This window comes from Bifidobacterium scaligerum (genome assembly GCF_002802865.1).
GTDB classification, from domain to species: Bacteria; Actinomycetota; Actinomycetes; order Actinomycetales; family Bifidobacteriaceae; genus Bifidobacterium; species Bifidobacterium scaligerum.
The window spans coordinates 288357-346027 of the sequence record NZ_PGLQ01000001.1; the positions used below are offsets into that span (position 1 = coordinate 288357).

Below are 57671 nucleotides of genomic sequence, written 5' to 3' on the forward strand. Positions count from 1 at the left end.
GGCGAATCTGTCTGGTTCGGCGATTGCATGGCCATCTGTCGCTCCCAATGCTGTCAAGCCGGTCAGACGGGCCGGAGCTCTAGTGACGTTGGATGCATGCGGGCCTGTAATATATGCGACGGTTAAATCCAAGCATTTGATCGTATTCGAGCAATCACTGACTGGCAACGGGAACGATGAGCATTCCGCACAATCCGATGCGGTTTCGCCGGATGCAGCAGATGACCGGTTGCGTCATGCCATTGCCGAACTAGCATACACTCTGCAACGGCATGAGTCCGGGACAATTACCCTCTCGGATGTGAATGGTGAACCGTTGAACTCCCGTCACCCATTGGCGCGGTTGCTTCATCAAGCAGGATTCACTCCCGTACCTCAGGGAATGCGTCTGTACTAGACAAGATGTAGGACGAGATGACAGGTGTGAAGCACGGCAATGCAGTGGGAGTCTTGCTTATCGCTTGACGGCGATAAGCAAGCCAGTACCATCCGGCGTGAGCGTGGAATCGAACTGTTCGTCCGACTCCACCGCAGCCAACAGTTCACGCATGGCCACGGCTTTGGCGCTACGGTCAGCGGCATTGAGCATGCCACCATGTTCCGAATTCAGTGCCAGCGCATCAGTGAAGACTATGACACCTCGATCGCGCAGCAGACGGGAGGCTTGAGCGAAAGTGGCGGCATAGTTGTCGGCATCGCCCGCCACAACAATCAGGTCGTAGTCATTGGCGTTCAGTCGAGGCAAGAAGATGCGGGCAGGTGCATTCACCGCGCGCAACGTAGTGTCCGTGGAATCCTGCAGGGAAGCGAATGCCTTACGAATCAACATAATGCCCTGTGCCGTGGAATCGACGGCGGTGAGCAATCCTTTACCATCCAACGATTCGGCGATGTGCAACGTTTCGACCAATGAACCTGTGCCGACGACAATTACCGATGATGCTCCGGTCATTCGCACCAACATACCAAGTAAGCGAGCCTGAGCAGCCGAACCCTGAAGTTGACCGGATTCATCCGCAGCGATGCGGGCATCGGACAATGCATTGGATTCAAGCTCTCGTGCGTGTGTTTCGGTGAATTCCCAAGCCTTGGCGATATTCGTATACTGCGACCTGTCCATAACCTGCTTTCCTTCCCTCTGGCCGTCTTCGGCTACTTCGCCGATTCTTATATGCGCTAATGAATGTACGAAGCCTCAGCGTTCTCGCACCTTGGCAACGATTTGCCACATTTCCTCGCCCACATCGATACCGCGCGGGCAGTGCCGGGAGCATGCGCGCACTGACTGACATGCCGCCACACCATCCGCGGTGTCGATAGCGTCCATACGTTCCATGGCTTTGACGTCGCGTGAATCATTGACGAACCGAGAGGCCCAGATCAAAGCGGCCGGACCGATGAATGCATCGCCGCCTGCGAACACCGGGCAGGCACCTTCACATACGCCGCATGCAATGCAGTTGCTCAGTGTTTCGTATTTGGCCAACTGTTCGGGATGCTGCAGGTACTCATAAGCATCTACTTTGCCTTCACTGGTAGTAGCCAGCACGCCATCCGCCTCAAGGTACGGGGTAAGCTTCCTGATTTGATTGAGCATCGGATCGATATCGGCGATCAGATCGCGTTGTGGAGGAAAACCGGGAAGGGCAGCTAGTTCGATGACACCAAGCGAACTGTTCTCTCCAGTCGGTTTGGACTGTTCGGATTGAAGAGAACCGTCGTCTTCATGCTCGCCCATACCGTTAATGGCGTCTTCGGCTCCACTGCCGATATGACGGAATCCTTCGTCGTCCACTTGCGGCAGATCGATGGGTTTCTTGACCCAATCACGAATGGTGGCCGTACATAACAACGTTGGGGTGCCGTTGATCGATACGGCGTCTGACCCGCACATGCCGTGTCCGCACGAGTAACGGAAAGCCAACGTGGGATCCACCGTGCGTTTGACGGCCAAGAGACAATCAAGCACCGTGTCTTCCGGCCGAGCGGGAATCGTATACTCTTGCACCCACTGCTTGCCGCGTGGACGGCGGCGCGTTGCAGAATCCGAGCCTCCTGCAAACGGGGAGCTTTTACGGGCGAACGGGCTGCCCCCTCGTGCGCGTTCGGCGCGTTCGGCGCGCGGCGTGAAACGATGCACCTGCAAGGTAACCGTCGTGTTGTTCGCCTCAGCCATCAATCTGCCTCCATGAAACAGTCAACATCGTGTTCAATATTAGCCAACCTATTGTGCCACAAACTCTGGGCGGAGCGGGACACTGCGATTTTGCTACGAAAAGTCGCCTGGTTCGGTGCTCAGTATTCGCGCTTCTTGGGCGGATAGTCAGTGATAACTACCGGTTGCAAGGCAACTGCGCCATCGGTGGCAATCATGGAATGCGCCAGGAAATGTTCGTCGTCACGCTCTGGGAAATCAAGACGCTTCAGAGAGCCGCGTGATTCCTGACGCGCTTCGCTGGCCTTCAGCATGACTTTTGCGAGTTCGATGAGATGCCTTACCTCCCAGATAGCGGTAATCTCCTGATTGAACGCGGCGGTGCTGTCATGGGCATGCAGTGCTTTGGCTGCGGGCTCCAGCTGTTCGACGATTGTGGACAGAGCGGCATCGATGGTGCCGGCGCTGCATCGGACGGCAAGCGCACGATCCATGACCGAGCCGAGTCGGGCCATAAGTTGGTATGGATTGGTAATGCCGTAATCCGTATCAGTTGCTGCGGCCGGTGCTGACCCGTTGAGCAGATCATTCAGCTCGTCACTGCGTCGTGCCGCAGCCTGATCGGCTGCGTTGACCAGTGATTCATCGGCTGATTCGTCTGCCATGGGGGAGTCCACCGGATTGTCTGCGATACGTGCGGCAAGTGTGCGGCCGGCACGGGTGCCGAACAGGCATGCGTCGAGCAATGAGTTGCCGCCGAGACGATTGGCGCCATGCACCGATACGCAGGAACACTCGCCGGCGGCGAACAAGCCATCGACAAGTGCGCGACGTCCATCGCTCCACCGGTATACTTCACCGTCAGTGGTGATGGGGATACCGCCCATCGTGTAATGCGCAGTCGGCTTGATCGGCACCCAATCCTTGACGGGGTCGAGGTTTGCATATTGTTCGATGGTCTCAACCACTTGGGGAAGGGCTTCGGCCATGCGTTCAGGAGCGATTCCAGTCATATCCAGCCATACGCAGTCCTTCGGACCATCTGGGTCTTTAGGATCGGGTACGCCTCGACCGGCGTCGATTTCCGCCATAATAGAACGGGATACCACGTCTCGGGCGGCCAAATCCTTATGCTCGGGAGCATAACGTTCCATAAACGGTTCGCCGTCGGCATTTCTTAAGATACCGCCTTCGGCGCGAGCGGCCTCCGAAAGCAGGATGCCAGTATGCGCCAGTCCGGTCGGATGGAATTGCACGAATTCGATGTCTTCCAACTGTAGTCCGGCATCGAGCACCAATGCCATGCCATCGCCGGTGAGATCCCAGGAGTTGGAGGTGGTGTGGAACAGGCGCCCTGCACCACCTGTGGCAATCAGCACGTTGCGTGCATGAACGGCCTGCGTTTTGCCAGAGTGAGTGTCCAACGCCACGATGCCGGCGACTCGGTTACCGTTTTCATCCAACACCAGATCGGTTACATACCATTCTTCGGCGAATGCTACGCCTTGGGCTACGCACTGCTGCCAAAGGGTGTGCAGAATCTGATGGCCAATACGATCGGCGGCATATGCGGCACGCTTGACTGGCGATCCGCCGAAATCACGGGTATGGCCACCGAAGCGTCGTTGCGAGATATGTCCGTCTTCAGTGCGGGAGAACGCCACGCCTTGACGTTCCAGATTGATGACGGTTTCCGGCGCATATTCGGCAAGCAGTTTTGCGGCATCCTGATCGACGAGCCAATCGCCACCCTTGATGGTGTCGTAATAATGCCAATGCCAATCGTCAGTCTCGATGTTGCCGAGGCTTGCTGCAATGCCGCCTTCCGCAGAACCGGTATGCGAGCGCAGTGGCTGTAATTTGGAGACCACGAGGATTTTTGGCTCGACGCCCTGCTCCTTCAGATCCATGATTTCGGGGGAACGCAACAGTCCCAGTGCCGCGGACAGACCGGCTGCTCCGGCACCGACGATAACCGCATCGTACATATCTTCCAAACGTTTCGGACTCATGAATTCGATTCTCGCACACCCGGCGAACAGGGCCGAAGTCGTTATCGCACATGCGAACTGAGTTTGAATATTCCCGCCTTTCGCTCCACTATGCCGCGAAGCTCAAGGCCGCCAAGCAACTCAAGCACTGCGCTGATATCCGGGATATCGTCCGGGGCGAATTGTCGTGCTTCGCGCAAAAGCGCGTCCGGTGTGACATTGAGATGCTTGTTGCTGCACTTGCGCATCAGTGCCACCATCAACTGATCCATCTCCGGCAGGTCGCGGACTTTAATTTCAGCTTGCTGTTGCGTCTGGCCGCGAGACGTTTCGCGAAGATCCGGCATACTGCGAGCAGATTCCCGTCGTGTCGGTTCGCGTTGAACTGCATCTCGCTGATCTGGTCTGCAGCGATTTGCTTCGGTGCCGGAAGTCGCCATATCAGAAGTCTGCACGGTGGAAGTCCCGTCTGATGGTATCGAGATTGTTTGTCTCATAGAGGAATCTTCGGTGATGATATTCGCAATCGCATCGTTTCCGACCGAAGATGGCTGCGGCGTATATGGGGGATGTGCTTCATGCCATATCTCTTCGATATCGGATAGGGAGCGCAGCATCATGGCTTGATGATCGTCGATGATCTTATTACAGCCGGCATTGTCTGGCAGATTGATGTTGCCGGGCGCGGCATACACTTCGCGCATGAGTTCGCACGCCCAGCCAGCCGTATTCAGCGCGCCGGAACGGAGTCTTGCCTGTGCCACAACCAGTGTGCTGGACATCGCTGCAATGATGCGGTTGCGCAACAGAAAACGACGGGCTTCCGGAATGGTGTCCGGACACAATTCGCTGATCAGCGCTCCGTGTTGCTCCTCGATACGTTCGAAAAGAGTGTGGTTGCGGGCGGGGCCGATATGGTTGAGGCCCCCGGCGAACACGGCGACTGTGGTGCCGGTATGCTGCGATGACTTGCCGAGAGTCGCGTTCAATGCGCCCCAGTGCGCTGCGGCGTCCGTTCCCATGGCTCCTCCGGACACCACCAGATGCCCTCCGGCGGCAGCACGTCCGGCCACGCTGCCGGCAATGTATCGGCCGTATTCGGTTACATCACGTGAGCCGACTATGCCAATCGGTTTCGGGCAACTGACCAAGGCTGCGGGATTGCCTTTGATCCATAGGCATAATGGAGGTGCCCAATCTGCCCGGATTGACAGATCATTAAGCTGGGCAGGCCAGCAAGGATGACTGGGGGCGATGAGATGCTGCGTACCGTCCAGCGTAAACCAATCGGCCAATTGCGTGATGTTATGTGATGGCAGATTCGACATGCGATTATGCCAAGCAGCCACTGTGCGGCGGAATGAGCACATCGCTTCCAAGGAAGCTTTGCGGCCCCAACGAACAAGTCCTTGCGCGAACATGCGATCCAACTGCATCAGTGCCGGTTCGCGGGAAGTGTCCGAGCGGTCGGGATGCGACTCTTCCAATATGTGCCATAACGCTTCGGCATTAGGGGCACCTTTAAGCGTGGCGAACATACGGACGTCCGAACCGTCCAAACAAAAGGTGAGCGCAGCGCGATGGAGCGCTTCCCGAGAAGGCGGCGTTACGGTATTGATATGTGCCGACTCCGTAACAGGGTGTTCCGTACAGCTGGTCATGTCATCCTCGTTCTCATTTCGATGCCTTGATGGATGTCTTGCGTGGAGGGGGCGGTGCGGCCGGCTAGGTCGGCGAAGGTCCAGGCGAGCCGCATGGCTCGGTCTGCGCCCCGCAAGGTGATTCGATGCGAGGCAAGCGCCTGATTGACGAGCTCCATGGCCTTCAGCGATGTATTGGCATGAAGCCAGGTGCCGGACGCTTGGGCGTTGCAAGTCCAGCCTTGTTTGCGGAAACGGTCTTTGGCGATATTCCGTGCATGCGCAACCCGCTGACGGATTGCGGCGCTGGTTTCTCCGGGCGGCTCGTTGGCCACGGCGATACGCGAGACCGGCGGCACTGACAGTTGAATATCGATACGGTCCAGAATGGGGCCGGAGAGGCGTGAAAAATATCTGATGCGGTCCTTCTCCCGGCAGCTGCATCGCTCGCCGGTGCCGTAATAGTAGCCGCATGGGCAGGGGTTGGCTGCCATGACCAGTTGGAAGGAAGCGGGATAATAGGTACTTCCTTTCGATCTGGACAATGACACGTATCCTGATTCCAAAGGCTCACGCAAAGTCTGTAGAGACCGTGCGCTGAACTCGGGTGCCTCATCTAGGAACAGGATTCCGCGATGTGCTCTGGTGATGGCTCCGGGCGTAGCGATTCCGCTTCCTCCGCCAACCAGCGCGGCGGTGGTTGCCGTATGATGTGGGGCCTCGAACGGAGGAAGATCGGTGATGCCGTATTGCGGTAAGGTGCCGCATAGAGAACGGATGGACGCCACCTCCAGCTGTTCCGATTCGGCAAGCGGACACATGATGCCGGGCAATCGTGCGGCCAACATGGTTTTACCTGCCCCCGGCGGGCCGGTCATGATGAGGTTGTGGCCTCCGGCGGCAGCGACCTGCAGCGCCCATTTGGCATGATCCTGCCCCAGCACTTCAGCCATGTCATTGGCGTCGATGTTTTTGCCGCAGGATGATAGTTCAGGGTTCTCGTCTGACAGTTGCGTATCCGCTATGGTGTAGGAGGCTTGGCCGCCCATCAGCTCTATGAGTTCTCCCACATGACGGATGCCGATCACATCCAATCCGTCCAGCATGTTGGATTCCTCAAGATTGCGGTAGGGGATAATCATTTTGTGTATGCCATGTGATTGTGCGTGCAGCATAATCGGCAACAAACCGTGAATCGGCAGCACGGATCCATCGAGGTTGACTTCTCCGAGCACAATCGTATCTTCCAGACTGTTATGCCCTATGCTGCCGGATGCGCATAATACGCTTGCGGCGATGGCCAGATCATGCGAAGACCCCCGTTTCGGCATGGCGGCGGGGCTCATATTCACGGTTACGCGGGTTTGAGGCCAGCTGAATCCCGCGGCTTGGCACGCTGACCGCACTCGTTCGCGAGCTTCAGCAAGCGAGGCGTCAGGAAGCCCGATGATGGAGAAATACGGCAAACCGTTGCTGACGAAGGCCTGAACCTGAATAACAAAAGCTCTCAATCCGATCAAACCGACGGATAATGCGCTGCCTATTGCCATGGCGGACTCCTTTCGTGAACAATCATGCGGTCAGAATGCATCGACGATGTGGTGGATCGTCGGATGCTCCATGCCGAGTGCGATGGTGATCACATCGAATCGAACATGGTGATGAGATACACGGTTGCGTCGGTCTAGTAGCCATTCGCAAGCGGCTCGGCGTAGGTTGAGCTGTTTGCTGTGCGTGACGGCTTCCTGCGGTGTACCATATTGCATGGTGCGCCGGGATTTCACTTCCACGAACACCACCGTGAGTTCCGGGGTGAGCATCACGATATCCAGTTCTCCGTAACGCGTATGCCAGTTGCGACTCAATACGATCCATCCTTGTGTTTGCAGCCATGCGGCAGCGTATTCCTCGCCAAGAGCGCCGAACTGTTTGGGCGACAGTGAACGATCCTCCAACCGGTCCGCAAGTTTCTCGATCGATGGGGCTTCCGAAGTGGGCTGCGCAGCAAAAGCCGGTTGGCAAAAATCCCGACCAACAGGTGTATGAACGGTTTCCTGTGCTTGGCGCATCTTCGTCGATGTAGCAGTACTCATGGCTCAACTGTGCGATACGACACGTGTGTCGCACAAGCGGAATCGACCAATGTGGATCCAGTGACGTAGTTCGGAGTGTTGTGGATGGTGTGTGGATGGAATGCCGGTTATCCACCGATTGTTAAGACGGTATGCATTGTTGTAATCCTATGGATGACAACACCGGTTATACCGTCGTTTGCGCTGATGCTACGGTATCGGTTAGAAGGGGTGGCATCGAAGCTGCAAGGGGCGAGCATCATGGACGGTCGAGAGCGAGTATCCGATCAAACGGCAGGCAGTAGGGTGACATACAATCCTGATAGGCGACCGGATAGCCTACAGGCTTGGCAGCCGATACGTCCCATCGTCACCATCGGACTCGTGGATAATGATGCTTTCTCGCTCGCCTTCCTTGAACGCTCCATCAGCGAACTTATGCCTGAGGCCCGCATCATCTGGAAAACCACATCAGGCAGGGATGCGGTCGCCCGTTGCCTCGATGCACGTCAAAGCCCCAATGTGCTTCTGACCGACATGTCGATGGACGAACTCTCCGGACTCGTGGTGTGCAAGACCATTCGCATCAAAACCGCACGCGTCAAGATTCTGGCGGTCACCTCATTCTCACTCGCCGTATATTCAGGCAAAGCCGCCGCAGCCGGAGCGCAAGGCATCGTGCCCAAATCGGTGGAGACGCCCATCATCGAAGCGATTCGCACCGTCGCCGCCGGCGGCACATGGGGCGAAGGCTTCGAGACCGCAGCCCAAGCGCACACCCGATTGAGTAGCCACCGCATGCCGCGACAATTCCTGCTTTCCGACCGTGAAGCCGAAGCCATGAACCTGTGTTCCAGAGGGTTATCCACCGAACAGATCGCCGCTGAAATGCAGGTCAATGCCTCCACCGCCAAAACCTATCTCACCCGTGCCATCCATAAGCTCGGCGTCACCTCTCGCGGTGCGGCCGTAGCCTTGTGGACTGGCGCATCAGAGGGGGAGTGATGAACGGCAAGCCCACCGCGAATGCGACCCACTGGATTCGGATGCACTGGTTCCGCATCGCCATTGCGGCCTTCACGCTCATCGCCACCTTGGTGGAATGGTCGGTGATACCGCCTATCTATCCGTTGAATTTCCTGTTTTCAGGACTATCGGTTATCGCCATCGTGCTCTCGCCATTCATTCCCAGAATCTCCGGATGGCTGATTATCGTCACTGTGGTGGCCAGACTGTTCGTACTCGACCTATCCGGTCCGAACCCGCTCTGGGCGGCATATCTGGCGCTCGCGATTATCGGCTATGACAGCGCAATCCCCGTGGCGATGGCCGCGTTGCTTACAGTCACGATGGCCGAATGCGTGCCGGTGGCCTTGAACACCTTCAATGCACTTTCCGCCACATGGATCGGCATGGTCAACTACATCGGCATGTTCACACTCGCCACGATGGCGGGCATGTCATTCCGGTGGCGCAAACAGCGCGACGAGATTCGTGAACAGGCATTGGTTTTGGAGCGCAAACAATGGCAGCTGGACACTTTGCAACGCAACACGCGGTTGGCCTCACGCATCCACGATTCCGCCAGCGGCGGGCTCTCGTACATCGCATTGACTGCGCAACGGCAATTGCGGCGCATCGGTGAAGATGAGGCGCATCACGCCGAACGTCAGGATTGGCAGTTCGTTAACGATCAGGCATTGTCGGTACTTGATGAAATCCATCACGTTATCGATCTGCTGGAACAGCGGCAATCACCTGACCCATCGCAGTTGGATGATTTCGATGATTCCAAGACTCAGAAATCCTCCGCAAATCCATTGGTGAAGCGTACCGAGAGTCCTGTGCCGGAACCCTCATCCTCCAGCAGCACAGCATCCCGTCAATGGAACACATTGCAATCGGCAATGCAGAAAGCGACAGCCAAACTCACACATCTGGGATTCACGGGGACCATCGAAACACGCGGCAGTCTGTCGGACGATTGCTCAGACGAAGTAGTCACAGAAACCGCCAATCTCATAGGCGAGATTACCGCCAACATCACCCGCCACATGAGCCCAGACTCCGGTGAATATTGCTGCGTGATCACTTTGAGCAAAGCTGCCATCGAAATCATGGAAACCAATCCGATGGCCATGCCAAGCAATGATGCACAGAACAATGGCATCAGTCCGGCAGGCACACTCAAGCCGCACGGCAGCGGACTCGCCATGCATCGGCGCATGATTCGCAGCCTTGGCGGAGAACTCAATACCACTACCGAAGACGGTGATTGGATACTCTATGCCCGCATCCCCGCACATCCCGGTTCGTCAGAGCTTGAGAGGCGTGCAGCATGACCAGGATTCTCGGCAGCAACCAATCAAATGAACAACGCCATCATCATGCATGGCATGGCATCGCTTTGAGTTTCAGTCATTGGCACCGGCGAAACCTGATGGTTGCCATCATCCTTGCCATAGGCATCATTATCGCCGTACTGCTGGCATCGCTGCTCCCACAGCCGTGGAGCGACGTGGTAACCAACGCGGGCAACGATTCCAGCCGCACAATGTCCACCACCAGCGAACATCCCGGATTTACCGGTTCGCACAAATACGAGGCGTTGACCGCCTGGAACAACCTACGCACCGAACTCGGACGCAGCATACTCGAAGATGGTGTGGTAACGCCAGCCGAGCTTGCCAAAGTACGCAAGGCTTATAACGAATGCCTGTCCGTCTATGGGCTACAGGCTAAAACAATCATAGATGGCAGCGGTGAAGCTATCGGCGAGAGTGTCGTATCGATTCGCGGATCGATGAATAGCCAACAACAATCGGATGTCATCGACCAATGCAGGACCGAATCCGATTACCAGTGGTTGGAGCCATTGGCCAATGTTCAATCCACCGAACAGTCGACAAAGGAGGCGCAATGAGCCAGCACTACCGTCAATCTCGATTCACGAAAACCATAATTGCCGCCATCGCCGCAAGCTGCATCCTATGCTCGGCATCAGCCTGTACCGACCCGCTGTACGGCGATAACACTGCGCAAATCCAGTCGCAAACCAGCGAGGGCATCAACCTCAATACCCATTATTCGGCGGAATTGCGTGAGGCCCGCGAGCAGCTGAGCCAGAACGGCAATGATTTCGCGGCCAGCATCCTGAAGGATGGCATCATCGCGGACAGTGAATTGGCCGAGCTGAACAATCGCGTCGTGCAGTGTTTGAGTGATCTCGGCTATAGCAAGGATTCCATCAGCATGGGGGAGTTGGGCGAGATGAGCATCCATCCGCCGAAGGGAGCACAGCAAGAGGAATCGGCATCATGGGGCGCTTCCATGAATCAGGACATTCAGGCCTGCACCGAACGCAATGGGGCGAACGCCATATGGCAGCTGGCCAGCGCCGCGCAATTGAATCCGAACAACGATGGCAAGGATGCGAGGCAGACCATCATCGATTGCTATATCAAGCAGGGGATAGTCGGCGCATCATATTCGATCGACGATTATGAGCGAGACAGCAGAAACGGCACTGGTCCGTTCGATGAGACACAACGTGCGGATGCAGGATTCCAGCAGAAACTTGAGGCGTGCGAGTAAGTCATGCGGGGAGTGATTGACACATTGGCGTAGAAAAGCCTCCCCCCACGCTAGGAGAGGCTAAAAGAAATGCGTCTGCTTCCTCGCAATCTACTTGCGCGGATCGTCATTGCATTGGATCCAACTCTCGGAATTCTGTTCGCTGTAGTACCTGCCACCGGGGTTGGTGAACTGTTGACTGAACTGGAGGTACTCCTCGCCATCCGCATCGACTATCGGAATATCTTCTGCGGTGAATTCCGAACCAACCGCGCCCTTGCGTTTCAGGCACTCTGCCACGTCCTGCCGTATCTCCTCAGGGGTGCGGTTGCGCAGCTCGCCATCCGGATCCTGAACCAACGCGTTGTAGAGAGGCGTGATGAAAAACTGGCCTGATTGCTTGGAACAGACGATGTCCTGCTCATGGAACCGCTGCTGTTCGGCGTCACTCATATTGCCTGTTGGCATTTGAGCGGAGCCATCCGGGTTCACATAGTCATACACGAATCCGGCATCCGCCATGCAGGACTGGTACCGGTTCGCCACTTCCGTGGCCTCCGCTTCGGTGATCTGCTCATCACGCAGTACATCCTGTGCGAAGGTGCTGTCGCTTTCGTGGGCTTGATCGTAACTCCGGCGGAAATCCTCAGCCCAAGGGCCCGAAAACGTGGGCTCGACTTGCGGTTGCTCGGCAGTGCCTAAGGATGGCCCGCTGCATGCAGCAGCTGAGCACATCATGACGGCTGCTAGTGCCGTGACAATCATATGTTGTGCCAGTACTCGCTTCATGGGATCTCCTCTCCGTTCGTTGCGTATGCCTTTGGCACGGTTTGCCGGCCAAGAGTCATCGAATAATCCGGGCATCATTGCCTGCCGATGATTCCAAGGTATGTTCGGCGCTCCGTTTGCGCACTGCTGCCTGTAATCTCCGCGACTACATCGGTCTGATGATTTCCGAGGAATCGCACCTATGCTGAATTGAGACAGGGAGGTCGTCATGGTTGGTTGGGAAACAAGCAGAGGCCATATACAACACGATGCTCGATACGCACTTGCAGTGCTGATATCCGCATCCTTGATTGCGGCGTGCGCAGCCTGTGGTTCGCCGTCAGGTGCCGAATCAAACGACAATGCCGCGCGACCCACTGCAGCTACCTGCAAAGCTCCGGATTTCACCGGCTCCTACGCCAACGAATTCAAGAGCGCCTACGAGCAATCCAAAACCGACTTGGCCAAACGAATCTTATCGGATTGCCGAATCACCGATGCGGAGCTCAATGAGATGTTGGACGCTCAAAACGCATGTCTGGCACTATACGGATTGGTTGTCACGAAAGGCCAGCTCGCCCGTTTGCGGGAGAGTGCTTTGACGGACGACGAGATGAACCAGAAGAACACGGAATGCGCCGGAAAGACCGACCTGTGGACCGTCGAAGCACTATATGACGAAATGCAGGGCAATCCAAGCAACCTCGACACCGAGGCACTTCACAAGTCGGCGTATCAATGTCTCAAACAACGTGACCTGCTACCCAAGCCGTTGAGTGAACAGGAGTATCTGGCGATGGAAATCAGCAGTGCGGACGGCGAGGCGCAGATAGAGGAGAAAACCCGCACATGGAACGAGTTCTACAGCATGTATATGGAATACGACGAAGACGGCAGCAGGAACCCCAATTACAACGCCGATAAGGCACAGCAGTTCTGGCAATGCCAGCAGGACCCGTTGCACCAATAGCGGTACCCCAAGCGAAGACGAAGGGAGCAAGTGCCATGACTCAGGGAAGCAAGGTGGTGGCCAAGACTAGGGCATCCCGTAAAGAACGCAGGGCCTCACGCAACGGCGTGGCGATTTCCATCGTGATACTGCTGGCGCTGGTGATGCTTGCCATGGGCGTGAGCGCAGGGTTCCTTTTGACCCGCTCCAAAATCCCACCCTCGCTGGTCTCCAGTGTTGAAGCCAGTACGGTGAAAGTGGCGGCAACCCAGTTCGACGACTCGCGTTCGGTTGCTCTGAACGTGAGCTTAGGGGAATCCTCGGTAGTCGCCTCGCCGACCGCCGGCACAGTCACCGGTATTGCCGTGGGTGCCGGCTCTTCAATAGCTTCCGGGCAGGTGGTATTCAATGTCGATGCCACACCGGTTATGGCGTTGCATACCGATGTGCCGCTGTATCGGGAACTCAACAGCGGTATGCGAGGCTCGGACGCCGCCGGTCTTAATGCCGCGTTGCGCAGGCTGGGCTACAACGCGCCGGACTCAGAGTTGATGACGTGGGACACCATCACCGCCTACAATGCACTCGCGCAATCCGTAGGCGCACGACAATTGAGCCGCGAGAACGGCTGGGCCATCGACCCCGGTTGGTTCGTATGGTTGCCCGCCGACTCGGTGACCGTCAAACAGACCTCCATCGCCGTTGGCCGACAAGTCGCGGCCGGGCAGGACTTGTTCACCACGGCCGCCATCCCGCTCAAAGCCACATTGCCGGCTGCCGCCGCTGATTTGGTGGCAGGGGAGCGCGTGATCACCATCGGCGACCAGACATTCGACGTGCCGTCCGATGCCACGGAACTTACGGATGCGGCGATGCTGGCTGCAATCAATAATTCCGTGGCATTCCGCATGGCTTCGCTCGGTTCGGATCCGTCAGGCTCAATGGCTGCCGGCGGCGCTTCGAATGCGAGTGCTGCGGGTGCCTCCGCCGGCGGAACCCTAAACGTCTCCTATGACTGGAAACTGAAGCAGCCGTTGACCGCGCTCAGTGTGCCGCCGTCCGCCGTATATGATGCGGCTTCCGGCTCGGGTTGCGTCAGCGTCGACGCGAAGCCAGTGCAGGTGTCGATCATCGCCTCACAGCTGGGCAAGACGATGGTCAGCGTCGGCGGCGACCAGACATTCGACCATGTGGATGTGACCCCGCAGATCAACGAACACTGCACAGCCCAAGGCGGTGCGTGACATGGTTGATCGGAAAGTGATATTGACCGATGTGGGGCACAGCTTCGACCGTACCGGCGAAGACATGCTGTTCCGACACTTGACGATGACGCTGCTGCCCAAACATGTCTATGCGTTGACCGGACCATCGGGCTCAGGCAAGTCCACATTGCTGTCCATCGTCGCCGGATGGGTCGTGCCGGTAGCCGGTTCGGTGGAGCGAATTGACTGCGGGCGCGTGTGTTGGGTGCTGCAGAACCCACATGGCGTGGCGCGCCGCTCGGCCATCGACCATGTGGCCTTGCCGTTCATCGCACGAGGGGAGCGGCGGCGAGACGCCGAAACCCATGCGATGAAACTGCTCGAAGCGTTCGGGTTGACGGCCTTGGCCCGCAAACCATTTCGTGATTTATCAGGCGGTGAGGCACAACGACTGATGCTGGCCCGGGGAGTCGCCTCGCATGCTGGCCTGTTGCTGGTTGACGAGCCGACCGCGCAATTGGATCTCAACACCGCAGCCACTGTCAACGAGCATCTGCACAATCTTTCGATGAGCGGCGCCATCGTGGTGGTGGCCACGCATGATCCCCGCACGCGTGATGCCTGCACTGATCTGATCGATTTGCGCGACTGGCAAAGCGACGAGCCCACGCACGCCAATTCGATTGAGCGAGGCGGTGAACATCATGAATGAAGCAAATGATCGCCGACATCATATGCGGCTGGCCGGAATGCTAGGGGAAGCTTGGCGAGACCTCGTCACCGGCACCAGCCATGCATGTGCGCTGGCCATAGGACTTGCATGCCTGATTATGCTGCTTGCCGGCGCCGACTGGCTCACTATTACGGGCATCCAACGGCAAACCGATGAATATGTGGCATCAGGCGGCTCAACCTGGATATTGGAATACCCGAATCATATCGATGGCGCAGCCTGTGATCGGCTCGTCTCATTGGACGGTGTCGAAGCGGCCGGAGCGGTGCGGCAGTCGGACAGCAAGCTGGTGTTCGCGGTCTTGCCGTCCACCAGCGTACCTTTGTATGAAATCACGCCGGGTGCCGCCGACGTATTCATGCTGAGCGCCACCGGAACACAGTGGCAATACGGGAAAGCTCGGGAATCCGGTAACACCACCGTAAGCCGGGAAGGTGCGTTGCTGTCCCGCGAAGCGGCGGAGCCATTCCAGGCTCAAGCGGGGCAATCCCTGGCATTGAAGGATGGACACCATCTTGATGTTGCCGGTGTGTTCGACTGGCCGGATGACGGCAGAAAATCAGGTTTCTCCTATGCCGCACTGACCCCGGTCCCCGCTGATTCGAGCGTGCCATTCAGCCAATGCTGGGTGCGCGCGTGGCCGCAGACCAGGAATCTCGAATCATTACTGCGTTTGTCCAGCGATGGCACGGCCAGCGCGACTGCGGCCGAGCGCCCGCAGATCTATAAGCTCAACACCACCAAAGGCAGCGAGCTGGATAGTGCGGCACTGTTTGCATCGAGGCTGACTGCCTTTGTGCCGTGGATCGCGCTCGCAGCGGCACTGGCGTTGGGCTTCATCGCAACGCGCACGCGCAAACTGGAAATGGCGTCCGCATTGCATTGCGGCGTACCGAAAACCGCGTTGCTTGCGCAAATCATGCTGGAAACGATTACTTGGAGCATCGCCGGCATATTACTGACCAGCCCACTGCTCGCATGGGTCTGGTTGCATGACAACACTACCGAGGCCGAAGCTCTGACCGACACCTTATTGCGAGTACCCATCGCAGCGGTACTCGGCGTGCTCGCTGGCACATTCCTAGCTGTGCTGCTCACACGGGAAAATCACCTGCTGAAATACTTCAAGAACCGGTGAAATACGATTGCGCGAGTGCCCATGACATAAGAAAACTCCCTAGATAAAACCCGGCCGATCAGTAGCCTGAAACAGTTCAAGGCGAATCGATGGCAGGATTCAACTAGGGAGTTGCAAGTACGCCTGTTGTGCGTTTACTTCACCAGAGCGGTAAGCTCGCCGAGGTTCAGTTCGAAGCTCACGCCACGCTCCTCAAAGTTGGGCTGGTGGCGGGTGCTCTCCATCGCATGACGGACGAATTCGCCGGCAATCTCGGCGGACTCGGCCAGACCCTTACCGGCCAACACTGCACCGCACAGCGCAGAAGCGAACGCGTCACCCGTGCCGTGAATCATGTACGGCAGCTTGTCGTGCGCGAGCTCGATCTTGTTCTCCGCTCCAGTTTCGGCGCTGGCCACATAGTTCACGATCTTGCCGTCGCCATGGTCGATGCCCTTCAAGACCACGTTTTTGGCACCGAGCTTGAGCAGAGCATCGAGCAGATCGGTCACTGAGGCGTCATCCAGATCCTGACCGGGGTAGTCACGCTTGGTGAGGATCGAAGCCTCGGTGAGGTTCGGCATCAGCACATCAGCGCCGTCGGCCAATGCACCCATCGCCTCACACAGTTCCGGCGTGTACGTGGGATACATCTGACCGGCGTCACCCATCACCGGATCCACCAAGCGTAAAGCCTTCGGATATTCGCGGTACAGGCGCTGGATAATCGCCACCTGATCGGGGGAACCCAGGAAGCCGGAGTACACGCCGTCCAGATCCACGCCCTCCTTCTGCCATGCGTCAAGGTATCCGGAGAGGATGTCGGTGGTGTCGTGGAAGGTGAACACCTCGTACTTGGTGTGAGCCGAGAACAGAGCGGTCGGCACCGGGCACACATCACAACCTGCGGCCGAGAGAATCGGGATCGCGGCGGTCAGCGAACACTTGCCGTAGCCGCACATATCATGCACGGCAGCCACACGAGGAATGTACAACGGATCGCGATCGTACAACGTAACGTCAGCCATGAACTACTCCAATCATCAATCGACAAACCAAGTGCCAATACAGGCAACAGTGCAGAGCGTAGCCCAATCAACGAATCGACCATGTAACGCGATCCACATTTCGGGTGACAGGACTGCAAACGCATGTCGTACAAAACGGTCGGGCCGCATCTTCAGTCGGCGTGTCGCATGGATTCCGGCTGTGGATTTGCCGATGGCAACCTCATGAAAACCCAATGATTTCAACGTGTTATAAGGGTCTATAGGCAACCCCGATAACGTGTGGCTTGCGGTGTGCGGTGCCGCGCGCGTACCTTCATAACTAACACCTCGCCAACCGCCGAACACGGCAGGCGGGTGGCAAGGAAAAGAACCTCGCGACCAAGCACAACCAGCAAGGAGCACATCATGGCCGAGAACAAGAAGTACCGTTTTGAAACCCTGCAGCTGCACGTGGGCCAGGAGCAGGCCGATCCGGCCACCGACTCCCGCGCAGTGCCGATCTACGCCACCACTTCCTACGTCTTCCACAACTTCGATCACGCTGAGGCTCGCTTCGGCCTTGCTGATCCGGGCAACATCTACGGCCGTCTGACCAACTCCACCCAGGGTGTTTTCGAAGACCGTATCGCCGCCCTCGAAGGTGGTACCGCAGGCATCGCCGTCGCCTCCGGTGCAGCTGCCGTCGAATACGCCGTGCGCAACATCACCCAGTCCGGTGACCACATCGTCTCCTCCAAGAACATCTACGGCGGCACCTTCAACCTGCTGAAGCACACCCTGCCGCGTGATGGCATCACCACCACCTTCGTCGACCCGGAGGTTCCGCAGAACTTCGAGGATGCCATTCAGGAGAACACCAAGCTCGTCTACTTCGAGACCTTCGGCAACCCGAACGCCGATCTGCCGGACTTCGAAGCCATCTCCGAAATCGCTCATAAGCATCATCTGCCGGTGATCGTCGACAACACCTTCGCCACCCCGTACCTGTTCCGCCCGCTGGAGCATGGTGCCGACGTCGTGGTCGAATCCGCCACCAAGTTCATCGGCGGCCACGGCACCACGCTCGGTGGCGTCGTCGTTGAGGGCGGCAAGTTCAACTGGGCCGAAGTGCCGGGCAAGTTCCCGACCCTGACCGAGCCGGACCCCTCTTACCATGGCCTGAACTTCTACGAGGCTCTGGGCGGCACCGCATTCGTGACCCGTATCCGCGCCATCCTGCTGCGCGACACCGGCGCCACCCTGTCCCCGTTCGCAGCCTTCCTGCTGCTGCAGGGCACTGAAACCCTGTCCCTGCGCGTTGAGCGCCACGTCCAGAACGCGCTGAAGGTCGTCGAATACCTGCAGACTGTGCCGGAAGTCGAGTCCGTCTCCCACCCGTCCATCGAAGGCCGTCGCGACCACGCCCTCTACGAGAAGTACTTCCCGAACGGCGCCGGCTCCATCTTCACCTTCGACATCAAGGGCGGTAAGGATGCGGCACGTGTCTTCATCGACAACCTGCACCTGTTCTCCCTGCTGGCCAACGTGGCCGATGTGAAGTCCTTGGTCATCCACCCGGCTTCCACCACCCATTCCCAGGAGACTCTGGAAGAGCTGGAGGATCAGGGCATCCATCAGGGCACCATCCGCCTGTCCATCGGCACCGAGAACATCGAGGACATCCTCGACGATCTCAAGGGCGGCTTCGAGGCCGTCCGTGCTTCCGGCTTGGCCAAGTGAAATCGGCAGGAAGGCTAACGATTCGCTGAGAAGGGGCGCGATGCTGATGGGGTGCATTGCGAATCATCGAGTCGTATGGGGTGACTTCCACCTGATCGCTTGACCCAAGGAGTAGGAAGCCCGCGCTGACGTCATGCAGCGCGGGCTTCCTCGTCGTTATTCCGTGTTTTCGCGAATTTGTCTCGCTGAGCAGCGGTCAGCGAGACAAATTCGCAAAAACACGGAATAACTCGATCCTGAAAGGGAAGAAGATTGAGGCATTCTGTTTCTTGTCGTCTCTCATCCTGAAGGATGAGAGACGCTGGGGGAGAACTCGTTCAATTCAGTCTGGCGCACGATGGGGTGCGCTCGCGTTTCTTCATAAGTTGGAATCATCATCCGGGCATAAGGCTCGGTCAATTTATGGAGAGACATCATGAACGTACAGAATTCAGCCGCACCCGTGATTGCGTCGCGTGGTGCTGCCATTCAAGCCGTTGACTTGGTTAAGGATTATGGCGCAGGAGCCAGCGTCGTCCACGCTTTGCGTGGCGTGAATATCAGCTTCGAACGCGGACGGTTCACCGCCATCATGGGACCATCCGGCTCCGGCAAATCCACGCTCATGCATACGCTTGCCGGTCTCGACTCCGCTACCTCGGGGCATATTCTCTTCGACGGCGCGGACCTGACCCGCATGAACGACAAGCAGCTCACACTGCTGCGCCGTCACAGGATCGGTTTTATTTTCCAGAGCTTCAATCTGCTGCCCATGTTCAGCGCCGAGCAGAACATCCTTATGCCACTCACTTTGGCCGGTGAGAAGCCGGACCGCGCATGGTTCGACCTGCTCGTGGAAACGTTGGGCCTTAAACAGCGCCTGAACCACCGTCCCACCGAATTATCCGGCGGACAACAACAGCGTGTGGCCATCGCCCGCGCTCTGATCACTAAACCGAAACTGGTCTTCGCCGACGAGCCCACCGGCAATCTTGACTCTGTCTCCAGTGCTGAGGTGCTTGGCTTCCTCAAGCGTTCGGTCAACGAACTGGGGCAGACCATTGTCATGGTCACTCATGATGCCGTAGCCGCCTCCTACGCAGACCGCGCCATCGTGTTCGCGGACGGACGGATCGTGGCCGACGAATCGCACCCTACCGCGGAAGTCATGAACAATCTGCTGATGGCCGAACGCGAGCGTGCCACACGTGCCGCCGTCACTTCCACCCGCGCGGATAAGCTCGCCCGACTCGCTGGCGTGAATGGGCCGGCTCATCTGCCGATCACCGATGACGTGCTGCCGGAGGCGGGCGGTGCCCGTCACGCCGCACCCGTGGCCCGCCACGCGCGTTGAGATACAGGAGCGTAGACACATGTTTTCCATCACATTGAATCTCATGAAGAAAAACGTCCGGATGCTCATTCCGGCCGGCATCGCCGTGCTCATCGGCACTGCGTTCATCGCCGCCACGTTCCTGTTCGGCAACGCCATGAACGACTCCCTCATCCGCCAGCAGACCGCCATCTACGCCGGTGCGGACGCGATGATCCTGCCTGACCTGCCCGAACACCTCACCGACGCACAGGCCAACGAAGCATATTCACGCACCGTTGCCGACTATCATCTCGACCGCATGCGCGCTATCGACGGCGTTAAAGGTGTACGTGCCATCACCGCCGCCAATATCCGCTTGTCCAATGGCACCCGTCACGCCACCAGTTACGCCATCAACACAGGTGAGGTGAAACTGCTGCCTGTGACTGTCGCGCATGGTGACCGGCCTGTCGATAGCCGTGAGATTGCCCTGCCTGAAGGTATTGCCGAACAGCTCGGCCTGCGTGTGGGGGATACGGTGCGAGTCGCCTCTCGTTGGAACGCCTCCGGAAGTCAAGATTTCGTTGAAGATGTCGAAGCGCGCGTGACGGGCCTGACCGATGACCCCAACGGTGCTTACGCATACGACGGCGGTGCCACCATCCTTTCTGACGATCTCATGGCTTCGGTCAACGGCGTCTCCGACTTCAATCAGGTCAACGCCACCTCCGTCTACCTCGACCTCGACACCCGAGCTGACACGGCCGCCATCGATCGTCTCCTGCCCCGATATAGCCGACTCGTGGACCGCAGCGAAGCCGACCGGCTCGCCGTGGAATCCCTCAGTGCCAACGGCACCAGTGTTGTCACTACGTTCCTCATGAGCTTCGGCGTGCTTGCCCTGCTTGTCGCCGCGCTTGTCATCGCCAATACGTTCCAAGTGCTTGTCGCCCAACGTCGACGTGTACTCGCCCTTCTGCGCACCATCGGTGCTGACCGTCGTCAATTGCACGCTTCCGTCTTATGCGAAGCCGGAATCCTTGGTCTCATCGCATCCTTGCTTGGCGTCACGCTCGGCATCGGGCTCATGGCCCTGCTGTGCGCTACCGATGTCATGAAGACCGCCGGCGTGTCCATGCGCCTCGTCATGACTTGGCCTGTCGTCGTCGTGCCCGTTGCTTTCGGCCTGGTCATGACCGTCATCGCATCCCTTGGCCCCGCGCGAGCCGCCACCGTCGTCACCCCGCTCGAAGCGCTACGCCCCATTGAACTGACTGAGACTGCCCGTCACGGACGCATGCGCGCCATACTTTCCATCCTCATGTTCGCCATCGGCATCGCACTATGTGCGTTCGGCGCATGGCAGATGTACCTATCCGCCATTGGACGTGAATCCCTGAGTGCCGATCATTATCCTGCTGTCCTGCTTGCCGCCATGGGCGGATGCGCGCTTACGTTCATCGCATTCGTCGTCTCTGCCGTCTACTGGATGCCAGCGCTCATGCGCGGTGCCGGAGCGCTTGCCGCCAAAATCGGCCCCAGTGCCGTCATTGCTCACTCCAACATCCAAAAGAACCCACGCAGGGTTGCCGCCACCGGTGCCGCACTCCTTATCGGCGTCACGCTCGTCTCCACCATCGCCACCGGTGCCGCCAGCGCTAAAACCACCATGGCCGACGCGCTCTCCACCCGCTACAGCGTAGACATGATCGCCACCGGTACCGGCATGACCGAAGAGCAGGCCAGTCAAGTGCGTCATGTTCAGGGCGTCGAACGCGTACTCGACGCGCCGACCGCCCTGCGCCACCTCACCGACGACCAAGGCCATGATCTCAGCGTCCTGCTCGTCGGCATCCCTGACCTTGACAGTCTTTCGAAAGTCATGCACGCTGACCTGACCGGCATCACTCTGACAGACCGCGACGTCCTGATGCCCCGACGTGCCCTCAGTGGCGCTGATATCGATTTCGATCGTACGCATACGGCCGATTTCATCGCTGCCGAGAGCACCGCGACGACCAACACCGACACCACCGCGGCTGCAGGTACGTCCGGCCCAAACCTCACCGTTCTCCAAGCCGATTACCGTCGAGTCTCTTCCACCTACGATGCCGTCGCCTTCGTCACGGTTAATCACTTTACTGACGGTGACCTGACCGAACAGGGGCGCATCCTTCTCATGGCCGCCAATCCCGACGCCAATCACAACGGTGTCGGCGGCATCATCGACGGTGTGCGCGAAGCCTTGAATGCCGTCCCTGACGCCAATGTCACCGGGCCCATTGCTGAGCGCAACATGTGGGACACCACCATCAACGCCATGATGGCCCTGCTCGTCGGCCTCATCGCCGTCGCCGTACTCATCGCGCTTATCGGTGTGGCCAATACGCTCAGCCTGTCCGTTATCGAACGCACTCGCGAATCCGCCACCCTACGCGCTATTGGCATGACCCGCGGCCAGCTGCGCCGATCCCTCGCCGTGGAAGCACTTCTGCTTGCCGTCGTCTCCGGACTTGCCGGCGTCATCATCGGCACTCTGTTTGGATGGCTCGGCTCCTACATGGTGTTCAGCCTCTACGGCACCGTCGCCATGCCCTTCGAATGGAAGATCAATGGCACCGTCCTCGCCGTGGCTGCGTTAGCCGCCCTTCTGGCCAGTATCCTACCCGCGCGCCGCGCCGCGAACACCCCGCCTGTTGAGGCACTCGCCGAAGCCTGACGACGGTAAAGTTCAAAGGGATGGCCTGCACATCGTAATACGCGACGCGCAGGCCATCCCTCGTTCAAACAGTTTGTCGTGACTGGGACATACTGGCATATTGACGTACCGACATGTACGCGGTCACACCAATCGATTGTCATATGCAAAAACAACGGCTTGCACACGGTCGCGGGCATTGATTTTCGAGAGAATGTGTGCCACATGCGTCTTCACCGTGGGCAGGGATATGAACAGCTTGTCCGCAATCTCCTGATTACTCAGTCCATGAGCGATCTCCACCAGCACCTCGCGTTCGCGGTCGGTGAGCAGATCCAGTTCCGGATCGGTATAGACCGGCTGATCGTGAACTTCCATGCGGGGCTTCGATTCTGAGATTCCACCGGAGGTATTGTCGGCGACGTAGCCGTCCTGCATCATCTTCTCGATAAGTCGTTTCGTGGCGGATGGAGCGATAATCGCATTGCCGTTGAACACTGTACGGATTGAATTGAGCAACGTCTCCGGTTCTGTGTCCTTTAAAAGGAATCCGGATGCCCCGGCGTTGATCGCCGCCATGACATATTCGTCCAGGTCGAACGTAGTCAGGATGATCACGCGCGTGGTATGGGACAGAACTTCTTCGGATGCCGACGCAGTGATGCGTCGTGTGGCTTCGATGCCGTTCATGCCCGGCATACGTACATCCATCAGCACCACATCGGGATGCAGAGATCCGGCCAGTGCCACGGCTTGCGTACCGTCAGACGCCTGCCCGATCACGTTCATATCCGGCTGCGAGCCGATCACCATGGCGAATCCGGCTCGAACCAATTCTTGATCATCGGCGATAATTACACGAATGCCATTGCTGTTGACGCTGTTGCTTTCATCCATGTTTTCTACTCTATGTCCTCTTCCCATAGAGTCCAGTACGTCGATACCCTGAATATTCCCTGAAAAAACAGCAGCCAAGCCTGGCATTGAACCGTGTCGATAGTTACGCGCCCCACTTGGCCGTATGCATTTGACTGTCCAACGATGAGGCGGGGGTCAATTGCATTGACGGTTGCATATCTTTGTGTTGCTCGTCGCTGAAACCGGTCTCGCGCAGCACACTCAATAGTTCACGCATATGGGTCAGCGCTGCGCGTCCGCGTATGCCGATCGCTGCGAACAAGTCTGCGATCTGTGTGCTATCGGGCGTAGGAGAGGCGTTTAACATGGCTAATCCGTCGTCAGTTTGCATGATCACCGATTCCAAAGTGGTCATCACTTCGGCCTGCATGGCAGCTCCTATGCGTTCACGCTCCAGATTCGCCGCAAGTACTTTCTGGCGTTCCTGCTCGGCGCGCAACGCCTCCTCACGTTGTTGCAGCACTAACGCGTTCATGCCTCGTGAACGGGTCCATCGGGCGGCGGCGATACATGCAAATCCGATTACCATCACCATGCCTGCCGGGACCAGACCGTGGAGGATAACGGTCCATGCGGCTGAGGCGTTGCGTCCTGGGATAATCAGTTGAGCTACGATATGCCATAAGCCGGTCCCATTCCATCCGGCTGCCATTTTGATGCCGAACGTCCAAGAATCGATTGCCATAGCCATGCACACCCAGCGCCATGCCCGCTCGCGGCCGTACAGTACGGCGGAATATACGGATACCAAGGCGAACATGTTCACGAACAGAGCATTGGCCGGCATAATGGAAGAGGGAAGCAGAAGCTGGACAAAAGACACGACCGCCATCGCCAAGGCGCTTGTCTCGGGAAAACGACGGCGGAACGCCAATGGCGCAAGCAGCGCAATGGTCAACGCGGTGGTGAACGTCCGGTCGGGCAACATCCAATGTATGCCGTCGGCGGCCAGAAGACGCAGATCGTTATAGGTGGTCGAATTGAGCAGCAGCATCAATGCCGCAGCTGTGAGCATATCCATCAGCAGATAGTGGCGTTCGGTCCATTGAGCGAGCCGGCCAATCCAATCGGATCGATGTGGTGAACCGCCCTGCTCGAAGTGTTTTGATCGAAACAATGCCGGGAAGCGTGTGCCGCAGAATCGGATGACACGGCGCGAGACAGCCGTCAAACGTGTCCATGCGCGTGTCCCAATAGGAAGGATGCTCGGAGCGATGTTATGGGATTCGTCAATGTTCGGGAGTGAGGACGAATCCGAACGATTGTCTGCACGCGTGGGCAGTGCGCCACAGATTTCGGCGGGGGCGGGGGCATGCGCGGAGAGAAGAGGAATCGACGCTGATACTTGGAATCCTCGTTCATGCTGCGGCCCGGCCGAAACCGTACCACCAAGAGCTGCGATGCGCTCGCGCATGCCGATAAGACCGTAACCTGGCCGATGTCCATCCAGCGCGGCTTTGGCTCCGATTCCATCATCCGTGACGGTTACGGAAAGTGCACTATCCGACCAATGCTCGATAATCGAGACCTGAGCCCCGGCACCTGCGTATTTGCGAACGTTCGTCAGAGCCTCCTGCACTAGGCGGAACACCGCTTCGCTGGCCTGAGACGATAATCTGTCGGGTTGTGCACGGCCGGTTATGGTGCGTGAAACGTTGGTTGGGCTGTTCAATAATGATGGGATATTGTCATATGCGTTCGCACTGCCATCGGCAGTGACGTCTGTCTGCGTGCCGAACACCGAGAATACGCGCTGCATGTCATGCTGCGCACGCACCGCCTCATGACGAATCGTGCCCATCGTGCTACGGGCCAAATCAACATTTTGTGCGCCGGCGTATCTGCCACCATCTGCCTGCACAATAATCGTTGACAATGTATGGGCCACCACATCGTGCATGTCTCGTGCGATGCGGGCCCGTTCGGCGAGCGCAGCGATGCGTGCCTCCTCGACGTCTCTTGCCTCGATGGCGGCATTGCGTTGCCGCATGGCGGTAAGCGTGGCACGTCGCGCACGTTGCCATAATGCCATCACCGCGATGCTTATCGCGCTGGCCGCGATTGCCGCAGCCATAATCAGCGAGTCCTCAAGTATCTTCATTCCGCAATTGCCGGCGTTCGGTACGATACCGCTCTTGCCCGGACAGACTGGCAACGTGACGGCGGTGGGGAGCCAAGCGGTCCAAGTTATGTTGAATCCGGCCGCTGAACCGAACAGTGGTCCGATGTTGAACGTCACTCCCCACACCGCGCCAGCCAGTAGACTCATCATCAACGACGTAACGACAAACCGCACGGTATGGTGAGCGTCACCGTATACCAATACGGAATAGAGCATGATCAGCGCGAGGAAATCGCTATAGATGATTGCCGGGCCGACAAACAAATGCACTACAGTAAGCCCAACAAACAGCCATGCTGCGATTCCCGGGCGAACTCTACGCAAGGTCAAGGGGAGGGCATTCGGCAGACTCCACAGCGCAGTCGCTAACTGCGATGAAGGAAACAGGAGTCCAGGATTGGAGGCAGGATCGGTACTTGCGGCCATCAGCGAGCTGAATGTTATCAACAGCACAGCCAGCAGCGCATCGAACATTACTGTGCGGGTCGTTTCGCTGCGAATCCATGTTTTCATGCGTGTACAACAATCCGCTATTCCCATAAACCTCAAGGCTAATCCGTTTTCTGGCCGTGCGATGTCACTCTCAGGACTGATTTGTGGACTAAAGTCTTGAGCCATGACACTTCTGAGCAAATATTACGTGCCCGGCCTCGCCATCGAGGACCATTCCATTGATGTGCCGTTGGATTGGGAAGGCAATGTACCCGGGCAATCATTCGACGGTGAATCCATCAAACTGTTCTACCGTGTAGTCACCACGCCGGAGCACGTACATGACGATCTGCCGCTTCTCGTGTTTCTGCAGGGAGGCCCCGGCGGTGCCGGTCCACGTCTGAACAGTCCTACCTCCGACGGTTGGATCGAAGAGGCTACGAAGCATTTCCGTGTGATTCTGCCCGATCAACGCGGCACGGGCCGTTCTTCACGCGTGGATACGCATACGATGGCTCGTCTGGCTGCCGCCGGCATGGATGCGCGCGGTCAAGCCGATTTTCTGAAGAAGTTCCTCGCTGATTCGATCGTGCGTGACTTCGAGCATCTCAGACTCGCCGAATTCGATGGCAGACGATGGGTGACGATGGGGCAAAGCTATGGTGGCTTCCTCACGCTGACGTACTTATCCCTCTTCCCATCAGGTGTGATCGCCAGTTTCACCACCGGTGGTATTCCGCATGTTCCGGCCGATGCCGCTGAGGTGTACGAGCATACGTTCCCGCGTATGGCGCGCAAGACGGCACAGTTTTATGAGCGCTACCCGCAGGATGAGGAACGAGTGGCGGCGATTGCCGACCAGCTGCCTACCGCGGCTGAAGTGTCGCAGTTCGTCGGCACCCTCACCGATTCGGTCCTGAACTCGGTGGCGGGCAGCGATATCGAGCATCGACTGGGCATTATCGCCGGTATGAAAGCGCACGGTTTCCCGCTACTGCCGAATGGGGACCCTCTTACCATCGAACGATTCCAATGCCTCGGTTCCGATTTCGGCATGAAACCGAGTTTTGAGCGTGTCCATTGGATTCTCGATGACGCCTTCCTGAATGGCGACGGTTCCGCTTCCGTTGATTCGCCGTTCTCCGATGAGTTCCTGACCAAGGTGATGAACGCCACTTCGTCGCGCCCGCTGTACTGGCCATTGCAGGAGTTCATCTATGCCGACGGCGATATGAGCGCGCCGATCCGGTGGGCGGCACAACGTGTTCGCGACACCCACCCCGAATTCGGAGCTGATGTACGTCCGATGAACTTCACCGGCGAGGCCATGTTCCCGTGGATGTTCGAGCAGGAGGCGGCGCTGCGCCCGTTCAAGCCGGCGATGGATGTGCTCATGGAGGAGACAAGCTTCGGCCGTATCTACGATGTCGAACAGTTGGCCATGAACGAGGTGCCGTTGCAGGCCGCCGTCTACTTCGACGACATGTATGTGGATTCCGGCATGCAACTCGATACCTTGAGCCGTGTGGGTAACAGTCACTACTGGACCACGAATGAATTCGAGCATGACGGACTGCACGGCTCGCTGGTGTTCAAGCATCTTTGGGACGAGGCTCTCAACCGCGGAGACCTTGAGGAACTGTTCTGAAAGGAATTGCCATGAACAATCTCACTATTGGATTCATCGGATACGGCAACATGGCTCAGGCCATCGCACAAGGGCTGGTCGATGCCGGCGTAGTGAACGGCGGGCAGATGGTGGCCTGCGCCGCCCACTTCGACAAGTTGCAGAAGAACACGGCTGCATTGGGGGTGCGCCCCTTGCATAATCCGTTGGAGGTCGTGACGGCCGCGGACGTTATTATCATTGCCATCAAGCCGTACCAGATTGAATCCGTAGTTACGCCGCTTGCTGACGAACTTGCCAAGCCTGGTAAAATAGTCGTCTCGATTGCGGCCGGCTGGGACCTCAAGAAATATCAGGACCTGTTCACCACCGAAGACGGCGCATCCGTCGACTCTCTGAACATTCATATCCAGTGCACTATTCCGAATACGCCGATGGCAGTGGGCAAGGGCGTGCTGGTCACCGAATCCGCGAACACGCTGACTGATGAGGAGACGGCGACCTTTGAACGTCTGTTCGGACCGATCAGCCTCATCGAGCGTGTGGATAGCGCACATATGAACATCGCCATGGTGGTGGCCGGCTGCGCACCCGCGTTCACCGATATGTACATCGAAGCATTGGGCGACGCTGGTGTCAAATACGGGCTGCAACGTGCCACCGCCTATCGTCTGGCCGCAAAAATGGTTGAAGGCGTAGGCGCTCTTTACATGGCCACTGGCATGCATCCCGGTGCCATGAAGGATGCGGTCTGCTCGCCTGGCGGCACCACCATCAAGGGCGTCGCTCAGCTGGAGAAGGATGGATTCCGCGGAACCGTCATCGACGGTGTGGACGCCATCGTCGGGTGACGGGACGACGAATCGGATATGGAATAACCAGACTGCGGTCGCCGAGGTAATCGATCTGCGCCAGCCGACCAGCATCCAGCAGTGCCGGCGGTGCTATTGCTACAGCGTTAACAATTAACAGGAAGGGGCGGCAACCTACCATGTTCAGTATTATCGACATGTTCAAAGTTGGAGTGGGGCCAAGCTCCTCGCACACCGTCGGGCCCATGCGAGCCGCACAGGCGTTCGTAACATCGCTGGGGGAGACGGGCAGACTGTCTGCCGTGCGGCGTGTGCGCATCGTACTGTATGGTTCTCTGGCGCTGACCGGCATCGGACACGGCACCGATCGTGCGGCCGTGGCTGGACTGGAGGGTAACCTGCCCGCCACAGTCGATACGAAACATGTCATGACCATCAAGCAGGAATGCGAGCGGCACGGCACTCTCACCTTGGCGGGCGGGCATACCATTCGTTTCGACTACGAGCATGACGTGGTTTTCGAGCTTTGGCAGCGTCTGGCGGCTCATCCCAACGGCATGCGATTCCAAGCGTTCGATGCGGCAGGCAGCTTGGTTGACGAGCAAGTGTGGTATTCCATCGGCGGTGGATTCATACGGCAGGGACATCCCGACGATCATATGATTGGTGTTCACGACAAACCGACAGCGGGGGAGTCCTTCGCGGACGCCGACGAGTCGACTACTACGGATTTTGGTCCACAAGCCCCTTATGATTTCGGCTCATGTCGTGAACTTATGGACATCTGCAAAACGCATGGTCTAAGCATCGCCGAAGTGGTGTGGGCCAACGAAACGGCATTGCGCCCGCAACAGGCGGTGCGAGACGATCTGCTCAATATCTGGAAAGTCATGCGCGAGTGCGTGCACCATGGTTGCACAAGCGACGAAGCCACACTGCCGGGTGGATTGGACGTGCCCCGACGCGCGCCAAAAATGTATCGAAGATTATCGGGCAATGGTGATGTCCTCAACCGTGCACGCCGGCTCGACGAAGCTCTGGAAGAATCGGATTCAGCATGGGTGAACCTATTTGCGCTCGCAGTCTCCGAAGAGAACGCCGGCGGCGGACGCATCGTTACCGCACCTACCAACGGTTCTGCGGGCATCATTCCGGCGGTACTGCTGTATTACTGGCATTTCGTACATGCCGCTGATGAGGAAGGCGTGATCCGATTCCTATTGACGGCCGGAGCCATCGGATATCTGTTCAAGCGCAACGCTTCAATATCCGGTGCCGAAGTAGGATGCCAAGGCGAAGTGGGATCAGCCTGCTCCATGGCTGCTGCTGGCTTGGCTGCGGTATTGGGTGGAACTCCTGAGCAGGTTGAGAATGCCGCGGAAATCGGCATAGAGCATAATCTGGGCCTGACCTGCGATCCTGTGGGTGGATTGGTGCAGATTCCCTGCATTGAACGTAATGCCATGGCTGCGAACACTGCGATCAACGCCGTACGTATGGCCATGCTCGGCGACGGTTCTCATATCGTCACGTTGGATCAAGCCATTGCAACGATGAAACAGACCGGAGAAGATATGATGGCCAAATACAAAGAGACCTCCAAAGGGGGTCTGGCCGTCAACGTTGTGGAATGCTGAATATTCTGTAGTTGAGTGTCTCATAACGTCCAGCTGACCTTTAGACTGGAAGTCATGTCTTTAACAATCGGAATCGTCGGACTGCCCAATGTCGGCAAGTCCACCATGTTTAATGCATTGACCCGCAACAATGTGCTGGCCGAGAACTATCCGTTCGCCACCATCGAACCGAACACGGGCATCGTGCCGCTGCCGGATGATCGACTGCCCGTGCTGGCCAAGCTGGTCAACACCGAGAAGATTGTGCCCGCCACCGTGACCTTCGTAGACATTGCCGGCATCGTCAAGGGCGCATCTGAGGGCGAAGGCTTGGGCAACAAGTTCCTCGCCAACATTCGTGAGGCGGATGCCATCTGCGAGGTCGTGCGCGCATTCGAGGATGACGATATCGTGCACGTCAACGGCAAGGTTGACCCGGCCGACGACATCGACACCATCAACACCGAGCTGATTCTCGCAGATCTGCAGACCATCGAAAACGCGCTGCCGAAGCTGGAGAAGGATCTGCGCGGCAAGAAGATCGAGCCGGCATATATGGAGGCCGTCAAGCAGGCCAAGACGATTCTTGAAGCCGGCGAGACCTTGGACAAGGCTGCGCGCGAAGGCCGCTTCGACAAGGATTCCGTCTATGACTTGCATCTAATGACCGCCAAGCCGTTCATTTACGTGTTCAATGTGGATGACAACGAGCTGGCCAACGACGAACTCAAGAAGAAGCTCGCCGCATCCGTGGCTCCGGCTCCCGCTGTGTTCCTGAACGCCCAGTTCGAGGCTGATTTGACCGAGCTCGATGAGGCCGATGCCCGCGAAATGCTGGCGGATGCTGGTCTTTCCGAGTCCGGTCTTGACCAGCTGGCTCGCGTGGGCTTTGACATTCTGGGTCTCCAGACCTTCCTGACCGCAGGTGTCAAGGAAGTGCGCGCATGGCAGATCCACAAGGGTTGGACCGCCCCTCAGGCCGCCGGCGTGATTCACACTGATTTCGAGAAGGGCTTCATCAAAGCCGACATCGTCTCCTACGATGACTTCGTCGCCGCAGAGGGTTCTATGGCCAAGATCAAGGAGGAGGGCAAGCTCCGCCAGGAAGGCCGCGACTACGTCATGCAAGACGGCGATATCGTCGAGTTCAAGTTCAACGTCTAAGAAGTGATCGTTGGGTAGCATCAAGGGTCTTGGAATCGCTAGAATTCCAAGACCCTCGTTTATTTCGGCCATACGGAACTCTTCAGGGGGCACTTCCATCTCGAATCGCCGTACCGGACTCCATTGGCGGCTCCTCCGGGTTTGTCCCAGACCTCGGAGTCATGCCATAGACAGGTCTTCAGTCAGCGGCTGCCAACCGCTACGGACGGGTCATCAGATAGTTGGTGAATGAGACAGTCCCGATTGTCGGATGCCGAGTCTCGACCGTGCGGAATCCATGACGGGCAAAGAACGGATGCGCGGTGATGCTGGCGTGGACGGCGAGACGTACGATACCATGGTCGGCCGTGAATTGCTCCACTCGCGCAAGCAGCAACGTGGCGACGCCCAGACGCCCGTACGCCGGGGCGACGAACAACATGTCGATGTATCCGGAGTCGTCCACGTCGATGAAACCGATCGGAGTGCCGATTGCGGAATCGGGCGAATCGCCGTCACAGGCGTCGTCGGCCAGTGCGGCGACCCATGTATGCGCGGCCATCCGACGGATATTCCATCCGGCGGCCGAACCTGTTCGGCTGGCCCACATGCGCGTCTGTTCCGTATCGTAATCCCGTGACGCCGTTTCGAGGATAGCGCGACGGAAGACTTGCATCGTTGCCGTCGCGTCGGATGGCCGATACTTCCGGATGATGACTCGCATGATGTCTCAGTGTAGAGGGCATCGGCACCATCGTGGAACGGTTCGGCGACCAGTTGGTTCTCTTCGAGATCGAGTTCCATGAAGCCAGCGTGACGATCGATCTCGTACATTCGGGTGCCTTGAAGCTCTAGATATGGCCAGATCCCGCGATTTCATGAATTGATCATTTCATTGGGCTTCTTTGTGGCTTCATCGACGCTTCCAGAAAGGAAAGGAGCCTTCCGGGTTGCGCACTGTAAGGAGGCGTGGAAGGCTGCTCTTGGTTTGAATCCTATTGCGTGACCATGACCGTGCGCAAGCCGGTTGCCGGCGACGGCGCTCCTGCTGCAGGAATATACTCAAGATGGAGATTTAAGGCATATGAGGTATCGGATGGGAGGTGCGGTAGCCGGAGTTGAGCCGGTTCTTCGGAATCATCGTTCGCATGATGTATCAGGATGAGAGCGAACATCACAAGCCGCACGTCCATGTGTATTAGGTGACTTCAAGGCGTCCATCGGCATCGACGGCGAGCTGTTGGCCGGCTCCCTTCCCGCCAAGCAGTACAAGCTGGTGGCAGCATGGCTCGTGTTGCATGAGGATGAGCTGTACAAGGCGTGGAACGAGGCCGTGTCCGGACTCCGTTCGACCGTATCAAGCCGCTTTCGTGAGGAAGGGAGCCCGTCATGTTCGAGGTAAACGGCATCCTGTATGCGGATGAACCCGCTCGGGAACTGGAAATCCGTTCGGCTCGCGTCACGGATGACCACATCATGCTGGTGACGTTTTCCACGGGCGAGACTCGCCTGTGCGATTTCACCGAAATGTACGACGATGTTCCCGCCTTCGCCCCGCTGCGGGATGAGAAGACGTTTGAGGGCTTCTGTATCGATCACGGGGTCCTGACCTGGTGTGACGGCGACATCGACATCTCTCCCACGTATCTGTACGAACATTCGTATGAGTACGCCGCTCATGGCGAACTGGTTTCGGTGTGATGTCGTTAAGCGACATCACACCGAGTTCAAGTTCTCACCAACACCTAGGAAGTGATTACCGGGCAGCATCGAGTTTTAGATGGGGAACATGTCCTAGAACCTCCGCGCTACGTGCGCTACCAATGGCAACATGGCAACGGCCAGCATGAACGTCATCGCCAGAACCGCTCCCGCCGGATAAACGCTGTACGCCCAGCCGTATGCGATCTGCCCAAGAGGCTGGACGCACATGCTCGTGGAGAGCGCGAGCGACATCACTTTGCCGGTCATGTCCTCGGGGCAGCTCATCTGGATCGCCGGCACGGCGATGAGGTTCGCGAGGGTGATGGCGACCATGGTTCCGCAGGTGCTTGCCGTGAGCGTCGCAAGGCGCACTCCATCGCCGGCGGGAAGCGCCATGACGAGCGCCTGGGGCAGGATGGTGAGCGAGAAGGCGGCGATTGTTGTCGGGAATCGTCGCTTGGAAAGCGACTTTGCGGCCCGTCCTCCGACGAGTGCGCCAAGCAGTCCGGATGCTCCCACGAGACCATATGCGAGACCGTACGCCGTGGAGCCGAACCCCAGCGCGGTCCGCACCATGTAGGGGAAACCGACCTCCGCATAGCCCGTCACCAGAAAGTTGAGCGCAGCGCAAAGCAGTACCAGATACAGTACATGGGGGCGCTCGTGAGTGAGGAAACGCCCGGCGCGCACAAGGTCATCGAGGGCCGAAGTGCGCCCATCGTCACCGCGTTCGGGAGCGCCGAGCCGGATGAAGCACTCCACGACTGCGGCCGTGCCGAATCCCACGATGGTGACGCCCATCATGGGCATGGCACCCACCGCCGCGTAGAGCACGCCGCCGAGCACGGCCGGCACGAGCGTGCTCGTCTGGTTCACCACGTTCACCACGGCCATCGCGCGACGCATCACGTCCTCGCCGTGGGAACGGAACATCTGCGGCAGCGCCACCTGCACCGTGGGCGTCTCCATGGCATCGAGCACGGCGAGCACCACTTGCATCACGGCAATCGCCGCCAGATTGAATCCGGTGGCCGAGAAAACCGCCGCACAAACGAGCACCGTTACGGCGGAGAGCGTGTCGAGCGCCACCATGACGGTCCGGCGGTTCCTGCGGTCCGCCACCACACCGCCAAGGGGCGAGAGCAGAATCGTGGGCAGGATACTCGCCGTGAGAATGGAGGCGAACGCCGCGGCCGAGCCGGTCTCGTCAAGCACCCACATGGACATGGCGAACCGCAACATGAGGTTGGCGAAGAGCGATATGCCGAGACCTGCGACAAGCAGATAGAAGTCGCGTACGCGAAGAGGGTCCGCGGCTGGGCTGCTTTGCGGTTGAGTCGTGTATTCGGACGTGTTCGTCATTATTGAATTCCTTTCCTTGGCGTTCATGGACATCCACTCAGACCGACCGTCGGTCTGTTCTGGTGATAAAAAATGCGCCATGGCAAAGGACGCACAAACGTCCTTTCGCTGGGGCGCCATAATGTGCAAACCAGTGTGCCCGGGTACGGCCTATGCGGACGCCGTTTCCCCTTCTGGCATCAGGGCTGTGAGACCCTTGACCGCTCGTGGGATGAGCGTCTCGTCGAATACCGGCACGCCGATGGCGTCGAGCATCGTGGCGAGGCAGCGGATACGCCGTTCCATGTCGGTGCAGTCGGTGGGATAAAAGCAGGGCATGAGCCAATAGTTGCCGAGGAGCGAGAGCAGCTGCGCCGCCTCTTCGGGATATGCCGTGGGAATCGAGCCGTCCTGCACGCCCATATCGATGAGCGAGCGGAAGGACTCCGGCAGCCTTGTTGACCAGAAGCGCATATTCGCGGTGAAGAACGCGGGATCCTTGAGCAGTGCGAGCTGGGATCGAACGAGATCCAAGTGATCGGGGGCGTCCACGGCGGAAATGACGAGTGCGCGCAACTTCTCCAACGCGCTCATGCCATCACGCTCGATGAGTTCGTCGAGGAGACGCGCGGTGACGGCCCACTCGTCGGCGTTCAGCTGGTCGAGAATCGCCTCCTTCGATTTGAAATGGTGATAGAGCCCGCCTTTGGAAAGACCCAGATCGTTCAGGATGTCCTGGATGGATGTTTTCTCGTAGCCCTTCTCGGCGAAGAGCCTTCGTGCGGAATCGAGGATTCGCCGTTCGGTGTCCTCGTGGTGCGTATGGTGCGCCATGACCTCCTCCTTTCCCTTCGCTTCCCCAGAGCATACAGACCGTCGGTCGGTCTGTCAAATGGTCGAATAGACTATCACGCGCTGTGCTTGCATATCCACAACGCGGCAGGATAGAAAAGACTGACAAGCATCGAGCTCGAATTCAATGTGCCTGAGGCCAAATAAATGACCTTTGACATGACATGATTGCACTGTCTGGATGACTATCCGTCGACTGTGCAAGTGCGAGGGAATGGGCGGCTGTTGTGGTACTGCAAGCCGGTGACATTCAAGTTCAACGTCTAAGAAGTGATTGCTTCATAGCGTCGAGGGCCTTGGGATCCAAGTGATTCCAAGGCCCATGTTGTTTTATCGCGCATTACCTCGCCTCGTCTCAGCTCAATGGTGCGGGATGTGAATGCTGACATGTATCAGTCACGATATCTCTCACACGTGGGAGTGGGAAATGTGGTCCGTTCGTTAGATGGACGGGCTTCGAAGTGAAGAGATAGAATGCTGTGCCGAATGGAGCCGTGGCCGGCAAGGAGTATAGCTTTATGAACATCCGTGAATCGTTCGAGCGTATCATGAGCGAACAGTCGAATATGGCTTTGGCCACGGTGACGTCGGACGGCGTTCCCGATGTTCGTGTCGTCAACTTCTGCTGGCGGGCCGACACCGGTCGCGTTTACTTTTCGACGTTCCCCGATAACGACAAAGTGCGGGAAATCGAGGCGGATCCACATGTCGCTTTCACCACCGTGCCGGCCGCCGGCAACGCTCATGTCCGCGGTAAAGGCGTCTGCCGCCGCAGCGCACTCACAATCAGCGAGATTGCCGGCGACTTCATTAGGAAGGTTCCCGCTTATCGGGGCACTGTGGAGCGGTTCGGCGACCAGTTGGTTCTCTTCGAGATCGAGTTCCATGAGGCCAGTGTGACGATCGATCTCGCACATTCGGGCACTTTGAAACTCTAATTCATTCCGAAAAACCGTAGGTTCGCGGTTCCAATCTTCGTATGGGTAGAGTTGAACGATATCTGTTTTCGGCTGTGTTATCGTGCATAGATAGAGCTGGCGTTGCTCCCGGACGATGGACAAGTACCCGGTTTGACAAGACTTGCCATACATGAGGAGTACGACGGTTATGCCTTGGTTTGTTCTTGTAGTTTCTGGCATCTGCGAATCCGTGTGGGCTATCGCACTTGACCGCTCCGAGGGATTTTCCCGACTGATCCCCACTGTGGTGTTTGTGATTGGCCTCGTTGCCAGTATGGGTGGACTCGCTTTTGCGATGAAACACATCCCTATTGGCACTTCATACGCGATATGGGTTGGTATCGGTGCGGCAATCACTGCCGTTTACGGCATGCTCAGCGGAGAGGAAGCCGTTTCACTAATGCGGATCCTGCTCATCATTGGGCTGGTCGCCTGTGTCATAGGGTTAAAGCTCATTGATTGATGACGGATATGCAGAGCTCGTTCCCCTCACTAGGGGGGCGAGTCTTTCCATGTTGTCGCTAGAGAACAATGTAATGCCATTGTGCAAGCCGAGTTTCTTTACCGCAACGTCTTACGGGATATCAGCGCAACGATTCCGAGAGTGGCGATAATGATTGCGGCTGCGACGCCGAAGCTGCCGATCATCGCTGATTCATAGGCGCGGGAAGCTACCTGCCGTATCAGCTTGCCTGTCACGCTAGTGAATTCAGTCGCCCGCTGGAAGTCCAGTGTCACGGAACCCGCGGATTGCGAGTTCAGTCCGACGGATTGTGCGAGATTATGGAATCCTGTCACATACAATCCGCTCTGTATGCTGCCGAAGATTCCTACGCCGATGATGGATCCGAATTGTCGGAATACGGTCAGCAGACTAGAACCGGCGCCGGACTGTTCAATAGGCACCCGGCTCATGGCCCAGGTCAGCATCGCCGGTTGGCCTGCTCCCAATCCGAATCCGGCTATGATCTGCCCGATCAGTACTGTCGATTGCTTCGCCGCTTCGTCATGCCACCACATGGCGGCGCCAATCGTCAGCATGCCAGCGGCCAGACATCCCAAGGCCAGCAAACTCGTACCGCGTGAACCGATCTGAGAAACAATCCCATCGTTCAACCAGGACCCCACGATGGACGCGATGACCAGTGGCGTCAATAGCATTCCTCCGACCAGCGCGTCGTGACGCAGTACGGTCTCCAAATAAGCCGGCATGATGAAGATGATGCCGTACATCGAGAAATTCAGCATCATTAACGCTGGCGCGCAGGCCGCGAATGGCGCGTCCTTCATTAATCCGAGTTCCATCAACGGATTGTGGGATGCACGATCGTGCAGCACGAATCCCGCTATCAGCACCATGCCGATTGCCATCGGAATCCAAGCGTTCGCCGCCAGAACACCATGTTGTGCATTAACCAGACCGGCGGAGAACAGGGTGAATCCGGCGAACATCATCGCGACCGATATCCATGGCATATGCAACGACCGGGATTCGCGCGACGCGCTCGTCTGCGGAACATTTATGTGGATGACCATGATTACGGCAAGGAACACTATGCCATCAAAACCAAAGATGCCGCGCCATCCCAGCGTTGCGGTGAGCGCTCCGCCGACGAGAGGGCCGAACGGTACGCCCAATGTGCCGGCTATCGCCCATGCGGTCATGGCGCGGGACAATTCGGAACTGCGGAACAGGATGCCGAGCAGTGCTTGTCCCATTGGAATGACCACGCCTGCACCGGCACCCATAATCGACCTTGAGATGAGCAGCATTGGTATGTTCCCGGCAGCAAGACCAATCACGGACGCGACGACGAACATTCCTAGTCCGGCAAGCATGGTCTTCAGATGGCCGAGTCTGTCGCCGAGGAATCCCGCCAGTAGCACCACGGCTGCGAACACAAGATTGTAGCTGGATACGACCCACTGCTGTTCCGCCATATCCGCTCCGAATGACTCGGTGATATCCGGCAGCGCCACATTGAACGCAGTGGTGTTGATCATCATCACCAGTTCGGCTGCACATAAGCATATTAACGATCGATTCTGATCTCTCTTCGTGTCGTCCATCGATTACCTATCTTTAAGATACTAAGAAGTTTCTTATGAACAACATGCGATTATAGTTATCGGCAAATAAGAAACGCCATAGTATCCTGTATGTGGTATTGCAAACAATTGTTATCCACAACACCCATGTCACTGGAGATGAGCCCATGGAAGCGAACACCTCACCAAAACAGACGCGCCGCAGAGGCAAGGCTTTGGACGTAGCCATTCTGGAGGCCGCGTGGGAGCAGCTATCCGTGTGCAGCGCCGAAGAGTTCACCTTCGAAAACGTGGCCATCAGGGCGCACACCAGTAAGCCGGTACTGTACCGACGATGGCCGAATCGCACGGAATTGTTCGTGGCCGCCATGAAGCAGCATCGTGTCCATGCCGCCATCGAGCGGCCGAATACCGGCACGCTCAGGGGCGACGTCATCTCCATTCTCCGGCAGCTCAACAGCAAGCAGTCCGATGCGGTGATGGTGCTTGCCAAGTTCGGCGTCTACGCCAACTGGCTCGGCGTGAGCGCACATGAACTATACGAGCGCACGATGATTAGCGACCAGCCCAGCATCATGATGGCCATCGAAAACGCGCGGTCGCGTGGAGACGTCACTTGCGAACTACCGGAGTCTTTGCTGCGTATGCCCGGAGAACTCGGACGTGCAATCATCCTGCGGGATATGCGCCCGCTATCCGAAGCGGACATTGTCGCCACGGTTGACGAGCTGTTTCTTCCGCTTGTCGACCATTACGAGCGCCAGGCGCGAGCCGCAGCCGACAAGTAAGTAATGTGTCGAACGCAGCAGCCGAAATGACGGAAAGCCCGCACGGGGCCTCCAACCCCTGTCATATACTCAAGACGGTTCGTTAGCGCGCACAAAACAGCGCAATGGCTATACAAGACTGTAAATAGCTAGGGGATAGGGAACCATCGCATGAAGAAAAGCTTGCTATCGATCGCCGCAGGGGCGTTCGTACTCGGTGCGGCCGAATTCGTGATGATGGGCATTCTGCCGCAGACGGCAATCGCAATGAATGTCTCCATCCCAACCGCAGGCCACTTCATCTCCGCGTACGCCATCGGCGTGTGTGTAGGCGTCACCATGCTGGTGTTCGGTCGCAAGACCAGTCCAAAACATCTGGTGCTTCTCTTCATGGCACTTGCCTTGGTCGGCAACGCGTTGAGCGCTGCCGCGCCGAATGCCATCGTTCTTGTTGTCGCCCGATTCGTTGCGGGCCTACCTCATGGAGCGTTCTTCGGCACAGGCACGGTGATCGCCAAAGCGCTCGCCGACAAGGGGCGTGAAGGCAAAGCGGTATCGGTGATGGTCACAGGCCAGACCCTTGCCAATATGCTTGGTGTGCCGGCCGGCACGCTGCTTGCCGAATATCTCAACTGGCGGCTGGCCTTCATTATTCTGGCTCTTGGCGCAGGACTCACTATCGTCCTGACCTTGGCTTGGATGCCGCTTATCGCAGCAGTGTCAGATGCCGGGCTCGCCGGTCAATTCCGATTCCTCGCCAAGCCCGGACCGTGGTTGGTACTTGGCGCTGTGTTCGTGGGTAACTCTGGTGTGTTCTGCTGGTGGAGCTATGTATCCCCATGGCTGCAGAAAACCGGTGGCTATGATTCACAGCTTGTTCCATTGCTGATGATGCTTGCCGGCTTTGGCATGGTGGTCGGCGGCCTTGCGGGCGGTCATCTTGCCGACCGTTGGCTGCACTCGGTGACTGCCGCAGTCGGCCAGACAATCTCCGCGGCGGGTCTGTTGATGGTGTTCTTGGTGCCCGGCAATCTGGCAACTTGCGCGCTGTTGACGTTCTGGATTGCGTTCGGCTTGTTCTTCATCAATGGGCCTCAAATGTTGTTGATGGCTGAAGCCGGCAAAGGCGGCGGCGAACTCATTGGCGGTGCAACAGTACAGATCGCTTTCAACGGCGGCAATGCAGTCGGTTCCTTGATCGGCGGCATGGCGTTGAACGCCAGCGGCATGAATTATCATGCCGTCGGTTTAGCCGGTCTTCCGTTTACATTGGCTGCGGTGGCGCTGCTTATCATATTCGCACTGCGTTTCGAAGGTCGTAGCCTTCAGCGCTAGTTTGTTGAATGAGCTCGGGAGACAGCCTCATTACGTTCGAGTGAATTGCGGATTCAGGATTATTGTTCGGATGCATTTACATAGTCGAGCGTTTGCATGAATTCGTTGACTACTTTTTCCAATCGTGGCTTGATGTCAAGGCTCTTATTGTGCTTGAGCCGGTAATACAGCAATTCGTAAAATCCACCCATGCTGACCACAACCTCCTCGAACGTTGCGTCCCGGGGTTCCTGCCCGATATAGGTGAACGCCCACCGCGCGTTGAAGGCGAGCACCTGTTCGGTGAGCTCGCGGCTTTTGAGTATGTCAAGCAGGAATTGACGCCATCCTTCGTCCTCTGTCAGTATGGAGAAGAAATGAGTACCAATGGACACGAGCTTTGCGGCGTCCGATGATGGGTTGCCGGTGCCGTGATTCGGTAGGCCGAGTTGCCTGATGGTCTCGCCAAGAAGACGGGTCATGGAATCGACAGCGAGCAACTCCTTCTTGGGCCAATGGTATTGCACCAATGCGCGGGTGATGCCGCAACGTTCGGCAAGAAGCGTGTAACTGGCATGCGTATAGCCGACCTCATGGAACAGTGAGAATGCGGTATTCGCGATGCCTGATCGCATCTCCTCGTTTCTTGGCCTGACCATGCCTGCGCTCCCTTCGCCAACTGAATGTGGTGGCCGATCCTGCTCCTGCTCGCGTTTCTCCGGGATATACCCGACCATACGCTCTGACTGTCCAGCTTATCGTTCGACTCGCTCAGCGTCAAAACTTGACGCGTATAGGTTTAGGTTTTACTCTACACATATAGGCTATACGCATATAGTCAATAGTGATGCGTCCTGCGATATACATGCTGGCGACACAGTCAAGGAAGGAGACGGGAACCCGATGTACACCATCGATCAGGTCATGCAGGTCATCTATGCGAATCCGATGTTCGCGGTGACCGCGTCATTCATCACCTATGGATTTGGATTCGTGCAATACGGAGCAAGCATGTTCATGCAGGTCAGGAACCGGCGTTGTCCGTTCTATTTCTGGATGCATTGCTGGTATTTCGGCCACGACATCACGTTCTCGCTGCTGTTCCACCAGTGGTTCGTGGAGATCGGTTATTGGCTGTTCGAGGTGCTATGCGTTGGTTGCATGTGCTTCGTGCTCATCGAGATCTTCTCGCTGTACCAGTCCGTGAGGAACGAGCGTCAGGAGATCTGGGGCGGGTATTACGCCGGTCGCGCCATTTCGGAACGCTCGGCATGGATGCGAGGCATCGCCGGATATGCAATCGGTGCGTTGCTGTTCTGCTGTATCCGTCTGATCATCGGTGATGTGATGTGTCTGATCCTCATGGCCTCCACCAATGCGATTCTTGCGCTTATGGTGCACTTCCGCTCCGAAGAATTCGGCATACGCGAGCCCGGAACCATATTGCTGGCATGGGCGACACTGCTTGGTACCGTCTTCACTTTCGCGCCTAAGGGCATCGGCTTCTTCGCCACGCTGATTGCGCCGTTGAATACGCCGGCTTATTACGCCATCGGCGTCCTATGTGTCGCATGTTCCGTTCGCGCGGTGTGGCTCGCGCATACGTTGCCGACCGTGCGCCAGCGCCCGTAAAGAGACAGACTTAGCAGAATAACGATCCCAGAAACAACCAACAAGGAGGTTGTCATGCTTGATTTTCTCAACCATTGGTTCGCCCGTTATCCGGATACATATACCATTGGCCAGTTCGTCTATTCCTTTAGTCCATCCAATCCCAGGTTTGCGTTGACTGTCGCGGTCGCGGCAGTCACCTTCGCTATCGGATTCTTGGAATACATCTGGAGCTTCCGGCTGGTCCGGGCCGAACGAAGCGCGCCCTATCCGCTGTACATGCATGCCTATTATTTCGCCATCGATTTTATGGGGTTTATCGTCTTCGCCTTGGCGGCGGTCAGAACCAACGGATTCTGGCTGTTCGTCGCCGCTTCGATCGCTGAAGTGGTGTGGGTGTGCTTTGAGGTGTACAACCTCGTCAAATGCGTCACCGTGGAACGTGAAGATATCTTCGGGCACCTCTATCCGGATGGCGTGCCGGTCAAAGCCGCAGTAGGACGTATCATCGGAGCCATTCTCATCACTTGGACATGTGTGAACCTGTTCCGTGTTTTCCTGAATGATCCATGCATGTTCAAGTGGTACATCTTCACCAACATTGTCATGGCCATTGGTCCTGGACTCTATTGGGAAAAGCGTGCCACCCGCATTGGCGCCAGTTGGACCCTCGCTTGGATCATCCTTGTCGGTACCGTGAATTCGTTCCTTCCTGCCAACATGTGGGCTTTGGCTTCTCCGTACTTTACGTTTGCCAACAATCCGTGGTTCTATCTGGCCGGAATCGTCGCCATCGGTTTCGCCGTCCGCAATCTGCTGGTACTCAGGCGACTTCCCGCCAAACCGGTCATCTGCGAGGCGACGGGACGTAAGACGATTCTCTGATCATTCGGCGCTGGTGACCATTGCGGATCGCATTGGTGTTGAGTACTGACCATCATGCGTCGAAGCTGATGGTCAGCGTCCGGCCCATGCCATGGGCCAGTGCCTCCAGCGTTTTGAACGATGGATTGATATGCGCCTGCTCGATGCGCTGAATGGTGATACGCGAGACGCCGGTGGCATCGGCCAACTGCTGCTGGGTCATGCCGCATTCCTTGCGCGCCTTGAGCAGCGCCGCGCCTACCTCGGGGTAAATACGCTCCTTGCTGGGCTTGTTCGCCTGTGGGCTAATGTACGGTGTCGTTGTGTTCGTCATGGCAACAATCCTCGCTTGTGGAATATCAATAGCGTCGTTGCGTGCAATTGCCGAATCGATGATTCGTGGCAATGAGCAACGGGCTTGCGTGAAACCCGTCGTATGCAGTGCATGCCTTGTTTCTACCACGATAGCGCATATTCGTAGGATGCCTATCGGGTGAGGAGGGCAGAAGCGACAGACAAACGTATGAGGATGGATGATCGCGCGGAACGACTGCATGACTTGATTGTGCGGGGAATGCGATGATGGCACGCGAACGGCCTAGTTTTCCAGCATGATAGGGAAGAATAAAGCGACAATCGCACCATAAGGGGAGGAAATATGACGGATATCGACCTGACCAATATTGATTTGTCGAATCTTGATTTGTCGGCATTGGATCGAGTGGCTGTATGGTATGGGAACCTGCCGGATGTCGCTCAAAAGGCGTTGAGCATCGTCATCGGTGCTGTTGTGGCATACGTCGTCTTTAAAATCGTAGCCAAAATCATCAAGGGGATCATCATATCCGCCATTGCCGCGATACTGGCGTTCCTGTTGGCCACTGTGCCGGGCAACATGATTCTTTCGAACGCTTACGACCGCGTGGAACAGCAAGTCACCGCCAGTCTCTCCCAAGCGCAGTGAAAATAACCTCTGTTCTCGATTTTTCCTTATTCAATACGATTCAATACGGCAATTGAGATGGTTCTTTGCCGTTGAACATGGAAGATGTGTCTGCATGCTTCTGTGTTGTAGAACTAGGCGAAGCATTCGGCTTGACGGGTCCCTTTGTGCCTTGGACTCCAGAGGTTCTATTGCTGCCGGGATTATTGGCTTTCTGGATCAACAAGGCTATAGGTAGTACGGCTGTGAAGCAGGTGCACATAACCATCAGGATGGCGCATAATGCAAGAGCGGAATTATCGCCCTTGACCACATAACGGCTTGGATTTGCCGGATCATACAATATCGCAACAGCCTGCCCGACCTCATATCGTGGCGGAGACGATGCTATCGAAAACTTTTGCTCATACGTCTGTCCATCGGCGCTGTAGCGGAACACAGGCGTCCACGTATCCGAGGAATCCTCATCGGACTCGTCGGCAGGATTGAACACCAGCTGCGTGACAATCCCATCAGTCAATTCCGTGCAATCCGCGCGAAGCCGCACCTCATCGACCAGAAATATGATATTGACCACCAGCATGATCGCGCCTATTGCGCTGAAGAGGCCGCAGATAACAGCCCATGACCATTCGTTTTTGGAGCCTCGAACATTATTGCGGGCATGAGCATCATGATGGCTGGTGGTACTGGCTGATGCGTAGGTGCCATGATTATCCGGTGCCATGATTCCTGCTCTCTATGAGCGCCTGTGATGAACCGCAAACAAGGCGACGGTGACATTGTGAAAACCATTCCATTCAAGCGTATCAGTCATGTCCACCGCGCTCGCCGGAAGCCGGGTATGTTCTGATTCCTGAAGATGGCATAATCGGGCATATGCGTATTGTGATTCAACGGGTAAGCCACGCCAGCGTGGACGTCGTCAATGAGCTGGGAACCCTTGACCCTACATTCGAGCCGCAACAGATTGGCCCTGGCTACATGATTCTGGTCGGCGTCTCGGATGCGGACGGAGAAGCCGAAGTGGCATGGCTCGCCCATAAGGTACTGAACCTGCGTGTCTTCGAGGACGAACAGGGCAAGATGAATCGTTCGATTCAAGATATCGGCGGTGAGATCCTTTCGATTTCACAGTTTACGTTGTACGCCGATGTACATAAAGGCAATCGCCCCAGCTTTATCAAAGCCGGAAAACCCGAGCACGCGGATATCACGTGGATCAAATTCAATGAAGCCCTCAGATCTGGGGGAGTGCCGGTTCGAGAAGGTCGCTTCGGCGCTCATATGCGAGTGGGCTTGGTCAACGATGGTCCAGTGACCATCATCGTTGATACTGAAACCGATATGCCGCATAAAAGCTAAGTTGGCTGATAGATTTCAGACTTTGATGTGCTCTGTGCAACAACGTTCGTTTTACACGGAAGTCGGGGCTGGAATATGTGATGCTGAACACGCTCAAGGCCGTTTGACCAAGTTTACAGTCCGGCATCACATATTCCAGCCCCAACGTTAATGGCGGCGGCGGGTTTTCTCAGTCGTATATCGGCATGCGGCGTTCATGACGCACGAAATGACGCTTCTTGGTGATGCGCTTGCCGCCCACGCCGGCCTTGCCCTCGGGGCCCCAGGGGCCGCGCGCCTCAGCCTTGAGCTGCGTCAGATGATGCTTCATGGCGAGCAGCATGATGTGCGTATCTTCCAAACCCAAGTGGCGTTCGGCATCGTCCTCGCGCAGCGCGCCCTGCCGCTTGGCGTAAGCGTCGAGAGTATTGTCGCCATCTGGATGGCCTTCGCATGGAATCGAGCCCTCATCCCACAGGCGACTCATGGGCAGGGTATCGATGATGGTCACGTGGCCATTGCGATATGCTTCCGCATACCCGGCGACGTTGAGCATGAAGAAACTGTGCTCGAATGTAGCCATATGTGCCACGAACGGCTGTGAAGTCAGACGTTTCAGCAGATCGGCCTGAGCCTGAGCATCCTCATCGAACAGCGGGTATTCGTCGCCGACTCGCTGGCTCACATCAATGCCGGTCAGCTGGATGATGAACGGATTGCCATGACGCGCCGCTTCCGGAGTTACTCCGAACGAGAAACGATGCTGATCGTAAGCGTCGCCGTCCTGATAGTAATCCTTGTCGTAGCTGTAGCCGGCAGGTGCGTCGGCGGGACGCGGCGATTTCATATTCATGTATTCGAAGCCCACATCGATGATGTAGGTACGGTAGGGTTCGGTGCCGTTGGTCTCCAAGTCGATGCCCATGACCTTGTCCACGTCGCGGCCTGGCAAAAACACCGCGCGCCAGTATTCTTTGGCTTCCACGCTCTGCCGTGATGCCACATGCTGAGCGGCGGCATGGCGGAATCGTGCGAAAGTCGGCTCCGAGACTGCGGTTTCATCCACGGCAACCTGTTCGGTACCAGGCACTGCGGGATTGTCGTCATTGATTACCGGCTGTCCTTCAACCAGATAATCCGGGCTGCCGGCATCCGAACTGGAGTCTGCCGGCGCGGATTCGTCAGGGCCGGCTTCCACGGACCCGTACTTCACCTCATCGGCGTCAAACAAAGTCATCTGACGGTGGTGACGTGCGGCATCACGAGCCGCACGATCAGCTTTGCGTTGTTCGGCACGGGCGTTGACGATTTCCGCGGTGCGATCCTGAATGTCATCCACGACAACGCCGTCCTTGGCGGCGGTCAGCACCGGTACGGTTACCCGTTGGCGATCCTCGTCGGTGATGGTCCATAGGCCTTCCGCCACGCCGCGATCGCGAAGCAGTACGATCTGATCATGTAAACGTCGATTGGCGTACGCCAGTGCGCGTGGCAATTCATAGGTCTTGATGTGCCGGTCGAAGTCACGCATGAACACCATGCTCATCTTCGCTATGATCGCTTCCAAACGGTCGCGAATCGCAAGATCCGCCTTCAGCAGGTCATGTACGCTTGAATCGGCTCCCGGCTCAAGATCTTCCGGCTTCGCTACGCCGATGCCATGTTCCAGATCGAGCGAACGCACCCAATCCCAATCAATATCGTTGTTATCTGCATCCTTCAACATGATGTACGACCACTGGCTGATGCTTTCCTTGGCGGAAGTGAGCCACGAACGGTCGATATTTGAATTATTCCCCATACTTCTCCATCGTAGTGCGTTTCGGTTTCATTCCAGACCGTGAGCTCGGAACGATTGCCGAGCCGAGGCTGAACTGCCGGTGAATTCTTCGCTTCGGCTGAGGGCGGAACCATGTGGAGCCCGCGCGTTTCGGATATGGTGGAGGGCATCGAGTCCGGGCTGGTCCATGCGTGACCCGGCCCCGCAAGTGGTGCTCGGCCGTGCGTGGAGTGAGGCTCGCATATGAAAGAGTGAAAGCCATGTGGGCCCGACTTCGTGGCGTCGAGTGCCGGGATTGCCGCAACGGTAACAAAGAGGTAAAAAGAAATGAGGAATCGACATGAGCATGCCGCTTGATTTGTATGTGATTCGGCATGGAGAGTCTGAGGCGAACGTCATCGTTCAGGCGGGTGAGCAGGGTGATGAGTCTCTGTATACGCAGGACAATGTGACTGTTCCTGATCGATCCTGGAGACTTACCGCCACCGGTCGCAAGCAAGCCGATTGCATTGGCCGTTGGATTGTGAATCAGCAGCAACTCTTCGATCGATACATGGTTTCGCCATACGTGCGTGCGCGCGAGACAGCCGCCACTATGGCCCTTCCCAAGGCCAAATGGGAGGAGAATCGTGTGATTCGAGAACGTTCATGGGGTGAGATCAACACCATAACCAAAGCCGAGTTCAAGAACAATTACGCCCGCAACTGGATGTTCAAAAACACGGATCCGCTTTACTGGCGCCCACCGGCGGGCGAGTCGCTTGCGGACGTGGCCGAGGACCGTGTGCATAACGTCCTGACATCGTTGAGCCGCAAGTCGGACGCCGAATCAGTCGTGATGGTCACGCACGGCGACTTCATGCTTGCGCTGATGCTGACCATCGAGGATCTTTCGGATGAGGAGTTTTTGCATCGCGCCGATTCGGATGATTGGAAAATCACCAACTGCACCTGTCTGCACTACACGCGTCGTGATCCCGAAACCGGCCGCACTTCCAAACGTGTGCGCTGGGAGCAGACCGCCCGTCCTGTACTGGATGAGGAGACCGGGCGTTGGGAGGTCAAGGTGGAGCCATGGCGCGAGTTCAAGCGACCGTATCTGTCCAATGGTGATTTGGTGGATGTGGTGCGCACTGTGGATCCGCATTTGTTGGAGTATTACGGCAAGTAGCTCGCCAATTGCCGGCATCCGATGAGCATCGGGTGCCCTGGACGGCAGATGCGAAACGTGTGGAGTCAGTGAACAGGATACAATGACACACGATGCGCGGACGACGGTTGTATAGAGGTCTTCCGCGAGAGAGAACCAAAAGGAGTTCAGTTATGAAGAACCTGTTCACATGGTCCTTGCATGGCGATGGCAAGAAGCTGCAGCCGGGTGAGGTGGTTGAGCCTGACGAGCGTCTGACTTGGGCGCGTACTGCAGGCATTGGTGCCCAGCACGTGATCGCCATGTTCGGTGCCACTTTCCTGGTGCCGATTCTCACAGGCTTCGATCCGTCCACCACGCTGTTCTTTACGGCCATGTCCACTGCGCTGTTCCTGCTGATCAACAGGAACGTATTGCCGAGCTATCTCGGTTCATCCTTCGGCTTCATTGCTCCGATTACCGCCGTAACCACGGCGAACAAGGGCATTGCGGTCGCCAGCTTCGGCATTATGATCACCGGTATCCTGCTGGCGTTGGTCGGTGTGCTGGTGCATTACGCTGGTGCCAAGTGGATCGATATCATCATGCCGCCGGTTGTCAACGGTGCCATCGTGGCTATCATCGGCTTCAATCTGGCGCCTTCTGTATGGACCAACTTCCAGGCCGCGCCCGATACCGCCGTCGTGACTTTGCTGGCTGTGTTGCTGGTAGCTGTGCTGTTCAAGGGACTGATCGGTCGATTGAACATCCTGATTGGTGTACTTATCGGCTACATCTATGCCTGCATTCGCGGTCAGGTTGACTTCTCCGCCATCGCCGGCGCCGGATGGATCGGCTTCCCGAAGTTCCATCTGCCGCAGGCCGATTTCTCCATTCTGCCCATGTTCATTCCCGTGGTGCTTGTGCTTGTGGCCGAAAACGTGGGCCACGTCAAATCCGTGGCACAGATGACCGGCCGTGACTACGACAACCAGATCGGCACCGCGCTGATGGCTGACGGCTTGGGCACTACGCTCGCCGGTTTCGGTGGTGGCTCCGGCACCACCACCTACGGCGAGAACATCGGCGTGATGGCCGCCACCAAGGTGTACTCGACCGCCGCCTACTGGTGCGCCGCCGCATTCGCACTCATCCTGAGCCTGTGCCCGAAGTTCGGTGCCGTGATCAACACGATTCCCGCCGGTGTGCTCGGTGGCGTGACCACGCTGCTGTATGGCATGATCGGCATGATCGGTATTCGTATCTGGGTTGAGAACAAGGTCAACTTCGATAAGCCGCTCAATATCATGGTCGCCGCCATTACGATGATCATTGCCATCGGACAGTTCGCGTTCACCGTCAACGGCATCTCATTCAACGGCATCGCCATCGGCACGATCGTGATTTTGGTTGCCTACCATGGTCTCAAGGCCATCGGCAAGGCCACCGGCACCATCGAAAAGAACGATCCGGATATTCTGTAGCGGATATAGCGAATATCACGTGACGATAGGCCATCGTTCATGCGATGCCGACAGAACCTGATCCCACGGTGTGGTTCCAGCAACCTGCGCCGTGGGATTATGTGTTTGGTGTTTGGTGTTTGACAGGGGGGAAACCATAATCGCATCCATGCGATGGGAAATCATAGACGAGCCAAAGTAGGGGGCTTGGGCTAGGCTCATGTGGTTTACATTTCTTACGCGATACCGTGCGTACTTATACCATGAAAGGCCACTGTGCCCTATAACGATTTAGATGACGCTGTTGATATTGTGACGACCGACATGACGAACGAAGAAGAAGCGGGCGATGCGCAGGATCGCCCGGTAACCTTTGGCGAACTTGGGGTGCCCGGCCCGTTGGTTCGCTCGCTTGCCCAAGATGGGAAAAAGACCGCGTTCCCGATTCAGGCCGATACTTTGCCGGATTCCCTTGCCGGCCGTGACGTACTCGGTCGTGGTCGTACCGGTTCCGGCAAAACGTTGGCTTTCTCCATTCCGCTCGTAGCCCGTTTGGGTTCGTATGATTCGCTTGGCGAGGTCGCGATGGCTGAGTTCCGTCGCGAAATGAAACGCCGCCGTCAGGAGCGTCTTGAGGAACGTCGCGCCGATGATTTCCTGCCGCATCCGCGTGGATTGGTGCTTGCTCCGACACGAGAGTTGGCAAACCAGATCAATGACGTGGTGCAGCCGCTCGCCCGCATGTACGGGATGACCACCACCACCGTTTACGGCGGTGTGAAATACGCTCGTCAGATCCGTGATCTGAAGGCCGGAGCGGACATCGTAGTGGCATGTCCCGGTCGTTTGGAGGATCTGCTGCATCAGCAGGCACTGACCCTTGCGTCCGTCGAAGTGGTGGTGATCGATGAAGCCGATGAGATGGCGGATATGGGATTCTTGCCGCCCGTGAAGCGACTACTGGAGCAGATTCGCCCCGACGCCCAGCATATGCTGTTTTCCGCCACGCTTGATCATGGGGTTGATGAGGTGGTCAACACCTTCCTGCATGATCCTAAGGTGCATAGCGTGGATCCGGCCAACAGCGAGCCGGAACTGATGACGCACCATGTATTCGAGACCACCCGTGCCGACAAACACGAGCTGGTACGTACGCTCGCTTCTGGCAAAGGACGGCGTATTCTGTTCACCCGTACTAAGTTCCAAGCGAAAAAGCTGGCCAAAAACCTTACTCAGAGCGGCATCCCCGCGGCTGAGTTGCATGGGAATCTGAATCAGAACCAGCGAGACCGTAATATGGCGGCTTTCGACAGTGGCGATGTGAACGTTATGGTGGCTACCGATGTGGCTGCACGTGGCATTGATGTCGGTGGCGTCGAACTGGTGGTTCAGGTCGAGCCGCCGGATGATCCGAAGTCCTTTGTTCATCGTTCCGGCCGTACCGCGCGTGCGGGCAAGGCCGGCGACGTGGTCACGCTGGTATTGCCCGAGCAGCGTCGTGAGACTCGACGTCTACTCAATCAGGCAGGCATTAAGACCAAACCTATTGCGGTGACCCATGATTCGCCTGAGGTACTGGAACTGGTGGGTGAGCGTGCCGAAAAGGTTGAGGGCTGGAGTTTGGAGCAGTCTCAGCCTGTGGGCGGTCGTCGCAATGGAGGACAGACGAAGCGTGGATCTTTCGGAACGCTCAGTCAAGAGGAGCGTGAAGAACGCGAAAGAAGACTGGAACAGGAAAAGAACGCGCGTAAGAAGGAACGCCGTCGCCGTCGTGCGGCGGAGCGCGCCGAGCGGTCTGCGCAGGCGAATGCCGCATCCAATGGCATGCACGACAATGCATCAGAGAGTGCGCGAAGCACGGGTGAACGCCGTGCTCAGACACGTCAGGAGCGCAAGGGGAAGAACGCCGTCGCCGAGTCGCGAGGCCGAAACCGTGCTGAACGCCGTGCCGGTCTGAGCGATCCACAAGCGGAACGTCGCGATTACCTGTTCGAACATCCTGAAGAACGTCGTGGCGGCAATCCCAGCAAGCGCGATGAACGTCGCCGCAAGAACAATCGGCAGGACTCTCGCACTGCAGGTGCTGCGAGCGGAGGCAAACGTATTCATCGCAAGAATGAGAACCGCATTATCAGCGATGAGCGGGGTGAAGCCGCCAAGCGTCACGACAGGCGCATGATGGCCAAATACGGTAATACGGAGGGCCCTCATCGCCGCCACTCCAAAGTTAAACGTGTACCGTTCAGGTCCGCCGGCAAACGCAACGGACGCTAAACGGACTGTTTGCCGGCTGCGCGGTAGTCCATGACCGGTCCACATGGCTTAGATGACGGTGTGGCACTCTCTCATATAAAGAGGGCCACACCGTCATCCGATATCCGGAAGGATCCGAAAGGACCCCTGAAAGAGCACAACTACTTCACGCTCAGTGTCTGAGTGAGCGTATGGGATTCACCCGAAGCGAGATTGATCAGCCTCTCGCGGTTCGCTACCGCCTCCACACATACGAAATCCCGCCACTCGCCTTCATCAAGATCTCCGATTGCATTACCGGCGGTTTCGCCGGGATTCCACACCACGGTGCCGGTGGCACCCGATGACGAGATCGCGATGGTGCGGCCCAGTGCCGGATCGATCAGTTCCAGTGGGTTATTGGTCAGGTAAATGCGATCCACCAGATCTCCTGCGAACGTGACATCGCCTTGCTGTCGTACTACGGGGAAGTCCGGTAGCGTGGTATCCAAGAAATGAGAGCCGTCCAGTCCATGCACCCGTGTCTGCAGTGCGTCTCCCACATGCAAATAGGTATGCAGCGCCGCTTCATAAGCGAATCCGGTATCTCCGGTATTGGTCACTGTCAAAGCAACAGTCAATGTCTCGCCGGCAGCGATGTTCACTTCAGCGTGGAATTGCGGATGCGCATTGCCGTAAAACTGTTCCAGTGTATGTTCGTCAATGGCTTGCGAATCCAAGATGTACCGTAGTGAGGTGTCGGTGGATTCGGCTATTCGCCAAAGCGAAATACGAGCGAACCCATGCTTCGGGGTGCGCTTGAATCCTGCGATATCGTATCCGGAATTGAACCAGGGAAAGATAATCGGTATGCCGCCGCGAATCGCTTTGTCGGATTTGAGGAAGATCGATTTTGGCTGCCATACCACGTCGGGCGAGCCGGCGGGAGCCCAGCGCAGTACATGCGCGCCGTAGTCGCTGACGATGGCTTCGCCGGTGGAGTCTCCTATACGACGAATGACGAATGGTTCGTTCATGTGATACCTCCCGAATAGATTGAAGACACTTGTTGCGTATTATGCGTCTATTGTGCAGTGCGTTGCCGGACCGTGCTGCTTGCGTATCCGCCTACTTGCGGTACAGTACGGCTCCGGACCCGTCACGTATGACAAACGATGGTGTGCCGGTAATGTCCAGCTCCACAGTGATGGACTCGACTCCTGTAACGCTATGAGAGCGGTAGACGAACCTCTTATTCTCCAGCTCCATCGTTTCGGTGCGTGCGTTCAAAAGCCATGGATTGCGACGTCGCAAGGCGATGAGTGCCTGATGCAGCCGATACACCGGCTCGCCCAGACGAGACAGTTCATTGGGGAAGAGCGGGAATTTCGGCCGGATATCGTCGTCGCCGCCAAAACGCTCCTCCTTGACACCCACATACCCTTGTTCATCGCCGTAATAAATCGACGGAACGCCGCCAACTGTCATCAAAACCGCTAAAGCCAGCGCAGCCTTGTCTGCGCCGATTTGAGAGACGATTCGGGTCACATCGTGATTGCCGATGAACGTTTGCGGTATGAATGAATCGAGAAAGACATTATGTCTCTTGAGATTCCAATCCAACTCAAAGAAATTATCGGTTTCCAACGAATGCTGAATCGATTTCCACAATTCGTACTGCGTCACCGAATCCATAGTGGACTCCTTGACGATGTGCGGATAATCGCCGTGAATCACTTCGCCGAAAATCCATGAATACGGGTGCGCCTCTTTGACTTGAGGCAGCACCTTCGCCCAAAATGATGAAGGCACATCGTATGCTGCATCGAGACGCCATCCTGTGGCACCTCGATCAAGCCAGTGATTCATCACGCGCGTCACATAGTCAACGGTTTGAGGAGCCTCATGGTCGAAGTCCACCAAGTCATCATGGCCTTCGAAAACCTCCAGTGTGGGCTTGCCGTCCGTGTCGATATTTGCGCGCACCAATCCTTGCCAAGGGACGTCCTGGGTCGTGAGCCTGTTCGTGGCCGCATCGAGCGCAGCGGCGACGGCAGGATGTGAACGGCTGACATGATTGAACACGCCGTCGAGAATCAGTGAGAATCCCATGTTCCGGCATGCTTCGGCGAGCCGGTCAAAAGCGTGATCGCCGCCGAGCCGGATGTCTACATGCATGTGATCAAGCGTGTCGTATCCGTGCGTGGCCGATTCGAATATGGGTCCCAGCAACAGCCCGGAAGCACCAAGATCGCGTGCATATTCCAGCCAGTTGATTATGGAATCCAGGCCGCGTCCATGGAACTCGCGAGGCCCCGAAGGACGGATATCGGCTCCGCAGAAACTCAGAGGATAGATATGCCAGAACACACCGTAGCGAACCCAGTCGGGCAAAGTGCGTTCCATTGCCTCATTGACGACCATCGCAACACCTCCTGTTGACAGTGTGTTCATTTTCTCACAGAATGCATGGAATTGCGCGGACCTCAATGTCGAAGGTGCTGCCATGGCGTTTGACTAGTGTGGCTTTGATCACATGCTGGGACGAAACATAACCTTGATTTATAGCGACATTACGCTTCCAGACAATGCCATAAGCAGGTAAGTGAGTCGTCACCGATGGACGGCAGAAGAGAGAACGCCCCCTTTCCTCGTATAGCGATGGGGCGAATTACAAAGAAGTATGAGGGGTCAGTATGACCGACGCAACAGTTCAGGTTCCGGCACCTGGCAAGTTGGAATTCAATAATGATTACACGCCAGCGGAAGCCGCACGCGTGATTCGCAATTCGAGAGGTCTGCCCGTAGGCGTACGCCCGAAAATGGTATGGACTTGGAAGAAAGCCTTGCTGTGGGCTGTTATCGCAATCGTATGCGCCTGCGGATGGGCCATGCTGGCCGTTTCCCGCGGCGAACAGATTTCCGCCATCTGGTTCTTGGTGGTGGCGTTGAGCTCGTACGCCATCGCCTACCGCTTCTATGCGTACTACATTCAGATCAAGATCATGCGCACCGATGACGCGAACGCCACTCCGGCCGAACGCGTACATGATGGCGCAAACTTCGAGCGCACGGACCGTCGTGTGCTGTTTGGGCAGCATTTCGCTGGCATCTCCGGTGCCGGCCCGTTGGTCGGCCCGATTCTAGCCGCCCAGATGGGTTACCTGCCCTCCACGTTGTGGATCATTTTGGGAGTGATCTTCGCTGGTGCCGTACAGGACATGCTTGTCCTGTGGATTTCTGCCAAGCGTCGTGGCCGTTCACTCGGCCAGATGGCCACGGACGAAATGGGCAAGTTCGGCGGCATGATTCTTTCCATATTCCTTGTGGTTATGACTGCCATTGCCATGGCTTTCCTGGCGCTTGTAGCCATCAAGGCCATGGCCGCCTCGCCTTGGGCGGTGTTCTCCATCGGCATGACCATTCCGATCGCGCTCGCCATGGGATGCTACCAGCGTTTCCTGCGTCCCGGACGTGTGATCGAAACCACGCTGCTCGGCTTCGTGCTGCTTGTGCTTGACATTGTCGCCGGTGGCTGGATCGCATCCGTTCCTGCTGTGGCCTCCGTCTTCACCCTTGACGCCAAAGAGCTGGTCATAGCTCTGGTAATCTATTCATTCGCTGCCGCCGCATTGCCGCATTGGCTGCTGGTCACCCCACGCGACTATCTGTCCACGCTGATGAAAATCGGCACGCTCGTGTTGCTTGTGGTCGGCATCATCATCGCCAATCCGTCTGTCAAGGTGCCTGGCCTGACCGAACTGGCTTCCCAGTCCACTGGTCCCACCTTCTCCGGCAGCTTGTTCCCGTTCCTGTTCATTACCATCGCCTGTGGAGCCCTTTCCGGTTTCCACGGTGCAGTGAGTTCCGGACTGACTCCGAAGGCGGTTGAAAAAGAGAATCAGATTCGTATGATCGGCTACGGTTCGATGCTTGTCGAATCGTTCACCGCCATCATCGCCCTGATTGCAGCAATTACCATCTCCCAAGGCGTCTACTTCTCCACCAATATGTCCGCCGCCCAGATCACCGCCGTCTCCGGCGTAAGCATAACCGCCAACTCGACTCCGGCCGAGCAGGCCGAAGCAGCGGTCAAGGCGGTCTCTTCGATGAAGGTCAGCGACATCGAAGGCAACCAGATGCAGGTTACTTGGGACTCCGTGGATGACAGCGGTGCCGCCAAGACCTATGAGGGTGCCGAAGCTTTGGAGAAGGCCGCCTCCGACATCGGTGAGAAAACCATCGTCTCCCGTACCGGCGGTGCCACCACGTTCGCCATGGGCATGGCCAACTTCCTGAAATCCTACTTGGGAGGTCATGATTCGATGGCATTCTGGTACCACTTCGCCATCATGTTCGAAGCCCTGTTCATCCTTACTACCGTCGATAACGGCACCCGCGTGGCCCGTTATCAGATCGGTGAGATGCTGGGCAACGTGCGCAAACTCAAGAAGTTCGCCGATCCTACATGGAAGCCGGGCAACATCATCACCACGCTGATCGCCACCGCACTGTGGGGTGGGCTGCTGTGGATGGGCGTCTCCGACGCCAACGGCGGCATCAACGCCATGGTCCCGATCTTCGGCATTTCGAATCAGCTGCTTGCCGCCGCATGTTTCGTTATCGTCACCGTATGCGTGGCTAAGCTCGGATACAAAAAGTATCTGTGGATTCCGGTTGCGCCTCTGGTGTGGGACATCGCAGTGACCTTCACCGCCGATTTCCAGAAGATTTTCGGACCGCTGAGCTACTTTGCCACTGCCTCCAAATATCAGGCCCAGATCGCTTCCGGCGAGCTGAGCGGTGAAGCATTGGCCAATGCCCAGGCGGCTTTGTCGAACGCCTACCTTGATGGTGTGCTCTCCGTGTTCTTCCTGGTCATGATGAGCATCTTCGTGGTGGTTGGCATTGTAACGGTCGTTCGGACCTTTGTATCCGGCAAGTTCGGTACTGAAACCACATCTGAAGAGCCGTTCGTTGAATCGCAGTGGTTCGCGCCCTCCAGCTTGGTGGCAACCTCGCTGGAGAAGAAGGTGCAGCGCGAATACAGTGTCAAGCTGCATGAGCTCACCCAAAACGAGCGAGCCGCGGCATGAGAATGAGCGGGATGGAGACGATCATCGGCCGGTTGCGAGCCGTCTGGCGCGGCATCGTCTGGTATGTGCGCGAAATCAGCGGTGAAGCCCGATACGATCACTATCTGGAGCATTTCGCCGCTGAGCACCCCGGTGAAACTCCGATGAGCGAGCCCGAATACATACGAGCTCGCGAGGAATACGATCGCCTTCACCCCAACACCAGCTGCTGCTGTTGATATGATACAAAGCCCCTCTTCATGAGGGGCTTTTCTTATAGGTAAGGTTGGCAAAGCGCACACACAACGCCACGAATACCGCTACGTAGTCACCAATCGGTTACAATCGGTGTGACGACTTTCCGCCACCCCCGAAGAAGAAGGTGATGACTAGCCGTGGACGTATCCTTGGCCTACTTCATCCAACAGGTGTTCTCAAATCCGGCACTGGCTATAACAACGTTGCTGACGCTGGGCGTCATATTCGTCAATGGCTGGACAGATGCGCCTAACGCCATTGCTACCTGCGTGACGACCCGCTGCATGCGCGTGCGCTCTGCAGTCATCATGGCGGCGATCTTCAACTTCCTGGGTGTCTTCCTGATGACGCAATTCAATGCGTCGGTCGCCTCCACCATCTCCAATATGGTC

Annotated in this window: 51 protein-coding genes, 1 pseudogene and 1 riboswitch (2 of these 53 cut by a window edge); of the genes and pseudogenes, 32 read left to right on the forward strand and 20 right to left on the reverse strand. The window is 57.1% G+C overall.

The annotated features are described in order from the left end of the window. Positions 1-397, forward strand: the 3' portion of a protein-coding gene (locus CUU80_RS01150) for an Lhr family helicase (RefSeq protein WP_100495508.1). It extends 251 nt beyond the left edge of the window; only the last 397 of its 648 coding nucleotides appear in the window; its start codon lies off the left edge, out of view; its stop codon occupies positions 395-397. Positions 398-454: 57 nt separating this feature from the next. Here CUU80_RS01150 and CUU80_RS01155 read toward each other — a convergent pair whose 3' ends face one another. From CUU80_RS01155 to CUU80_RS01180, 6 genes are all read right to left on the reverse strand, one after another. Beyond that, the gene (locus CUU80_RS01155; RefSeq protein ID WP_100495509.1) at positions 455-1120 is read right to left on the reverse strand and encodes an O-methyltransferase; all 666 of its coding nucleotides are present in this window, start codon (positions 1118-1120) and stop codon (positions 455-457) included. A gap of 75 nt (positions 1121-1195) precedes the next feature. Next, a complete protein-coding gene (locus CUU80_RS01160) occupies positions 1196-2176 on the reverse strand; it encodes a succinate dehydrogenase/fumarate reductase iron-sulfur subunit (protein WP_100495510.1) in 981 nt (326 codons plus the stop codon). Between the two features lie 119 nt (positions 2177-2295). Then, positions 2296-4167 (reverse strand): FAD-dependent oxidoreductase, encoded by a 1872-nt coding sequence (locus tag CUU80_RS01165; protein ID WP_100495511.1) that lies wholly within the window; start codon positions 4165-4167, stop codon positions 2296-2298. Between the two features lie 41 nt (positions 4168-4208). Further along, positions 4209-5807 carry a DNA-processing protein DprA gene (locus tag CUU80_RS01170; protein ID WP_100495512.1) on the reverse strand — a complete coding sequence of 533 codons (1599 nt, stop codon included), beginning with the start codon at positions 5805-5807 and terminating at the stop codon, positions 4209-4211. After that, complete coding sequence (locus CUU80_RS01175; RefSeq protein ID WP_100495513.1) at positions 5804-7336, reverse strand: YifB family Mg chelatase-like AAA ATPase; 1533 nt, start codon at positions 7334-7336, stop codon at positions 5804-5806. Before CUU80_RS01175 ends, CUU80_RS01170 begins: the two co-directional genes overlap by 4 nt. A gap of 30 nt (positions 7337-7366) precedes the next feature. Further along, the gene (locus CUU80_RS01180; protein ID WP_243388587.1) at positions 7367-7879 is read right to left on the reverse strand and encodes a YraN family protein; all 513 of its coding nucleotides are present in this window, start codon (positions 7877-7879) and stop codon (positions 7367-7369) included. Between the two features lie 285 nt (positions 7880-8164). On the opposite strand from CUU80_RS01180, the gene CUU80_RS01185 reads away from it, so the two are divergent. The 4 genes from CUU80_RS01185 to CUU80_RS01200 are packed head-to-tail and all read left to right on the forward strand — an operon-like array spanning position 8165 to position 11452. After that, positions 8165-8863: a response regulator transcription factor gene (locus CUU80_RS01185; RefSeq protein WP_165775777.1), complete on the forward strand. Its 699-nt coding sequence runs from the start codon at positions 8165-8167 to the stop codon at positions 8861-8863. After that, positions 8863-10200 (forward strand): hypothetical protein, encoded by a 1338-nt coding sequence (locus CUU80_RS01190; RefSeq protein ID WP_100495516.1) that lies wholly within the window; start codon positions 8863-8865, stop codon positions 10198-10200. Before CUU80_RS01185 ends, CUU80_RS01190 begins: the two co-directional genes overlap by 1 nt. Continuing rightward, positions 10197-10781: a hypothetical protein gene (locus tag CUU80_RS01195; protein ID WP_100495517.1), complete on the forward strand. Its 585-nt coding sequence runs from the start codon at positions 10197-10199 to the stop codon at positions 10779-10781. Before CUU80_RS01190 ends, CUU80_RS01195 begins: the two co-directional genes overlap by 4 nt. Next, entirely contained in the window at positions 10778-11452 is a 675-nt protein-coding gene (locus tag CUU80_RS01200) for a hypothetical protein (protein WP_100495518.1), read from the forward strand. The genes CUU80_RS01195 and CUU80_RS01200 overlap by 4 nt, the downstream gene beginning before the upstream one ends. 90 nt (positions 11453-11542) lie before the next feature. Here the strand turns inward: CUU80_RS01200 and CUU80_RS01205 are convergent, their stop codons facing one another. Then, complete coding sequence (locus CUU80_RS01205) at positions 11543-12220, reverse strand: hypothetical protein (protein WP_100495519.1); 678 nt, start codon at positions 12218-12220, stop codon at positions 11543-11545. Positions 12221-12488: 268 nt separating this feature from the next. Between CUU80_RS01205 and CUU80_RS01210 the strand changes: the two genes are divergently transcribed. The 4 genes from CUU80_RS01210 to CUU80_RS01225 are packed head-to-tail and all read left to right on the forward strand — an operon-like array spanning position 12489 to position 16224. Next, on the forward strand, positions 12489-13169 hold the full coding sequence (locus tag CUU80_RS01210) for a hypothetical protein (protein WP_207760058.1): 681 nt from the start codon (positions 12489-12491) through the stop codon (positions 13167-13169). A gap of 35 nt (positions 13170-13204) precedes the next feature. Continuing rightward, positions 13205-14392 (forward strand): hypothetical protein, encoded by a 1188-nt coding sequence (locus CUU80_RS01215; protein ID WP_100495522.1) that lies wholly within the window; start codon positions 13205-13207, stop codon positions 14390-14392. A 1-nt stretch (position 14393) separates the two neighbouring features. Continuing rightward, on the forward strand, positions 14394-15065 hold the full coding sequence (locus tag CUU80_RS01220; protein ID WP_100495524.1) for an ATP-binding cassette domain-containing protein: 672 nt from the start codon (positions 14394-14396) through the stop codon (positions 15063-15065). Next, on the forward strand, positions 15058-16224 hold the full coding sequence (locus CUU80_RS01225) for an ABC transporter permease (RefSeq protein WP_100495526.1): 1167 nt from the start codon (positions 15058-15060) through the stop codon (positions 16222-16224). The genes CUU80_RS01220 and CUU80_RS01225 overlap by 8 nt, the downstream gene beginning before the upstream one ends. 134 nt (positions 16225-16358) lie before the next feature. On the opposite strand, the gene CUU80_RS01230 is transcribed toward CUU80_RS01225, so the two are convergent. Next, positions 16359-17231: a pyridoxamine kinase gene (locus CUU80_RS01230; protein ID WP_100495528.1), complete on the reverse strand. Its 873-nt coding sequence runs from the start codon at positions 17229-17231 to the stop codon at positions 16359-16361. Between the two features lie 387 nt (positions 17232-17618). Here CUU80_RS01230 and CUU80_RS01235 point away from each other — a divergent pair, with 387 nt between their 5' ends. From CUU80_RS01235 to CUU80_RS01245, 3 genes are all read left to right on the forward strand, one after another. Continuing rightward, entirely contained in the window at positions 17619-18932 is a 1314-nt protein-coding gene (locus tag CUU80_RS01235; protein ID WP_100494162.1) for an O-acetylhomoserine aminocarboxypropyltransferase/cysteine synthase family protein, read from the forward strand. A gap of 415 nt (positions 18933-19347) precedes the next feature. Further along, positions 19348-20265 carry an ABC transporter ATP-binding protein gene (locus tag CUU80_RS01240; protein ID WP_100495530.1) on the forward strand — a complete coding sequence of 306 codons (918 nt, stop codon included), beginning with the start codon at positions 19348-19350 and terminating at the stop codon, positions 20263-20265. A 19-nt stretch (positions 20266-20284) separates the two neighbouring features. Then, a complete protein-coding gene (locus CUU80_RS01245; protein ID WP_100495532.1) occupies positions 20285-22945 on the forward strand; it encodes an ABC transporter permease in 2661 nt (886 codons plus the stop codon). 123 nt (positions 22946-23068) lie between these two features. On the opposite strand, the gene CUU80_RS01250 is transcribed toward CUU80_RS01245, so the two are convergent. Together CUU80_RS01250 and CUU80_RS01255 are read right to left on the reverse strand one after the other, a co-directional pair. Further along, on the reverse strand, positions 23069-23821 hold the full coding sequence (locus CUU80_RS01250) for a response regulator (protein ID WP_100495533.1): 753 nt from the start codon (positions 23819-23821) through the stop codon (positions 23069-23071). A 103-nt stretch (positions 23822-23924) separates the two neighbouring features. After that, the gene (locus CUU80_RS01255; protein WP_165775778.1) at positions 23925-26477 is read right to left on the reverse strand and encodes a sensor histidine kinase; all 2553 of its coding nucleotides are present in this window, start codon (positions 26475-26477) and stop codon (positions 23925-23927) included. A gap of 103 nt (positions 26478-26580) precedes the next feature. On the opposite strand from CUU80_RS01255, the gene CUU80_RS01260 reads away from it, so the two are divergent. From CUU80_RS01260 to ychF, 4 genes are all read left to right on the forward strand, one after another. Then, a complete protein-coding gene (locus tag CUU80_RS01260; protein WP_100495535.1) occupies positions 26581-28044 on the forward strand; it encodes an alpha/beta fold hydrolase in 1464 nt (487 codons plus the stop codon). An 11-nt stretch (positions 28045-28055) separates the two neighbouring features. Next, positions 28056-28874, forward strand: a complete 819-nt coding sequence (gene proC / locus CUU80_RS01265) for a pyrroline-5-carboxylate reductase (RefSeq protein ID WP_100495537.1) — start codon at positions 28056-28058, stop codon at positions 28872-28874. A gap of 140 nt (positions 28875-29014) precedes the next feature. Continuing rightward, a complete protein-coding gene (locus CUU80_RS01270) occupies positions 29015-30472 on the forward strand; it encodes an L-serine ammonia-lyase (RefSeq protein ID WP_100495539.1) in 1458 nt (485 codons plus the stop codon). A gap of 54 nt (positions 30473-30526) precedes the next feature. Beyond that, positions 30527-31615, forward strand: coding sequence for a redox-regulated ATPase YchF (gene ychF / locus CUU80_RS01275; protein WP_100495541.1), 1089 nt, complete (start codon positions 30527-30529; stop codon positions 31613-31615). Between the two features lie 199 nt (positions 31616-31814). Here the strand turns inward: ychF and CUU80_RS01280 are convergent, their stop codons facing one another. Further along, positions 31815-32204 carry a GNAT family N-acetyltransferase gene (locus CUU80_RS01280; protein ID WP_165775779.1) on the reverse strand — a complete coding sequence of 130 codons (390 nt, stop codon included), beginning with the start codon at positions 32202-32204 and terminating at the stop codon, positions 31815-31817. Between the two features lie 606 nt (positions 32205-32810). On the opposite strand from CUU80_RS01280, the pseudogene CUU80_RS11175 reads away from it, so the two are divergent. Further along, positions 32811-32996 (forward strand): annotated as a pseudogene (locus CUU80_RS11175) (DUF4160 domain-containing protein); the annotation flags it as partial. Further along, entirely contained in the window at positions 32984-33295 is a 312-nt protein-coding gene (locus CUU80_RS01290) for a DUF2442 domain-containing protein (RefSeq protein ID WP_100495545.1), read from the forward strand. The pseudogene CUU80_RS11175 and the gene CUU80_RS01290, both read left to right, overlap by 13 nt. Positions 33296-33388: 93 nt before the next feature. On the opposite strand, the gene CUU80_RS01295 is transcribed toward CUU80_RS01290, so the two are convergent. Together CUU80_RS01295 and CUU80_RS01300 are read right to left on the reverse strand one after the other, a co-directional pair. Continuing rightward, the gene (locus tag CUU80_RS01295; protein ID WP_100495547.1) at positions 33389-34660 is read right to left on the reverse strand and encodes an MFS transporter; all 1272 of its coding nucleotides are present in this window, start codon (positions 34658-34660) and stop codon (positions 33389-33391) included. A gap of 150 nt (positions 34661-34810) precedes the next feature. Then, positions 34811-35473 carry a TetR/AcrR family transcriptional regulator gene (locus CUU80_RS01300; RefSeq protein WP_100495549.1) on the reverse strand — a complete coding sequence of 221 codons (663 nt, stop codon included), beginning with the start codon at positions 35471-35473 and terminating at the stop codon, positions 34811-34813. 536 nt (positions 35474-36009) lie between these two features. On the opposite strand from CUU80_RS01300, the gene CUU80_RS01305 reads away from it, so the two are divergent. Beyond that, complete coding sequence (locus CUU80_RS01305) at positions 36010-36429, forward strand: pyridoxamine 5'-phosphate oxidase family protein (protein WP_100495551.1); 420 nt, start codon at positions 36010-36012, stop codon at positions 36427-36429. A gap of 88 nt (positions 36430-36517) precedes the next feature. Beyond that, a riboswitch (guanidine-III (ykkC-III) riboswitch) is annotated at positions 36518-36579 on the forward strand. A gap of 19 nt (positions 36580-36598) precedes the next feature. Continuing rightward, positions 36599-36913 carry a DMT family transporter gene (locus tag CUU80_RS01310; RefSeq protein ID WP_100495552.1) on the forward strand — a complete coding sequence of 105 codons (315 nt, stop codon included), beginning with the start codon at positions 36599-36601 and terminating at the stop codon, positions 36911-36913. A gap of 98 nt (positions 36914-37011) precedes the next feature. On the opposite strand, the gene CUU80_RS01315 is transcribed toward CUU80_RS01310, so the two are convergent. Beyond that, complete coding sequence (locus tag CUU80_RS01315) at positions 37012-38520, reverse strand: MFS transporter (protein ID WP_100495553.1); 1509 nt, start codon at positions 38518-38520, stop codon at positions 37012-37014. 146 nt (positions 38521-38666) lie between these two features. On the opposite strand from CUU80_RS01315, the gene CUU80_RS01320 reads away from it, so the two are divergent. After that, a complete protein-coding gene (locus CUU80_RS01320) occupies positions 38667-39287 on the forward strand; it encodes a helix-turn-helix domain-containing protein (RefSeq protein ID WP_100495554.1) in 621 nt (206 codons plus the stop codon). Positions 39288-39437: 150 nt separating this feature from the next. Continuing rightward, on the forward strand, positions 39438-40601 hold the full coding sequence (locus CUU80_RS01325; protein WP_100495555.1) for an MFS transporter: 1164 nt from the start codon (positions 39438-39440) through the stop codon (positions 40599-40601). Between the two features lie 59 nt (positions 40602-40660). Here the strand turns inward: CUU80_RS01325 and CUU80_RS01330 are convergent, their stop codons facing one another. After that, positions 40661-41239 carry a TetR/AcrR family transcriptional regulator gene (locus tag CUU80_RS01330; protein ID WP_165775781.1) on the reverse strand — a complete coding sequence of 193 codons (579 nt, stop codon included), beginning with the start codon at positions 41237-41239 and terminating at the stop codon, positions 40661-40663. Between the two features lie 244 nt (positions 41240-41483). On the opposite strand from CUU80_RS01330, the gene CUU80_RS01335 reads away from it, so the two are divergent. Further along, positions 41484-42212 (forward strand): hypothetical protein, encoded by a 729-nt coding sequence (locus tag CUU80_RS01335; RefSeq protein ID WP_100495557.1) that lies wholly within the window; start codon positions 41484-41486, stop codon positions 42210-42212. A 54-nt stretch (positions 42213-42266) separates the two neighbouring features. After that, on the forward strand, positions 42267-43076 hold the full coding sequence (locus CUU80_RS01340) for a hypothetical protein (protein ID WP_100495558.1): 810 nt from the start codon (positions 42267-42269) through the stop codon (positions 43074-43076). A 52-nt stretch (positions 43077-43128) separates the two neighbouring features. On the opposite strand, the gene CUU80_RS10730 is transcribed toward CUU80_RS01340, so the two are convergent. Beyond that, a complete protein-coding gene (locus CUU80_RS10730; RefSeq protein WP_165775782.1) occupies positions 43129-43389 on the reverse strand; it encodes a helix-turn-helix transcriptional regulator in 261 nt (86 codons plus the stop codon). Positions 43390-43713: 324 nt separating this feature from the next. Here CUU80_RS10730 and CUU80_RS01350 point away from each other — a divergent pair, with 324 nt between their 5' ends. Next, entirely contained in the window at positions 43714-44019 is a 306-nt protein-coding gene (locus CUU80_RS01350) for a hypothetical protein (protein WP_100495562.1), read from the forward strand. A gap of 40 nt (positions 44020-44059) precedes the next feature. On the opposite strand, the gene CUU80_RS01355 is transcribed toward CUU80_RS01350, so the two are convergent. Continuing rightward, complete coding sequence (locus CUU80_RS01355; protein WP_100495564.1) at positions 44060-44725, reverse strand: DUF3592 domain-containing protein; 666 nt, start codon at positions 44723-44725, stop codon at positions 44060-44062. A 152-nt stretch (positions 44726-44877) separates the two neighbouring features. On the opposite strand from CUU80_RS01355, the gene dtd reads away from it, so the two are divergent. Continuing rightward, complete coding sequence (dtd, locus tag CUU80_RS01360) at positions 44878-45363, forward strand: D-aminoacyl-tRNA deacylase (RefSeq protein ID WP_100495566.1); 486 nt, start codon at positions 44878-44880, stop codon at positions 45361-45363. Positions 45364-45532: 169 nt separating this feature from the next. Here dtd and CUU80_RS01365 read toward each other — a convergent pair whose 3' ends face one another. Continuing rightward, positions 45533-47143: a PolC-type DNA polymerase III domain-containing protein gene (locus CUU80_RS01365; protein ID WP_100495567.1), complete on the reverse strand. Its 1611-nt coding sequence runs from the start codon at positions 47141-47143 to the stop codon at positions 45533-45535. A gap of 319 nt (positions 47144-47462) precedes the next feature. On the opposite strand from CUU80_RS01365, the gene CUU80_RS01370 reads away from it, so the two are divergent. From CUU80_RS01370 to CUU80_RS01380, 3 genes are all read left to right on the forward strand, one after another. Next, positions 47463-48293 carry a histidine phosphatase family protein gene (locus tag CUU80_RS01370; RefSeq protein WP_100495569.1) on the forward strand — a complete coding sequence of 277 codons (831 nt, stop codon included), beginning with the start codon at positions 47463-47465 and terminating at the stop codon, positions 48291-48293. A gap of 152 nt (positions 48294-48445) precedes the next feature. Next, a complete protein-coding gene (locus CUU80_RS01375; RefSeq protein WP_100495571.1) occupies positions 48446-49735 on the forward strand; it encodes a uracil-xanthine permease family protein in 1290 nt (429 codons plus the stop codon). A gap of 255 nt (positions 49736-49990) precedes the next feature. Then, on the forward strand, positions 49991-51988 hold the full coding sequence (locus CUU80_RS01380) for a DEAD/DEAH box helicase (protein WP_439329959.1): 1998 nt from the start codon (positions 49991-49993) through the stop codon (positions 51986-51988). A 140-nt stretch (positions 51989-52128) separates the two neighbouring features. Here the strand turns inward: CUU80_RS01380 and CUU80_RS01385 are convergent, their stop codons facing one another. Together CUU80_RS01385 and CUU80_RS01390 are read right to left on the reverse strand one after the other, a co-directional pair. Continuing rightward, the gene (locus CUU80_RS01385) at positions 52129-52983 is read right to left on the reverse strand and encodes a D-hexose-6-phosphate mutarotase (RefSeq protein ID WP_100495573.1); all 855 of its coding nucleotides are present in this window, start codon (positions 52981-52983) and stop codon (positions 52129-52131) included. A gap of 91 nt (positions 52984-53074) precedes the next feature. Beyond that, positions 53075-54352: an alpha-amylase family protein gene (locus tag CUU80_RS01390; protein WP_439329960.1), complete on the reverse strand. Its 1278-nt coding sequence runs from the start codon at positions 54350-54352 to the stop codon at positions 53075-53077. A 290-nt stretch (positions 54353-54642) separates the two neighbouring features. On the opposite strand from CUU80_RS01390, the gene CUU80_RS01395 reads away from it, so the two are divergent. The 3 genes from CUU80_RS01395 to CUU80_RS01405 all read left to right on the forward strand — a co-directional run. Further along, positions 54643-57042 carry a carbon starvation CstA family protein gene (locus CUU80_RS01395; protein ID WP_100495575.1) on the forward strand — a complete coding sequence of 800 codons (2400 nt, stop codon included), beginning with the start codon at positions 54643-54645 and terminating at the stop codon, positions 57040-57042. A 20-nt stretch (positions 57043-57062) separates the two neighbouring features. Further along, positions 57063-57260 carry a CstA-like transporter-associated (seleno)protein gene (locus CUU80_RS01400; RefSeq protein ID WP_207760072.1) on the forward strand — a complete coding sequence of 66 codons (198 nt, stop codon included), beginning with the start codon at positions 57063-57065 and terminating at the stop codon, positions 57258-57260. A 156-nt stretch (positions 57261-57416) separates the two neighbouring features. Next, positions 57417-57671 carry the start of an inorganic phosphate transporter gene (locus CUU80_RS01405; RefSeq protein WP_100495578.1) on the forward strand. Its footprint extends 798 nt past the window's final position, so 255 of the gene's 1053 nt are visible here — the first part of the coding sequence; the start codon lies at positions 57417-57419; its stop codon lies off the right edge, out of view.

Bases quoted from the DNA above. Each gene is read 5' to 3' on its own strand.
- CUU80_RS01155 (WP_100495509.1), bottom strand. From the start codon at position 1,120: ATGGACAGGTCGCAGTATACGAATATCGCCAAGGCTTGGGAATTCACC.
- CUU80_RS01160 (WP_100495510.1), bottom strand. From the start codon at position 2,176: ATGGCTGAGGCGAACAACACGACGGTTACCTTGCAGGTGCATCGTTTC.
- CUU80_RS01165 (WP_100495511.1), bottom strand. From the start codon at position 4,167: ATGAGTCCGAAACGTTTGGAAGATATGTACGATGCGGTTATCGTCGGT.
- CUU80_RS01170 (WP_100495512.1), bottom strand. From the start codon at position 5,807: ATGACCAGCTGTACGGAACACCCTGTTACGGAGTCGGCACATATCAAT.
- CUU80_RS01175 (WP_100495513.1), bottom strand. From the start codon at position 7,336: ATGGCAATAGGCAGCGCATTATCCGTCGGTTTGATCGGATTGAGAGCT.
- CUU80_RS01180 (WP_243388587.1), bottom strand. From the start codon at position 7,879: ATGAGTACTGCTACATCGACGAAGATGCGCCAAGCACAGGAAACCGTT.
- CUU80_RS01190 (WP_100495516.1), top strand. From the start codon at position 8,863: ATGAACGGCAAGCCCACCGCGAATGCGACCCACTGGATTCGGATGCAC.
- CUU80_RS01195 (WP_100495517.1), top strand. From the start codon at position 10,197: ATGACCAGGATTCTCGGCAGCAACCAATCAAATGAACAACGCCATCAT.
- CUU80_RS01200 (WP_100495518.1), top strand. From the start codon at position 10,778: ATGAGCCAGCACTACCGTCAATCTCGATTCACGAAAACCATAATTGCC.
- CUU80_RS01205 (WP_100495519.1), bottom strand. From the start codon at position 12,220: ATGAAGCGAGTACTGGCACAACATATGATTGTCACGGCACTAGCAGCC.
- CUU80_RS01215 (WP_100495522.1), top strand. From the start codon at position 13,205: ATGACTCAGGGAAGCAAGGTGGTGGCCAAGACTAGGGCATCCCGTAAA.
- CUU80_RS01220 (WP_100495524.1), top strand. From the start codon at position 14,394: ATGGTTGATCGGAAAGTGATATTGACCGATGTGGGGCACAGCTTCGAC.
- CUU80_RS01225 (WP_100495526.1), top strand. From the start codon at position 15,058: ATGAATGAAGCAAATGATCGCCGACATCATATGCGGCTGGCCGGAATG.
- CUU80_RS01230 (WP_100495528.1), bottom strand. From the start codon at position 17,231: ATGGCTGACGTTACGTTGTACGATCGCGATCCGTTGTACATTCCTCGT.
- CUU80_RS01235 (WP_100494162.1), top strand. From the start codon at position 17,619: ATGGCCGAGAACAAGAAGTACCGTTTTGAAACCCTGCAGCTGCACGTG.
- CUU80_RS01240 (WP_100495530.1), top strand. From the start codon at position 19,348: ATGAACGTACAGAATTCAGCCGCACCCGTGATTGCGTCGCGTGGTGCT.
- CUU80_RS01245 (WP_100495532.1), top strand. From the start codon at position 20,285: ATGTTTTCCATCACATTGAATCTCATGAAGAAAAACGTCCGGATGCTC.
- CUU80_RS01250 (WP_100495533.1), bottom strand. From the start codon at position 23,821: ATGGATGAAAGCAACAGCGTCAACAGCAATGGCATTCGTGTAATTATC.
- CUU80_RS01255 (WP_165775778.1), bottom strand. From the start codon at position 26,477: ATGAAAACATGGATTCGCAGCGAAACGACCCGCACAGTAATGTTCGAT.
- CUU80_RS01260 (WP_100495535.1), top strand. From the start codon at position 26,581: ATGACACTTCTGAGCAAATATTACGTGCCCGGCCTCGCCATCGAGGAC.
- proC (WP_100495537.1), top strand. From the start codon at position 28,056: ATGAACAATCTCACTATTGGATTCATCGGATACGGCAACATGGCTCAG.
- CUU80_RS01270 (WP_100495539.1), top strand. From the start codon at position 29,015: ATGTTCAGTATTATCGACATGTTCAAAGTTGGAGTGGGGCCAAGCTCC.
- ychF (WP_100495541.1), top strand. From the start codon at position 30,527: ATGTCTTTAACAATCGGAATCGTCGGACTGCCCAATGTCGGCAAGTCC.
- CUU80_RS01280 (WP_165775779.1), bottom strand. From the start codon at position 32,204: ATGTGGGCCAGCCGAACAGGTTCGGCCGCCGGATGGAATATCCGTCGG.
- CUU80_RS01290 (WP_100495545.1), top strand. From the start codon at position 32,984: ATGTTCGAGGTAAACGGCATCCTGTATGCGGATGAACCCGCTCGGGAA.
- CUU80_RS01295 (WP_100495547.1), bottom strand. From the start codon at position 34,660: ATGACGAACACGTCCGAATACACGACTCAACCGCAAAGCAGCCCAGCC.
- CUU80_RS01300 (WP_100495549.1), bottom strand. From the start codon at position 35,473: ATGGCGCACCATACGCACCACGAGGACACCGAACGGCGAATCCTCGAT.
- CUU80_RS01305 (WP_100495551.1), top strand. From the start codon at position 36,010: ATGAACATCCGTGAATCGTTCGAGCGTATCATGAGCGAACAGTCGAAT.
- CUU80_RS01310 (WP_100495552.1), top strand. From the start codon at position 36,599: ATGCCTTGGTTTGTTCTTGTAGTTTCTGGCATCTGCGAATCCGTGTGG.
- CUU80_RS01315 (WP_100495553.1), bottom strand. From the start codon at position 38,520: ATGGACGACACGAAGAGAGATCAGAATCGATCGTTAATATGCTTATGT.
- CUU80_RS01320 (WP_100495554.1), top strand. From the start codon at position 38,667: ATGGAAGCGAACACCTCACCAAAACAGACGCGCCGCAGAGGCAAGGCT.
- CUU80_RS01325 (WP_100495555.1), top strand. From the start codon at position 39,438: ATGAAGAAAAGCTTGCTATCGATCGCCGCAGGGGCGTTCGTACTCGGT.
- CUU80_RS01330 (WP_165775781.1), bottom strand. From the start codon at position 41,239: ATGGTCAGGCCAAGAAACGAGGAGATGCGATCAGGCATCGCGAATACC.
- CUU80_RS01335 (WP_100495557.1), top strand. From the start codon at position 41,484: ATGTACACCATCGATCAGGTCATGCAGGTCATCTATGCGAATCCGATG.
- CUU80_RS01340 (WP_100495558.1), top strand. From the start codon at position 42,267: ATGCTTGATTTTCTCAACCATTGGTTCGCCCGTTATCCGGATACATAT.
- CUU80_RS10730 (WP_165775782.1), bottom strand. From the start codon at position 43,389: ATGACGAACACAACGACACCGTACATTAGCCCACAGGCGAACAAGCCC.
- CUU80_RS01350 (WP_100495562.1), top strand. From the start codon at position 43,714: ATGACGGATATCGACCTGACCAATATTGATTTGTCGAATCTTGATTTG.
- CUU80_RS01355 (WP_100495564.1), bottom strand. From the start codon at position 44,725: ATGGCACCGGATAATCATGGCACCTACGCATCAGCCAGTACCACCAGC.
- dtd (WP_100495566.1), top strand. From the start codon at position 44,878: ATGCGTATTGTGATTCAACGGGTAAGCCACGCCAGCGTGGACGTCGTC.
- CUU80_RS01365 (WP_100495567.1), bottom strand. From the start codon at position 47,143: ATGGGGAATAATTCAAATATCGACCGTTCGTGGCTCACTTCCGCCAAG.
- CUU80_RS01370 (WP_100495569.1), top strand. From the start codon at position 47,463: ATGAGCATGCCGCTTGATTTGTATGTGATTCGGCATGGAGAGTCTGAG.
- CUU80_RS01375 (WP_100495571.1), top strand. From the start codon at position 48,446: ATGAAGAACCTGTTCACATGGTCCTTGCATGGCGATGGCAAGAAGCTG.
- CUU80_RS01385 (WP_100495573.1), bottom strand. From the start codon at position 52,983: ATGAACGAACCATTCGTCATTCGTCGTATAGGAGACTCCACCGGCGAA.
- CUU80_RS01390 (WP_439329960.1), bottom strand. From the start codon at position 54,352: ATGGAACGCACTTTGCCCGACTGGGTTCGCTACGGTGTGTTCTGGCAT.
- CUU80_RS01395 (WP_100495575.1), top strand. From the start codon at position 54,643: ATGACCGACGCAACAGTTCAGGTTCCGGCACCTGGCAAGTTGGAATTC.